This is a genomic window from Yersinia kristensenii (assembly GCF_900460525.1).
GTDB classification, from domain to species: domain Bacteria; phylum Pseudomonadota; class Gammaproteobacteria; order Enterobacterales; family Enterobacteriaceae; genus Yersinia; species Yersinia kristensenii.
In genome coordinates this window covers 2016711-2074381 of sequence record NZ_UHIY01000001.1, presented here as the reverse complement: position 1 = coordinate 2074381, position 57671 = coordinate 2016711, and the positions used below count along the sequence as shown (strand labels likewise).

Below are 57671 nucleotides of genomic sequence, written 5' to 3'. Positions count from 1 at the left end.
CGTGCTATTCTCGCCCCTGTTTATTGGCACCATAAACGGCATGATTCACTACGCCAGCCGCTAATGCAGCAGCGCCAACGATTCTGAAGTATTCGTCATTTTACCCATCACAAAAGCCAGATTAGCGGCAGCGACCAAAGAAGCGGCATGCGCATCCGTGCTCATTTGCTGCGCATTCAACAATCCATTGGCGGCCTCATTGGCCACGGTTATTGTGCCGACACCATTACGATAAGATTCCAGTGCGGCGTCATAGGTAATAAATGAGGTTTTCACCAGATTGAGTGCTGCCTGATTGGATTCAAGCGCAGAACGCAAGGTATCAGCCGCCACCACGATTTCACGCACGGCTAAGTCCTGCGTTTTCTTAAACCCTTCGGCAGCCACTGCCGCACGGGATTCAGCCTCTTTCACCCGTGCCGCGCGTATCCCGCCATCATAAAGAGGGACACTGACCCCGACCAAAATACTGGAAGATGAGGTTTGTTGGCTGATACCGGGCAAGCCCTGAATATCAAAACGCCCATCACCGCCCGCTACAGCTCCAGCCAGATAGACTTTGGGCAAGAAATCGGCCTCTGTTGCTTTGATACCCGCTTTGGCAGCTTCAACCGCCGCATAACTGGCTAACACATCTGGTCGCTGGGAAAGCGCCAGCCGAATCATTTTTTCGGTGGGTGCGCTGATCCCATTTGGCAAAGCCCGATCCTCGGCATACCCGACTTTCATATCCAATGACGGGGAAACCCCCATCGCACCCAGCAATACCTGATAAGCATCACGTTCACTGCCCTTTGCCATCACGCGACGTAACTCGGACTGCGCAACCTGCTGCTGCGCCAGCGCCACTTCAACGGTCGTCGCGATCCCATTTTTACGACGTTCCTCGGCAGCATCCTGAATTTTTAGGCTATTTTTCAGCGTTTGCTCTGCTATCTGGCGCTGAGTTTGTGCGGCGCCATATTGGAAGTAACTGCGAGTGACATCATAAATGAGCTTCTGGTGCATACCATTAAAGGTCACATTAGCCGCATAGGAAGTCTGTTTAGCTGCATCAAGCAGCGCGCTGCGCTGACCGAAATCAAAGATAAGCCACTGTAATGCCAAAGCAGGAACCACCGCACTACCGGAGGTTTTCAGATCCTTATCGCCGCCAATCGCGTAAGGTAACGGCGTGGTCGTACTTTGGTAGCCGCCAATCACACTCGCTGAAATGATAGGTAAAAATATCGCCTCCCCCATTCCTACCGCCAGTGCTGCTTGCCGCGCTTGTTGCCAGGCAATACGAGTATCTGGATTCTGACTTTGGGCGATATCAATCAATTCTGGTAACGAATAAGCACGGTCACTTTTTATGGTCGGCGGCGGAGCCAATTCCGCTACCAGCGGATTCGGTGGAACAGAAAAGTTACCGCTCCCCACCGAAGCATTGGCCTCAGGCGCCCAAGGTTCGGTATAAGATGCAGGTGCAAGATCCAAGCGATCTGTAGCACAACCGGCGATCAACATGCTCAGACTCAATACCGAGCCAGTCAAACTTATTTTCACTATCCGGGCCGTCAATACAACGTGCGTCATCATGTCATCCAATTCCCAGAAGTTCCTCAAGCCGCTTTATACGTTGTTGAATAGTCAGATCAATTGGCAATAATTCTTGCCGCAAGGATGTGCCATTCTGTTTTTGCTTGTTAGATAATGTCGTAGCATCGCCACCTGCCGAAAGCCGACGCAATTGTTCTACATCGGACGCCGATTTTTCAGTGGGGAGAAATAACACCGGGCATAATTTACCCATTTCGGCCAGTATTGCTTGTAAGCGCGCGCATTCTTCTCGCGAGGGGCGTAATTGCGCGGGCTCGAAGGGGATCAGCGCCAGTTCTTCTTGCGCACTGCTAATCTCCGCCTCAACAATGGTAGCCTCTCTTAGCGCCGCTGGCCGTGCTTCGGGCGATAATGCGGCTAAATTTGTTAGCGCCTTCAAGCTGTTACTGATATGTATACGCACCGCATCTGTAATCGCCACCGGCCATAATCGGGTGAAAATCATATACACCACCAGATTGCCCAGCAAAATACCCAGCACCCTATCCAGCGCTACGCCCAGATCAGTGCTCGGCCCAAAACCTTGCAATACCGTCAGCAAGAAGGCCAGCCCGACCTGCACTCCAGCATACGCGATGCGCTCACTACCACATGACACCCAAGCGGCCAGTAGAATGCAGCCAAACACCAGCGCCATCAATTGCCCAATATCATTCAGATGGGGAATGATGAAGATAATCGACAGCACCCCCATCAATGCCCCAATCAAGCAACCAATGATCCGTAATACGAGTTTATGCACCGTCTCGCCGGTGGTGCCCAGCGCCGCAACATAGCAGGTGATCATGGCGGTATGAATATCCTGCCAGTCCAATGCGGTGTAGATCAGATAGCAAATCAGCGCCGCGGCCGTAGTTTTCAGGGCAAACTGCTGATGAACAGGGTTGGTTAGGGCGTCTGCGGCAAAGAATGATGATTTAGGCGCATCCAAATCTTGCCCACTATCCCCTGTCGCTAGCGCTATCAGCGCGTTGCTGATTTCTTTTATTTCGCTACTGGCACTCTCGCTAGAAAAGTTAATAATATCAACCACATTTCCCGTAGAAATGGCCTGTGCTGTAGCACTACAATAGTTCGCCAGTTCGAGGCGAACATGTTCCGGTGAGGCTGCTGGTAAAGCCGAGGTTGCCAACAGCAACCGGTAACTGCTTTTTACCGCGCTCTCTAGCCAGGCCGCTTCAGCCGAGGGTCGCAGATGAAAAATACGCACAAAAAGCGCCCGTTGTTGATGTTCATTTTGTCCTTCTTGCAGCAGATCCCCTACACGGGCGAGGTTGGCGGCACTAGGTTCGCGCAATGCCTCCGCCACGGTAGATAGCCGCTCGGATAAACTGGCGCGCAATAATGTCTGAGGTGCCCGGCCAAGAAAAAGGTTGAAGCCAATAATCAACAACATCGGGGCAACAGCCATTAACCAGGCATACAACAGCCCCCGCGTTGCCACTTCCCCCATCGGAATATCACTCAGCAACGTCATCACAAAAGCAATCACCAGCGCAATAATACTCCCAACAGGGCCGAGTTTGCTGGCAGAGCCGAGATAGAGAAACAAAAATGAGCTAACAATCAAAGCCGCCATACGCAATGGCGCGGCTTCCAACGTGAAGTGGATAAGCAGGAATACCAAGCCAACGACCAGCGACACCAATATGGTGATAGCAATAGCCATCACCATGCTTTCTACACCATCCGGTTTCATCACGAAAATAATGAGATAGCAGCTGATCGCAGATTCTGGAATGCCGTACACCATGGCGACCAGAGCCATCAATGCGCAGAGCGCCGCTACCCGCCAGGCCATCGCCACTCGCCCAGGGAAATAGGCTAAATCAGCTTTTGCCTGGCGGATGATGCCGCCAAGGGTGCCGTCAGCAACCGTCGTCATTACGCACAATAACCACAGCAGTCGCCCCAACTCGCATCAGGTCCTCCGGCGGTTTTTCCAGACTGATTCTCACCGGGAAACGCTGAACAACACGTACCCAATTTAGTGACTTCGGCACATAAGGCAGACCACGCGGAATATTCAACATATCTTCAGAACTCACGCCCCAACCAATCCCCTCGACCCGCCCCTGAATTGCGCGCTGTCTGTCCGCCATGACATACACGGTAGCGCAATCGCCCACCTTGATATGCTTCAGTTCTGTCTCGCGGAAAAATGCCGAGGCATGCCAATGTTCGGTATTAATAAGCGTAAAAATAGCCTGATCCGGAACGACAAACTCCCCGGCGGCAACTGTCAGCCCGACGACTCGACCATCGTGGGGCGCACGCACTTGTGTATTCGCCAGTTCGCGTTCAGCAATCGCCAGTGCGGCTCGGCGTGCCACCACCAGCGCTTCAGAAGCAGCGGTGCTGCTGACCAAAGCCTCCGCGGCAAATGACTGTTTTAAAGCTTGTTTTAGGCTGACCTCGGCATCGTGTTTTGCCGTCGCCGCATCATCGACCTGCTGCGCGGTCACATAGCCTTTTGGGAGTAAAGGTTGCAGACGGGCTAATGTCTGAGTGGCTAACCTGAGGTTGGCCTGCGCTCGGACAATCTGTTCATTGGTGATCGCCGCATTGGATTGCTCCGCCACCACTGTCCGTTGCTGGGTATCGCGGGCGGCCTCCGCCATTTTTAGCTCGGCCTGCGCCTGTTCGACTTGTAGCCGATAAAGATCCGGTTCGATGGTGAACAACAGGTCACCCCGCTGAACCTTGCTGTTTTCCGTGACATTAATTGAGATAATACGCCCCGGAACCGCACTGACAACATGCACCACACTGGCCCCTAACTCGGCATCCTCAGACAACGGATTCAGTGTGGTCTGCCGCACCGAAAGCCAACCTAGTATTGCGGCCGCGATGATGATAACGCCAGCAACAATTAGCGCCAGTTGCCGTTTGCGCCCACTCCCCTGTAGTTTATTCATATTTATCATTCATCGCGTAAACAGTAATAGAGAACAGATAAATGCCACCGCAAGCGCCAGACAGACATACACCAACAGCCGCCATGGCAGCACATCATCAATACCAACTCGAATAAATACAACACGCGCAATCACTGCTGTGATTATTCCGATAAAAGCGCAAGCCATCCAAGAGGGAAAATAGGAACCGACCAACGAAAACGAGGGAGCCTCGGCACCTGAGCAACCACTCAGGGCGATAGCCGATAACAGAACCCATGGCCCAAGCCATAGATTCTGTTTTATGGCGCTTAAAAACAGAGAAAAAAGCCCCTGCTGCTTCCTGAGGGAAGTCATATTATTCATTGAACAACCTCAATTAACTCGCAACATCCCACCAGAAATTTAAGTTTATGATTATAAACAGCGGCTACGGATGGCTTCCTAAAGTATTTTTGAAAATTTGCCCATCTTTCATGATTAAACGGAATGCTTTCTCTGGCTGGGCAACAAGTTGGATATCATCCAGAGGATTACCATCGACCAGAATCAGGTCAGCCAGCGCACCATTTTCCACCACTCCCAACTTACCGGGGTAAGGATTTCTGGGGCCAGAGAAGGCACAAAGCTCAGCATTAACACGGGTTGCCATCTTGAGAATTTCAAGCGGAGAATACCAGCGGATCAACTTGGCTAATTGCGCACCTTGCCGGGTTGCCAGCCGGGCATCAAACAGAGTATCTGTGCCCCATGCGGTCTTAATGTTGTATTTTTTCGCCAACATATAAGCTGTATCCGTGCCAGCCACCATTTCGAGTTGCTTGGCTCGTGACGCCGGGCTTGCCATTGGTACTGCATCCTCGTCATCAAGGAAAGGTTGCAGGCTCCACCAGATACCTTTGTCTGCCATTAACTGAACAGTTTGCTCATCCACCAACTGGCCATGTTCAATGCACTTAACCCCACCGTTAATCGCCATAGTAACAGCCCGGGCAGTGTAGGCGTGGACAGTGACATAAGTGCCCCAGTTTTCAGCTGCTGTGACCGCCGCCTGAATTTCTGGAATTGAACCTTCCGTCACGCTGATAGAATCATACATGGAGGCTACACCGCCACCCGCCATATATTTGAGTTGCGATGCTCCTCGCATTAATTGTTCTCTGGCCCGCAATAATACTTGATCAGCGCCATCGGCAATCGCCGTCATGCCCACCCGCTCGGCATAACTTAGTGGATCAGAAGGGGTGTGCGGCAATTCACCAAGTAAACGAAAATCGCCATGCCCACCGGTCTGAGTAATGAATGCGCCCGAAGGGAAGATTCGCGGGCCAGTGGCAACATGCTCATCAATCGCGCGTTTCAGTCCAAAAACCGGCCCGCCCATATCACGCACGGTGGTAAAACCGCGCATCAATGTCGCGTCAGCTTCAGCAATGGCCAGCGCCTGAATATAGTTAAAATCCGCCGTCATGGCTGTCATCATCGACGGGCGGGCCATAATGGCATGCCAGTGGGCATCAATCAGCCCCGGCATCAATACGCCGCCGCCGCCATCAATGAGCTCCACATCCGCTGAGAGCGGTGTATCCGCAGGCTCAACCGATTTAATTTTGTTGCCTTCGACTAATACTCGTAGCCCATCGCGCAAGTGGTCTGAAACACCATCAAAGACGCGGACATTAATAAAAGCCACCACGCGCACCGTATTGGCAGCAACATCTCTTTTTTGTGGTTTTGCTCCCGATACCGCCGCCGCAACAATCGCCGGAGTGATAGGTGTTGATTGAGCCGCTTTCTGGGAAAACACCGTATTAATGCGCACGAATGCCGGACTATTACAGAGGCAACCTTCGCCATGCGTGTGAGGGAGCTGAATTAATGGCATATGAGACATAAAGTTCTCCTTAATGAACAGTCCCCCAATAAAAAATTCGAGGGCACGCTCTCGATCATAGAACAAATTTTCTCGCAACAGCTTATTTTTATGACAAAAATTAACTATAAATAGTGATAGAACTCTTATCCTGACCAGATAGCGCCGATAACTGCCTTTTTATTATTTGCCGGAATGAGCCTATAGGATCCTCTTTATTTCCCATATTAGGCAAAAATGCAGATGGTATATACCCTAAATAATTAGAGTTGCAGGAAAGCGGTAAATAGAGGCGAGCCTCGTGGACGGGCCGAGTAACGAATCTAGCTAATGCAGCACATACGGCTTGAAGTATGGCGGGGATATTTGCTCAGCTCCCTACCTTGGGCCATATCAAACTCTGGTAACCTAAAATCATTTATGACAATATACATAACATATATGTTTCGTATAGGTGTTGTATGGGAATTGTTAAAATCTCCGATTTGATGCATGAGAATCTTCGCATTGCCAGTAATGCCATGAGCCGGTCAATAAACGCACAGGCCGAGCATTGGCTCAAAATGGGTATGCTTGCCGAGCTTTATCCTCAGTTGAGCCATCACGAGCTTGCTCGCGCGCTGGTTCAGGTGGAATTACAGGGTGGAGCGGACATTGCCAGAATCATCCAGAGTGAATCCCATATGCTTAATAAAGAAGAGAATGCGCAATGACAGCAGTAAAAATCCACTCACCAGCAGAAATTGAAATGGCGCGTGCCGCTGGCCAAACCGCCGCAAAAGTGCTGGAAATGATCACACCCTATGTCCTTGCCGGGGTCACAACGGATGAGATTGACCGGTTGTGCCACGATTACATCGTTAACGAACTGAAAGTTATCCCTGCCAATATTGGCTATCACGGCTATACGCACACAGTTTGTACCTCGGTGAATCATGTGGTCTGCCACGGAATTCCTTCCGATAAAAAACTCAAAAATGGCGATATCGTGAATATTGATGTCGCCATTATTAAAGATGGTTGGTATGGCGACACCAGTAGAATGTACTTTGTCGGTGAGCCTTCTGTAAGAGCTAAACGACTGGTAGATATTACTTATTTGTCGATGGTGGCAGGAATTAAGGTGGTACGTCCAGGAGCAACACTCGGCGATATCGGGGCAGCGATTCAACAGGTGGCGGAGGGTGCTGGTTTTTCCGTCGTAAGGGAATATTGTGGTCACGGTGTGGGTCAGGAATATCATACTGCGCCACAAATTCTGCACTACGGGACACCAGGTGTGGGCATGCCGCTTAAAGCAGGGATGATTTTTACCATCGAGCCAATGATTAATACTGGTAAAGCGGCCACTAGCGTACTTGCTGATGGTTGGACGGTGGTCACCAAAGACCGCTCCCTTTCAGCCCAATGGGAACACACCATTGCGGTAACAGAAACCGGCTACGACCTGCTGACGCCATGGCCAGAGGGCACCGGAGAATACGCCGCAATTTAATAATCATCTTATTCGTAGCGGACAACCTATTCGTGGCAGACAACTGAGCCACGAATAAGGGAAAAGTCGCCGCTCAGTGCCTTAGCGGTAATAAACCGCGATATGCTGATCTTGCACTTTTTCGATCTTGATTTTTATATCAAAAATTTCTTCGAGGATATCCGGCTGCATTATTTCTTCAGGTGCTCCACGATAGATAACCTCGCCATCTTTCATGGCAATAATATGGTCGGAATACGCAGAAGCGAAGTTAATATCATGAATAACCAATATGATGGTTTTATTTAATTCATCTGCTGCGCGCCGCAATTGCTTCATCATCGCGACACAATGCTTCATATCCAGATTATTTAATGGCTCATCCAGCAAGATATATTTCGTATCCTGACACAACACCATGGCAACATAAGCGCGTTGCCGTTGCCCGCCTGACAATTCATCAAGATAGCGGTCTTTCAGCGGAACCAAATTGAGAAACTCCATCGCCGCATCAATATGTTGGCGATCATTTTCATTAAGCCGCCCTTTCGAATAAGGGTAACGGCCAAATCCAACCAAATCCGCAACTGTCAGTCGGCTGGTAAAATGATTTTCCTGCCGTAATACAGAGAGAATAGTCGCCAGCTTATCGCCAGAGGTTTTGGCAACATCCAGCCCATTAAACTGAACATGCCCGAGATCAGGTGTCAGTAAACGGCTCATAATCGACAATAACGTCGACTTACCCGCGCCATTTGGCCCAATGATTGATGTTATACCACCAGAAGGAATGCTCTCATTTATATTATTGAGTACCGTTGTATTCTGGTATTTTTTATTAATATCAGTTAGTTCAATCACACCGGAGCCTTTTTTATTAAAAGATAAATAAACAGCGCGCCACCTACAAATTCAATGACCACGGAAAGCGTTCCCGACATGTTCAATAAACGTTCGAGGATTAATTGCCCACCGACCAGCGTAATAACCCCTAGCAGAAAGACCCCCGGCAGCAAATATTGATGCCGGAATGAACCCACCAGTGGATAAGCCAGATTAGCGATAAGCAAACCTAAAAAGGTTAATGGCCCAACCAGCGCCGTCGATATAGCCACCAGCAATGAGACCAGCAGCAAAATAACAGTGATTCTTTTCTGGTAGGCTACGCCCAGATTAATCGCAGTATTTCTACCCAACGCAATAATATCGAGAGAATGGCGCATACGCCAAATGGCAATCGCCACGATAATAATTATCCCAGTAGAAAGGGCAATAATTTCCGGCGCAGCTCGCGTGAAGGTGGCGAAGACCCTACCCTGCAAAATCGCAAACTCTCCTGGTGAGAGCAGGCGCTGCATCAAGCTGGATAAACTGCGGAACAAGGTGCCACAAACCAACCCGACCAATAATACCTTGTGAAGGTTGATCCCAACGCCGGTCAGCAACCAGCGATACAGAAATACCGAGAACAGCAGTAACAAAGCCGACTCACAAAGGAATTTTCCTGTTATTCCTAATACCCTGAATCCATTAGCATCGACAAAAAAGATCAACATCGTTTGGATCAGAATAAACAAAGCCTCAAGCCCCATGACTGACGGCGTCAAAATACGATTATTAGTCACTGTTTGGAATAACACGGTAGCAATACCGGCGGCAAATGCGACCAATATCATGGTGGCTAAAATAAGACCGCGATGCACCAAGACATACTGGATATTGCCCCTAAGATTAATTGTCATGAAAATGATAATCGCGACAAGGGCGATAACACTCAATAACAATAATCGCTTTGAGGGTGAGCTCAATGTTTTGCTGCTCTCTTGGGAAAGAGAGCCTGATGAAGAATACTCATTAACCTGCATGACGTTTTGTCCTAACAATTAATAATAGGAAAACGAGTGCGCCAATTGCGCCCAGAATAACGCTGGCAGGTATTTCAAACGGATAACTAACTAACCGACCAATAATGTCACATAGAACCACCAAGCCACCGCCACACAACGCCACCCAAGGGATGGTTCGGCGCAAGTTATCGCCCATAGCCATACTGACAATATTGGGAACAATTAACCCGAGGAAAGGTAGCACGCCAATCACCACCACCACTACGCCACTGACAATGGCAATAATGGACATTCCCATCAGCATAACCCGTTGATAATTCAAGCCGACATTGACGGAGAAATCCCGCCCCATTCCGGCGACAGTAAAACGGTCGGCTATCAAGCAGGCAATCAACGTCAATGCGCCCACGATCCACAGCAGTTCATAACGGCCCTGTAGCACTCCTGAGAAATCACCTGATTCCCAACTGCCCAATGATTGCAGCAGATCAAACTCCATTGCCAGGAAGGTCGTCACTGCGCTAAATACCGCCCCCAGCATGATACCGGTCAACGGCACCATCAGCGCCGATTTCATTCTCATTCGTGCCAGCAACAGCATAAACAGTGCTGTCCCACCCATAGCAAATACAGTGGCAACCAACATCTTAACCATGACCGGAGCCGCGGGACTAAACACCATGACTAATAATAATCCGAGACTGGCCGACTGGGTGGTACCTGCAATCGAAGGTTCGACAAATCGGTTCTGAGTAAGCATCTGCATAATAAGGCCAGCAACACTCATAGCACTGCCCGCCAAAACTAATGCTAGCGTTCTCGGCACACGACTTATCAAAAAAATATCGCGCATGTCAGGGTCTGACCAGACTTCAGCCAATGTGACATTCCCAACACCAATAAACAGACTGCATGTCATTAGGCCCAGTAAAATAACCAGGCCAGCAATAAAGCTAAGATTTTTCATCAGTGAGAATTACTGCGCAGAGGCTTGTTTATCCAGCACTGAACTGATTTTATCCATCAGTTGCATATAACTCTGCACACCACCGGCAATATAGAGCGAAGCTGAATCAAGATAAATCACATGATTATTTTGCCATGCTTTGGTTTTATGAATCAGCGGGTTATCCAGAACCTGTTGTGCCGATTGGTTTTCAGTACGGCCAATCGCATTATCGCGGTCAAGGACAAACAGCCATTCAGGGTTGGCATCAAGAATAAATTCGGAGGTGACCACATTGCCATGATTACCGGCTTCAGTGAAGCTGGCCGCTGGTGTGAATCCTAACTCGTCAAAAATAAAACCAAAACGCGAGCCCGGTGTATAAGCAGACATTTTTCCACCACTGACCATCACCAACATGGCAGATCCGGCGTTAGCTGATTTCTGTTTAATAGCATTAATCTGAGAGGTAAATTTACCCAACAGAGTTTTCGCTTCTTCTTCTTTACCAAAGATAGAGGCTAATTGCTCCGTACGCTGAGTCAGACTTTGGGTAAAATTCTTAGGATCGATATCCAATGAGATGGTCGGGGCAAGAGCGCTAAGTTTGTCATAGGCATCTTGAGCACGGCCACCCGCAATAATTAGGTCAGGTTTAGCTTGGCTAAGAGCTTCATAATCCGGTTCAAATAATGTTCCCGCATTCAGATATTCTGCACCAGTGTATTTGGATAAAAAGGCCGGAAGATGGGTGCTGGTCTGGGGTACACCAGCCACTTTGATATTCAGGGCATCGGCAATATCCAATGTAGAGGGGTTCAATATGATGACTTTTTGCGGATTAAGCGGAACCTGAGTGGTGCCCTGTGCATGTTCGATACTGATTTTTGCTGTTTCTTCAGGGGCCGTAGAGGAATTATCACACCCGGTAAGCACCGCAGTAAGTGCCAGTAATGATGAAAATAAAGCTAAACGTAATCGCATTTTCTCTCCTGAAAAGTAGGAATGTGGATATCCTTGATTGGGAACGCCAATGATTTGCATTACTAATATCAGGATAATACCGATATATGACAGGGATTAACAGAAGAGAAAGCCCGCGAAGGCGGGCTGGGAAGGAAAATGAGACTTAACGACTAAAACCAATATTGTCATCAATGACGGCATTGGGGCCAATAGGCACTCTGCCTGGTTTACCCAGTTGCAATTTATTGAACACAATTTTGTCCCGCCATACTTTACGCAGAAAATCTTCAAACACCTGAATAGTCAGTTGCTCACCAGGGCAGCGGCGATAACTGAAGCCAAAAGGCGCAAATCCTGCATAGTCACATACGGGTTTTGCTTTGCCGTCGACCACACCAAATACCGTACCAAAACCGCTGTTCGTCACCGCGACATTGCGACCATCTTTTACCGCCAACGAGGTGATATCAAACGGGCAACGAGCAAGACCAATTTGCTGACATTTCTCTTCGGTTATTTCAGCGCTAGTGGGCACCTTAAGATAGCGATCGGGAGAGAACTCGTCAGGATCTTTCCAGTGAACGGGGCTAAAACTGGTGCTGGTGTGTGGTGTGCTGATATAGCTATGGCGTTCAAAAGGCAGACCAAATCGTTTGTGAGGCGACTCCCCATAAGCGGAGGTTCGCGCATCTTCAACCGCAGAAATACTGCCGCCATTCGGTGAGATAGTGCGGAATAACTCCATAACAAATAATTCTAACGGTGTGTAAGGCGCACCATTGGCATTATCGAAATCACCGCTCATGGTCTTTTTAAATGCTTCGCGTACTGTTGGGTCACCTTCATTTTCACTCAACCGCGACATAATACCGAATAGAGTATTGCCCCATTGGCTGAAAGCTACAAAGTTATGGAAGCATTCAAACACGATATCTTTCTTACTGAAATTTTCACCATTACCGGCATTTTTCAACCAATACCACACCATGGTTTTTTCTGGGTTAGCCGTCCGCCCGTTATTAATGTCGTCAACACGTTCATCAATCCATTGTTTGAGGAAATCGAGTTGTTTGCGTACTGTCATGTAGTTTTCATAAACAATCGGCTGTAATGGATCACGGTAGGCTAATACCGTATTGAACGACTCACCAATCTCTCGGACTTGTTTCGGAATGGCATCACCTTTAACCCCTAAATGTAGATCCCAATAAATATCAAAATAATAATCTAAATAGTGGCGCATAAAGGGTTTATTGGCGAACTGGGGCTCCATTAATTGATCAAAAAATGCCACCACTTTATCCCCATACATCGGGCGGTACAGATCCGTTGTCACAGCCGTGAAATAAATACGTTTGCGAAGATTATGTTCTCCGCGTTCCTCTAAACCTTGCAGAAAAACAGTCACTCCTTCAGAGGGCGTAGGTTTCCAGTCTTTATAAATTAAGCCCCAAAGATCATAAGGTAAGGCATTCTCTTTGGTAAAATTCAGATCGATCATCGGTAACATCGGCCTTTCACCCTCATAAAAACTAGTCAGGAAGAAAGGAACGACGGCATTTTCTACATAAGCTCTATCAAAATTAGCGGGAATAGTTTCACGAAAGCGTGCCAGCGCTGCTGCTATTTTATCGGGCAATGCATGCTCTCCTGTTGCTGCATTACCTGCTGCTGCCACGGCTCCAGCGGTGGATGTCCCTGCAGCTAAACCTAACGCCGCAGCTCCTTTCAAGAATGTACGTCTTTCCATATCTGCACTCCTCACATTGAAAATAACACAGGCCAGTTATTGGTTTTTTTAATAAAATATAAACGACGTTAATATATTTATATTCCACCACTGAATATAGCGACCTAAATCACATTTGCATTATTTCTGAGTCACAGTTTTGGCTGAGATCTTTCTTATTATTTATCATTCCAAACCAATAAAAATGCAAGATTAATCTTGTATTGAAACCAATAAAAAATGCTAACCACATAAGAATATTAATTAAAAACAATCTCATGTTAAATACTTAACCTTAAGTAAGAATCATAAATTTAAATTTCTTTTTTTTGAATTAAAAATCTGTATTTAATCAATTATTCAACACTTTTAGTTATCATTATTTAAATAATACTATATCCCACTAAAACTATGTGGTTAATCGGCGTTAAACTCGTTTTTTACCAAAACTGGCGTAGGGTCATCCTGATAGTTTGAGATTCAGGCTGCTGTGAGGGTTTAGCAACAACACGTTCGTAATTCATAATAATATCACCTCCGCTCCATGCCCTTATGCCTATTCCCGTGCCTAATCTCAAGGTATTGGCCGCATTATCCTGAGCAATATTATCAATATGGGTTTCACCACCAACATTGTAATAACTGTCAAGAGATAGCCATATTTCAGGTGTAATATTACGGCTGGCATGACCTTCAATAACAACTAATGGGTCTTGGCCTAGCTTAGAGGCACCCACGACTTGGTAGTTATCATTAGTGGTAAATACCGTCGTGGTGATATAGGTCTCAAGCCACGTCCAGCCTTGGTCTGGCGTGTAACTATAATTCATTGTTGGCGAGAAAACCCAGCGGTTTGAACTCGGGTTAAGAGCAGAGTGAGCATCATATTCACCCAATGGAGTTCCAAGATAAAAATGAAAACTGGAGAATGTCTCAGGAATAAAAGACCGAAATTGTTCGCGGCCCAATGCCGGGCCGCCAAATAAATTTATCTGCCACAACATGCCAATATCAGAGATTCCTCGAGTAGAAGCACGAAAGTCACCGGAATGGGTTTCAACATAACGGTAAGGGAGCACCAAAGAAAGGCCGCCCGTCCTCCCCCAGTAATCCATCGTCCGGGTAAGCATAAAAGATTGAGATAATACATTTGCCCTAACATCAGAGGTAATATCCATACCATCTTCGGGTGTCACCGATGATGAATAACCTGCATTGTAAAATCCAAGCCACGCATCAATAGGTGCATTCAGATAATCACGAGCAGACCCACAAAACGCGGTAATGGGGAAAAAAGCCGCGGTAAGATAAACTAATGGGTATAATTTGGGATCAATATACATGATTGCTATTCTCACTTAATCAAGGAGACACTCAGCTATTTATACTCTCGGTTAAATACTAATTTCCAGATAATTCTAATCACAACAATCACAATAAAAGTGTTTAAACGTTATTTTTAATATATCCAGACAATAAATCTATCCATTTAAAACGATAAAACGCGGGCCACCTCTTTGGTATTATTATATTTAACGAGAAAAAACTCGATTATCTAGATATAACGATCGGACTGAAGTTCGGCAATTTCTACGTCAATATCTATCCTGTTCAGTGTGATGAAACCCGGCCAGAACAAGAGAGACAAGGGTTATTGAATGTCCAACTTAAGATACTTACCGATGTGTTTGTTCATTATTCTACTGTGAAAAACAAACCAATTGTTGCTTTGTGTAGCGCCATTTGAGTAAAGATATATCTGTTTTTTATTCTTGCCTTGCAGCTAGCTTTGCTGCGCTCACCCGCAAAAAACGTGCAAATATCGAACAGATATATGACAATTTTGTGAACAATCACTGAAGTAAGAATAATTAATTTGACCTATCTACGCGGGTAGATACACTAAAAGGACGAGTTAAGATTAATGTTATCTAATGTTTTCTCGTCAAACTCAGATTCGCTTGTTTGACCCCGGCGACTGAGTAAAAGGCCAATAAACACGCATTGACGCGTGAACATGATGCTTCAACACCAGGGGAACCTTTTTAATGACTTCACTAAATAGCTCGGCGGCAGACAATGCTCCATCAGAGAGCATGGCTGCAGAAGAGCGCTTGGCTACGCCTGAGGGTCGCAAAGACTTTTGGCGCGCAAGCTTTTCTTGCTGGCTCGGTACCGCCATGGAGTATGCAGACTTTGCACTTTATGGTTTAGCGGCTGGCATAATATTTGGTGATGTCTTCTTCCCTGAAGCAACACCTGCAATCGCGTTATTATCCAGCTTTGCCACCTACTCTGTCGGTTTTATTGCCCGCCCTATTGGCGCGCTGCTGTTCGGTAGATTAGGGGATCGCAAGGGCCGGAAAGTGGTTATGATTACTACCATCACCTTGATGGGTGCCTCCACCACCCTGATTGGTCTAATCCCAAGCTATGCTTCTATCGGCTTGTGGGCTCCGGCCTGTCTGGCCTTCTTGCGCTTTATGCAAGGGTTGGGAGCCGGTGCCGAACTGTCTGGTGGTGCGGTGATGTTGGGGGAGTATGCCCCCGCCAAAAGACGCGGTTTGGTCTCGTCTATTATTGCATTAGGTTCTAACAGCGGTACGCTGCTGGCGGCACTCGTGTGGTTGCTGGTCTTGCAAATGGACAAGCAAACTCTGCTCGATTGGGGCTGGCGTATTCCATTCCTGTCCAGCATTTTAATCGCCGGTGCTGCGCTGTTTATTCGTCGCCACATGCGCGAAACCCCGGTGTTTGAACGCCAAAAACTGGTATTGGAACAACAGCGCCAACAAGCATTGGCGCAGGGGCGTGAACACACGGCTGAAGTGGATAACCGCACTTTCTGGCAGCGCAGTAAATCATTTTGGATCATGGTGGGCTTGCGTATTGGCGAGAATGGCCCGTCTTATCTGGCTCAGGGCTTCATGATCGGTTATGTGGCCAAAGTGCTGATGGTGGATAAATCAGTGCCAACTATGGCGGTGTTCATTGCGTCCTGTCTGGGCTTCCTGATTATTCCACTGGCGGGCTATCTGTCAGACCGCTTTGGCCGCCGTATTACCTACCGCTGGTTCTGTCTGTTATTGATTATCTATGCTTTCCCGGCATTTATGCTGCTGGAAACCCGCGAGCCTATTATCGTGATGGGGACTATCATTGTGGGTATGGGTTTAGCATCACTGGGTATCTTCGGGGTGCAAGCCGCGTGGGGAGTGGAGCTGTTTGGTGTGACTAACCGCTATACCAAGATGGCCGTCGCCAAAGAATTAGGCTCTATTCTGTCCGGCGGGACTGCGCCATTGATAGCAGCGGCCATGTTGACATTCACTGGCCACTGGTGGCCAATTGCGCTGTACTTCGCCGTAATGGCCGGGATAGGGTTCGTCACCACGTTCTTTGCCCCAGAAACGCGCGGGCGTGATCTCAACTTGCCAGAAGATGCGATTTAACCTGGCGAAATAGATTTCGGGGTTACTGACAGGACTTATTTATCACAAGGTGAGTGAGGGGATTACCGCACCCAGGGGCACTCTGGCGATTGGCATCGCTACGGCCCCAACGGCACGTTTCCCCTTCATTTGACTTTGCCAGCAGCCTGATTCCCGATATTGTATTAAGTAAATGAAAGGGTTGTATGGCATCTGTATTCAGATTAAGTAGGTAAATTTGGTTAACCCGCAGTCTCGTCGTATTACACGTTCTGATGTCGCACGCGAAGCAGGTACTTCTGTGGCGGTAGTCAGTTACGTCATCAATAATGGGCCGCGGCCAGTTGCCCCAGCCACCAAACAGCGTGTGCTTGATGCCATTCAAGAAACCGGTTACCGCCCCAATGAGATAGCCCGTTCATTAGCTCGCGGCACCACTCAAACCTATGGTCTGATTGTTCCTAATATTTCTAACCCTTTTATTTCTTCCATGGCCCATGCCCTGCAACGTGAAGCCTTTGCCAATGGGCAAGTGTTATTATTGGGAGATGCGGGCGATGACCGGCAGCGCGAACGCGAACTTATCAATAATCTGCTACATCGTCAGGTTGATGGTTTGTTGTATACCAGTGTTGACCGCCATCCCTATATCGAATTAATTCAAGCTACTGGCACCCCCTTTGTCATGCTCGACCGCGTCGATGCTGCACAACAAATCTGTGCCATTCGTGTGGATGAACGCGCTGCCGCGTTTCAAGCAACTCAGCATTTGATTGAACATGGTCATAGCGATATCGCCATTATTTGCGGTCCACTGGATATGCTCAATACTCAAGATAGGTTGAATGGCTGGCGCGATGCATTGCAACAAGCGGGGCTAAGGGTGCGCAATGAGTGGATTTTCCCGACCACATACACCCGCCCTGGGGGTTATCAGGCCGCACAGCAGATGTTGAAAGGGCCATTGCCGCAGGCGTTATTCACAACTAACGAATTACAGGCGTTTGGCTGTTTGCGGGCCATGTCCGAGCATAATCTGACCGCCCCGAAAGATCTGGCGCTTATCTGTTTTAACGGCACCATTGAGTCTGAATATAACGTGCCTTCCTTAACAACCGTGCGCCAGCCGTTGGATATCATGGCGAAAACCGCTATCGAGATGCTAAAAAACTGGAGCGGTGAGCCGACGATTCGCGAGTTTGATTTTTCGCTGCAAATCGGTGAATCCTGTGGTTGTTCCCGTCTCCAAAGAAATTGGCATTGCAGCTAACCCTCCAACAGCTTCAAGTACGAAGGGTATGAAGCTAAAGAAATTGCTTTCCCATTATAAAAAGATAAAAAATATGCGTTTAATTATTGATTGTGACCCAGGAAATGGCGTACCCGGCGCCAATGTCGATGATGGTTTAGCCTTAGCGCTGGCCATCGCCGCCCCAGAAATAGCGTTAGAATTAGTGACTATCGTGGCGGGAAATACCCCAAGCGAAGTCGGATTTTCTGTTGCCCATGATTTAATGACCCGTTTGGGATTGAATATCCCCATCATGCGGGGCGCGTCACAAGCGCTGGTAGAGCCTGCTGCACTGTGGCGCGACAAGCTGGATAATGGCGCGGCCAGAAATGGATTAACCGCACTTTGGCACCAAACGCCCCGGCCCCCCATGGTGGCCTCCAATGCGCCCTTAGCGGCCCATGCCATCGGCGAATTAATTTGCAATAACCCCGGTGAAATAACCTTGGTGGCTATCGGCCCACTGACAAATATCGCCCATGCCATGCAACTTTACCCACAAATGGCGTCATCGGTGGCAGAAATTGCTATCATGGGAGGTGTGTTTAATGTCGATGGCTACCTTAAAGACACCAATTTTGGTATCGATCCCGAAGCCGCGCATGTGGTACTGACCAGCGGTGCTAACATTACACTGGCGCCTTTGGATGTCACCACGCAGACCCAAATGCTGCATCAGGATTTAGATAGAATTGCACAAATTGACTCTGTACTCAGCCGTTATCTGGTGGAGACTTTGCGCCCGTGGATAAGCTACTCGATGCAAACACGGCAACTACCGGGTTGCTGGGTTCATGATGCCCTGGTCGTTGCTTGGTTGCTGGATAAAAGTATCGTGACCACCGCCAGTGATTATGTCGATGTCGCGCTGGAGGGGGTGCTGACCCGCGGGATGACTTTGCGTTTTAGCCCAGAGAATCTGCGTTTGAATGTCGGTATTCCGGCACCGCAGGGAACACCCGTAAAAATTCTGCAATCCGTTGATAATAAAAAGCTCTTGGATACCATTTACCAATCATTGAGCAATTTCACCTAATTTGATCGGAGCTATTCACCGCCACTGAGACTCACTATGCTGACACTGCTTCATCTGCTTTCTTCTGTCGCCCTGCTGGTGTGGGGCACACACATCGTCCGCACCGGTATTATGCGAGTTTATGGTGCCGATTTACGCCGGGTACTGAGCGCCAGCATCCAGAAAAAACCGACTGCGTTTATGGCCGGGATTGGCGTCACCGCGCTGGTGCAAAGCAGTAATGCAACCGCGTTGCTGGTTATTTCGTTTGTATCGCAAGGGCTGATTTCATTGTCACCCGCGCTGGTGATTATGTTAGGGGCAGATGTCGGGACAGCGCTGATGGCGCGGGTGCTCACCTTTGATCTCTCCTGGCTATCGCCCTTGTTGATTTTGGGCGGGGTGATCGTCTTCCTCGGCCAACGTAAAGCCCGCGTGGGCCAAATGGGGCGAGTCTGCATTGGCCTCGGGCTGATTATTCTGGCACTGCAACTGATTGTTACAGCTGCCGGGCCAATTACACAGGCGACCGCAGTTCAGGCCATTTTTTCCTCCCTGACCGGTGATACCATTCTGGCCCTGTTGATTGGTGCGCTGTTCGCCATGATCAGTTATTCCAGTTTGGCTGCCGTACTACTGACCGCGACACTCGCCGCTACCGGCTTAGTGCCACTGAACATCGCGCTCTGTATTGTGATTGGTTCAAATCTCGGCAGCGGATTGCTGGCCTTGATCAGCAGCCGTGGGCAGAATGCCGTCTCTCGCCAAGTGGTGCTGGGGAGCCTGCTATTTAAAGTTATCGGCTGTATCTTAATTGTTCCTTGGGTCAATATGTTAGGAAAATGGCTATTCGGGCACAGTTTACCCGCCGCCGAAGTGGTCATTTACTTCCACGTTTTCTATAACCTGCTGCGCTGTTTATTGATGCTGCCATTTGTGGGAGTGATGGCACGTATCTGTGCCCGGTTGATCAGTGATGCTCCCAATACCACCCAGCCCTTTGCACCGCGCTATCTGGATATCACCGCTATCGACACTCCGTCACTGGCCTTAGCCAACGCCGTGCGGGAAACCCTACGCATGGGTGACGTGCTGGAGCAAATGCTGTTTCGCTTTAAAGAAGTGTTGGAGGGGAATAAACAACAAAAGCATGAAGTCAGCTTGTTGGAAGATGAAGTCGACATGCTGTATAGCGCGATAAAACTGTATTTAGCCCAAATTCAGCAAGATGAATTAGGCGAGATTGATTCACGCCGCTGGGCGGAAATCATTGATACCGCAGTCAATCTCCAGCAGGCGGGTGATATTATTGGCCGCATGACTTCGGATGTCGCCGCCAAGTCGCTCAATGCGCGCAAACCATTTTCAGCCGAAGGGTTTGAGGAATTAAATACCCTCCATGCCCGGCTGGTCACCAATCTTGATTTGGGCATGTCGGTATTTTTATCTAGAGATATCAATAATGCTAAGCGTCTGCGCCGTGCCAAGCACCGTTTCCGCTTGCTGAACCGCCGTTACTCTCATGCTCACGTCGAGCGCCTGCATCAGCAAAACGTTCTGAGCATTGAAACCAGCAGTCTGCATATGGGGCTATTGGGGGATATGAAGCGTTTGAACTCGCTGTTCTGCTCAACCGCCTATCATGTGCTGGAAGTGCAGGAAGAAGCACTAGATTAAGCCATAAAATGGCGAAAGGGAGCGATCTATCGCCCCCTCCCGTTTAACCACAGCTTATTTTTTCGCCGCAGATAAGCAGATAGTCCGCGTCAACTCATATGATTTTACAAAGGAGCTGATTGGCAAGAATTCAAATGGCGAATGGAAGTTATGCGCACCAGTGAAATAGTTGGGTGTTAACAACCCTTTGCTGGATAACGCCGCGCCATCCGTCCCGCCTCGCATCGGAATGACATTAGGCTCAATCCCCAACTGCGCCATGGAAGAGAAAACAAGCTCAATTGCTGTTTTATCTTCACCAATGGAATTGCTGATATTGCTGTAAACATCGGTCACTGAATAGCTTAACTTGGCGCGTGGATAGCGGGCAGAGATCTTTGCCACTGCCGCGCCAATTGAAGCTTTACGGGCCGCAAAGGAAGCATTATCAAAATCACGAATGGCAATTTTCAGTTTGGCGCTGTTAGGGTTAGCCACCATATCCGTGAACCAAACATAACCTTCCCGCCCTTCGGTGTGTTCTGGCGTCTGTTGCGGGTCAAATTCACTGATAATGTCATAAGCGACACGAATCGGATTGATCAGCACATTCTTGGCTGACATGGGATGTGCCGTCACACCCACAATATCAATCTCCGCCGAGGCCGCATTGAAGTTCTCATACACCACTTCGCCCAGTTCACAGCAATCGATGGTATAAGCAAAATCAACATCAAAGCGCGCCAGATCCAGCGCTTTGGCACCGAGTAAGCCAATCTCTTCATCTGGCACAAATGCCACAATAATATCGCCGTGCTTATCATCCGCGCTCAAGTTTTCCAGCAGTGTCATCACCACCGTTACTGCCGCTTTATTATCCGCCCCCAACACACTGGTACCATCGCTGAAAATAATCTCTTCATCCTGATAACGTAGAATTTCCGGGTGTTCCGCCGTGCGCAGATAGATGCCCTGCTCCGGATTCAAGCACAGGTCGCTGCCGGTAAAGTGCAAGCGCTGAGGATGGATATCGGCTGACAAACCAACATCAACGGTATCAATGTGAGTGATAAAACCAATACGTGGCGCTGTAGGCTGGTTACCCGGTTTACGGGCAGTTACCGTCGCATGTTCATCAATGACGATATCTTCCAGCCCCAACTGCCGCAGTTCATCGGCCAACATTTGCGCCATCTTATGCTGCCCCGCCGTGCTCGGCAGTGTGCTAGCGGCGGCGTCACTCTGACTACTGACGGACAGATAGCGGAAAAAACGTTGAGTGAGTTGTTCTGAGAGTGCGATTGTCATTTATTATTCCTTATTCATTTTATTTTTTAGACGGTTAGTGAGTCGCCGGGTAGGTATAGCCGCTCTGGAACCCTAATGGAATCCCTAATCCCCAGAACAAATACAGCATCAGGGTGAGCACAATTGTCAGCCCAAGAGTATAAGGCAGCATCATGGCGCAGAGTGTTCCCACCCCAGTCTTAGAGCAATACTGGCGGCAATACATAATGATTAAAGGATAGAAGGCAAACATCGGTGTCGAGATATTGACAGTGGAACTGACGCGGAAACTGGCCTGCGTCAGTTCCGGCGAAATACCTACCGCCATCAACATCGGTACTAATACCGGTGCCAAAATCGACCATTTTGACGATGCTGAAGTAATAATAATATCCAACGCGCAAGACAGTAGAATCACCCCTAAAATAGTGAATCCAGCGGGCATCGCCAAGGTCCGCAACAAGTCAGCGCCCGAGATTGCGAGCAATGTGCCGATATTAGAATGACTGAATGAATATAGGAACTGGGCGCAGAAGAAACTGAAAACTAAAAACGAGACCAATGAGCGTGTGATGTTTTCCATGCTGCTGGTGACATCTTTAGTGCTTTTAAAGGTGCCCGCGCTGAAACCATAAATCAGGCCGGGAATGGCGAACATGAAGAACAGCAGCGGGACAATGGCTTGCATGATAGGCGCGTCAGGGCGGGTTAAACTCCCCTCTGGTGAGCGCAATAAAGAGTTCTCCGGGTACAATGCCGCCGCCAGACCAATCAGCATCAATAGCATAGTCAGCCCCGCTTTTTTAAATGCTTTGCTCTCGCGCGGAGTCACTTTTTGCAGTTCATCATGGTTATGTAGCACACTGAGATCGTCATTCAGGGGCATCGACTTGATCAACCGCGGCTCGACAATTTTCTCAGTAATAAACCAACACACCAGAATCACGGCAAATGTACTGCCAAAGCTGAGGAAATAGTTACATAGCACATTGACGTTATAACTCGGGTCAATAATATGTGCCGCGCCCTGAGTAAAACCCTGCATGATAGGGTCAATAATCGATGGGGTATAACTGGCCGAGAATCCACCCGCCAACCCGGCAAAAGCCGCGGCAATTCCAGCAAGCGGATGGCGGCCACTGGCATAAAACATCATGGCCGATACTGGCATTAAAATCACATAAGCCGAATCAGATGCAACATGGCTGACCACACCAATAAAAATGACCGCCGGTGTCAAAATGCGCTGGGGTGTCACATTAAGCATCTTTTTCAACATGACCTGAATAAAGCCACTGCCCTCGGCAATCCCAATGCCCAGTGTTGCGACAATAGTAATTGCCAATGGTGGGAAGTTAATAAAGTTTTTGACCATGGTGGTAATAAAGGTCACCAGCTCAACTGGTGCCAGCATATTGGTCACTTTGATCTGCTCACCAGTCAGCGGATGATAATAATCAAAATTGATAAATGACAATCCAAAAGAAAGCACCCAGCACACACCCAGTGCATAAATAAATAGCATGGTGATATCAGGCATCGCATTACCGATGCGCTCGATGGTATTAAGTATTCCGGTTTGCCGGTTTTCCTGCGGTTCTACTGATGACATATCCTGTCGTTTCCCTTTAAAGAGGCCATGGCCAAAACGGACAGGAAATACACGTGACTTCCTGTCGCGATAGAGTGATTGCGTGGTGTGGGAGAAGATAAAGCCAAATATTAACGGGGTGAAATACGAATAAACCCTGCAAAGGAAAAACAAAAACTAACGCCATGAAAAATATAATATTTTTATGTTTGGTTTTTTATAACAAAAATCATAACGCGTCAATTTAATTTCATTTTCCATTTAACTAAGCATTATATTAAATACCATAAAAATGATAATTAGCTAAATTTAGTATCGATAAACAACAGAAAGTAAGACTAATAACCCAATGACATGACAAATTAAAAAATATAAAACGAAAATAAATCACCACCAATTTTTTCATGATTAATATTTACCAGTACACGTTTAATCACAAAAAACGGCACATACCCATTGATATGTGCCGTTAGTTATTGATAACTATTAATTCCCGTTAGAAATTATATTTAACGCCTAACGTGATACTGGTATCACTGTAGCCATTATTACCCAGTTGCTGGCCAACATTCCCCCACAGGTTCAGCTTTTTATTTATCTGGCCTTCAACACCCAATTTCAATTCGGCAATATTAGCGGCCCCCGCTTGTTTCACCGTTATGCCATCTAATGTCGTGCCGAAATCTTTCGTATTGTGAACCCAACTAGCTTCAACGTAAGGTTTAAACGCTGGCTCTTTCGCCTTATTGGCAGACTGAATCGGGCTAATGAAAGCTTTCGCGCCCAAACGGGTTTGAATATTATTATTCCCCTCACCGGTGACCAAGGTGCCATTGGTTTCGGTATGAGAATCTGCTTTTACGCCCATCCACACGACCTGAGCTTTCGGCTGGATAAAGAAGTGACTATAAGCACTTTCCCCCACTTTAAAGATATAACCGCTCTCAACCGCAGCGGTAAAACCTTTCGAGTCATATTTCTCGGTGGTGAGATCCTGCCCATCAACCTGGTTGTTAAACCAACTATATTGCAGCCACGAATCAACGTAAGCACCGGTATTTTCCTGACTATTAGCAAACCATGTGCCATACATCCCGACACTGTAACCATCAACCGAGCCATTGGAGCGATAACCCGTCACCTGTGCCACACTAGAGCTGCTGCTATTGGCATAACCCGCCATCACACCGACACGCCACAAATCTTGCGCGTTACGACTCCATTGCGCTACATCCCCTCCGAGCTGCATGACATAGCGGTTATCTTGAGTTTTCAATTCACCACTGTCATCACGGGAACGATTATGAGTGCCTTCATTGCGTATCCACAGGCTGGTGGTTTTCTCTTCGCCAGTGAAGACATCGGTGTACAGTGTTTCCCCTGCACGGTCGGCCAAAGTGGTGACAAACATGGCGTTCGCCGCAGCTAAGTTTGCAGTGTAACTGGCCGGCTCTGGACGGCGCTCATCGACTTGAGTACGCAAATACCAGTCGCCATCGGTTGGCGAGCTAATGCTGCCCTGATACAAGAAATACTCATATGCGCCCGCAACCGCACGGCCATTAAGGGTAAATTGCCCTGCCGAATCACCGCCAACATTGATAATTTTGATACCGTCAGACGTCCGTCCACCATTACCGCCAATGTTATTCACTGTGACATAACTCTGCCCTGCGGTATTACCGGTAATCAATAGCCGGTCACTGTTTGACGAATCCCCCGCCAGAACGGTATTGAAGACCACTGTGCCATTATTACCGGTATAATTACCGTCAATGGTAAATGTTCCAAAATCACCGCCGGTTAAAGCATTCGGCATAATCAGGCTGCCGTTGTTTTCAACATTCCCGGTCACCTTACCGTAGCCACCTAATGAACCGGTGGTGGTAATCAGCACATTGCTGGTCAGATTGGCGATAGTCGAGGCCAGCGAGACTGACAATGAACGCGCTAACGGTGATTCTTCCACATAAAGCGCCGATATCACTGGTAAACTGCCCAATTGCAGTAATCCATTCTCAATGGTGGTCTGGCCAGCATTGACAGTGCTTCCTTCAATTTTAACCGTTCCGCTACCACGTTTAATCAGCGCGCCACTCCCGGTGATAGTGTTAGTCAACTCCCATACTGACGCCGTATCCAGAATCAACTCACCACTGTTGGCGATTCGGCTATTCCCAAGATTTTGGGCGCTATTCGCCGTCAAAATAGCCCCGGCATCCGTGCTGAATAAGCCCGAATAGCCGCTGTTATCTCCCGTCAATCGGATATTGGCATTGTTCGTCAGTTGGGCGTTACCACTGGCACCAGTCAGGTTGTTCAACAATACGCCGGTGGTATTATCCAGGTTAAGAACACCGTTATTATTAATCACCCCGCTTCCCAGACCTTGAGCCTGATACAGATGTGCTGTGGCACCGTTGGCAATGTCCGTGCTACCGGTAAAGCCGGTATTCCCTTGCGTAATACTGAGTGAACCGCCGCTCAGAGCCAGCTCCCCTGCACCGCTAAGCGCACCATCCACCTGGCCGCCGTTGGTTACTGCTAATTTGCCATTATTGAAATTCAGGGTGCTGCCCGTTTCCGTGGTTAATTGGCCCACCGTTTGCTGAGTCCCATTGAGATCCACGGTGGTGGTATTGCTCATCGCCAACTGCGAGGTTTGTCCCAGCGCAGAATTGGCATTCAGACGTAAAATCCCTGAACGCACCCACGTGGCCCCAGTGTAATTATTGGTCGCATTCGATAACGAGGCGATGCTGCCGTCATTTGCGGAAACAAACGCCAAATCACCACTGCCGCTAATCTGGGTAGACAAATCGTTAGATTGTTTACCATTGTTAGCCAGCGTTGCCGTCAAGATTAAAGCATCATTGCCGGTGCTCTGTAGCTCTAATCCTGTCAGCCCATAATTAACATACAGACCGTCATAAACATTCCCGGTCGTCAGGCCGTAATTAAATGAACCGATCGCCGCAGCATTGCCCCCTCCTGGGTTATAGACACCCTGATAGAAAACAGCACTTATTGGACCACCGTTCTGATCAGTCAGTGTCAATTCGCGCCCGGAACCGGTAGCAGCCCCGGTGCCCAACTTAACAATTATTTCGCCCTCATCCAGCTCCATCACCGGCAAACCATCAAGACTTGGTGCAAGAGTGACAGGTAAATTGACCCGAACATTTCCCCCACCGGTAGTATTGATACTATTCGCCGCGAAAGTCCCTTCAGAGGAAATCACCCCGGCGTTATCCACCATGTGATTGAACAGCATCGTCCCGCCGTTCAGCGCCAGTGCGCCGATATTCTGGACACCATCAGCCACCGAAGTCATATTGCCACTGGACAGTTTTAGCGTGGCATTCGTCAGGGCCGCTGAGTTCACGCCATTAAGATCAAAAGTGGAGTTCGTCAGATTTGCCGTACCGTTGAATGTCCCGCCCACCGAGGTGCCAAAGTTAAACGCCGTGCTAGCCGAGTTCTTCGCCACATTCAAGGTGCCGTTGCCCGTTAGCGCGTGATCAAACAGCGCAATATCATCCAGATTCAAAGTAGCATCCGCGATATCCACCGCCACTGTATTGGCGACCGCATTACTGTTGGTCAGTGTGGCATTCGAACCGCCCGTCACCTGCAATATCCCGCTGCCCGTCACCGCGTTACTGAAAGTGCTGTTAAAGCCACTCAGCGCCAGCGTGTCCTGCGTGCCCGCTAGTGTGACGTTGGAACTGGCCCCCAGATTGGCGGTAGTGCCCACCGTCAGTTTGCTGTTCCCCGCCAGAGCATACTGGCCGAGGAACCCGCTGTTATTGCCGGTTAGAGTGGTATTCGCGCCAGTGGTGACATCCACCGTCGAACCCGCAACACCGATGAGCGCATTGGCGACCGTGCCATTCACCCCTTTTAGCACCAGATGCGAGGTCGCGGTGTCCAGCCCGACAGTCGCCGCCGAGGCCCCAAGATTACTGGCCTGACCGACGGTCAGAGCACCAGAGGCACCGATATGATGCACACCGCTGAAAGTATTGGTGCCGCTCAGAGTCACTGCAGCATTGGTGTTGATATTGCCATTGCCGCTCAGCACATTCGCCAGTACCGCATTGGCCCCGTTCAGGTTCAGGTTACCGAGCACATTGACGGCGCTGGTGCCCAGTGTTCCTGCGCCGCTCAGAGTGGCGGAGGCGCTGTTGGCAATATTGGTTTGCCCCGCCAAACCGCTGTTGGCGGCACTGATAGCCAGATCGCCGCCATTAATATTGAGAATGCCGGAGCCAGTTAAACCGCCGGTCGTGGTGGAAACCCCGCCGGTACTCAGGTTCAATGTGCCGCCCGCAATATTCAGGATATTGTTGTTGGTCAACAAACCGCTGCTCAACGTCCCGCCGGTGCCCAATGTCACTGTCCCGGCGTTGGCCAGTGCGCCCACCGTCTGGCTGTGGCCGTTAATATTGGTGTTAGCCCCGCTGAGCACATTCAGCAATGAGGTACGCCCAAAAGCATTGTTAGCCCCCAGAATCAGCGTACCCGCATTGACCGTGGTCGCCCCGCTGTAAGTATTCGTGCTATTCGCCAATGTCAGCGCGCCATTACTGGCATCTACCTGCAAACCGCCGCTGCCCGACAAAGTCGCATTCAATACCCGATTAGCCGTCGCTCCACTTTCCGTTGCCAGCAATAAGGCATTATTGCCGCTGGTTAACAGTTCTAGCGCTTTGAGGGTGTAATTGACGTACAACCCCGTGCCGGTGCTACCGTCACTGCTGGTCAGGCCATAGTTATGAGTGGCATTAGCAACCGCCACCCCGCCCTGCTGGATGGTCGATAGTACCGCCTGACCACCGGATGTCACCGGCGTGCCGTTGATCATCAGATTAAGCACGTTGACATCGCCAGTCACTCTGGCGGCATCAATCAGCTTCAGCATGATATCGCCCCGATCTTGCGCGAGGATCGACAAGTTTGGTGCGACGACCGGGTTAGTATTATTCCAGTCGCTCGTGCCGGTGACACTGACCGTGCCACTGTTCAGTGCCAGATCCGCGACCGTGACCACCCCCTTGGCTTGGGATTGTGGGGCGGCACCGTCAAAAATCAAAGTACCGCCGTTCAGATTCAGCCCATGTAATGTACGGTCGGTGGAGCCGACGGTGGTGACGTTGTTAGCCGAGAGTTTTAGCGTGGCATTCGCCAGCGCTGCCGTGTTGTCTGCCGTTAAGGCGAAAGTGGAGTTCGTCAGATTAGCCGTACCAGTAAATGCCCCGCCCACCGAGGTGCCGAAGTCAAACGCCGTGCTGGCCAGGTTTTTCGTCACATTCAGTGTACCGTTGCCGGTCAGCGCGTGATCAAACAGCGCGATGTCAGTCAGATTCAACGTGGAATTAGCGATATTCACCGCCACCGCATTGGCGACCGCATTACTGCTGGTCAGTGTGGCATTCGAACTGTCCGTGACCTGCAATATTCCGCTGCCCGTCACTGTGTTGCCGAAGGTGCCGCTAAAACCACTCAGCGCCAGAGTGTCCAGTGCACCCGCCAAGTTAACGCTGGAATTCGCCCCCAGATTGGCGGTGCTGCCCACCGTCAGTTTGCTGTTCCCCGCCAGAGCATACTGGCCGAGGAACCCGCTGTTAGTGCCGGTCAGAGTAGCATTCGCGCCGGTGGTGACGTCCACCGTCGAACCCGCAACCCCGCTGAGAACATTGGCGACCGTGCCATTCACCCCTTTTAGCACCAGATGCGAGGTGGCTGTATCCAGCCCGATGGTGGCGCTCGAAGCCCCCAGATTACTGGCCTGCGTCACCGCCAGAGCACCGGTGGCACCGATATGATGCGCACCACTGAAAGTATTGGTGCCGGTCAGAGTCACTGCGGCGTTGGTGTTGATATTGCCATTGCCGCTCAGCACATTCGCCAGCGCCGCATTGGCCCCGTTCAGGTTCAAACTACCCAACACATTGACGGCACTGGTGCCCAGTGTACCCACACCGCTCAGGGTGGCGGTGGCACCGCTGGCAATATCCGTGCTAGCCATAAAGCCGGTATTCTGTTGCGTGATACTGAGTGAACCGCCGGTCAAAACCAGCTCCCCTGCACCACTGAGCTCACCATCTACCTGACCGCCATCCGTCACGGATAATTTGCCATCATTGAAATTCAGGATGCTGCCGGTTTCTGTGGTTAATTGGCCCACCGTCTGCTGAGTCCCATTGAGGTCCACCGTGGTGTCATTGCTCATATCCAGCAGCGAGGTTTGCCCCAGAGCAGAATCTGCATCGAGACGTAATCCTCCTGAGCGCACCCATGTGGCCCCAGTGTAATTATTGGTCTCGTTCGATAACGAAGCGATGCTGCCATCATTAGCGGAAACAAACGCCAGATCGCCACTGCCGCTAATCTGGACAGACAGATCGTTAGATTGCTTACCATTGTTAGCCAGCGTTGCCGTCAAGATCAAAGCATCATTGCCGGTGCTCAGTAGCTCTAATGCTGTCAGCCCATAATTGACATACAGACCGTCATAACCATTACCGGTCGTCAGGCCGTAATTAAATGAACCATTCGCCGCAGCGCTGACCACGCCAGGATTATTGATTTGCTGATAGAAAACAGAGCCTATTGGGTTACCGCTCCCATCAGATAGTGTCAGTTCGTGCCCGGAACCGGTAGCGGCCCCCGTGCCCAACGTAACAATTATTTCGCCTTCGTCCAGCTCCATCACCGGTATCCCGGCAAGACTTGGCGCGAGGTTAGCAGGCAAGTTAACCCGAACATTTCCCCCACCGGTGGTATTGATGCGATTCGCCGCGAATGTCCCCTCAGAGGTAATTATCCCCGCGTTATCAATGATATTATTGAATAATATCGTCCCGCGGTTCATCACCAATGCGCCGATATTCTGCACACCATCAGCCACCGAGGTCAGATTGCCACTGGACAGTTTCAGCGTAGCATTCGTCAGGGCCGAGGTGTTCACCCCATCCAGATCAAAAGTGGAGTTCGTCAGGTTTGCCGTGCCAGTGAATGCCCCACCCACCAAGCTACCAAAGTTAAATGCCGTGCTGGCCAGGTTTTTCGACACATTCAATGTACCGTTGCCGGTCAGCGCGTGATCAAACAGCGCGATATCAGTCAGATTCAACGTGGAATTGGCGATATTCACCGCCACCGTATTAGCAACTGCATTGCTGCTGGTCAGTGTGGCATTCGAAGCGCCCGTCACCTGCAATATTCCGCTGCCCGTCACCGTGTTGCCGAAGGTACCGCTAAAACCACTCAGCGCCAGAGTGTCCTGCGCGCCCGCCAAGCTAACGCTGGAACTCGCCCCCAGATTGGCGGTGCTGCCCACCGTCAGTTTGCTGTTCCCCGCCAGAGCATACTGGCCGAGGAAGTTGCTGTTATTGCCGGTCAGAGTGGTATTCGCACCAGTGGTGACGTCCACCGTCGAACCCGCAACCCCGCTGAGAACATGGGCGACCGTGCCATTCACCCCTTTTAGCACCAGATGCGAAGTGGCGGTGTCCAGCCCGACTCTGGCCGTCGTACTCCCCAGATTACTGGCCTGTGTCACCGTCAGCGCGCCGTTGGTACCGATATGATGCACACCGCTGAAAGTATTGGTGCCGGTCAGAGTCACTGCGGCATTGGTGTTGATATTGCCATTGCCGCTCAGCACATTCGCCAGCGCCGCATTGGCCCCGTTCAGGTTCAAACTACCCAACACATTGACGGCGCTGGTGCCCAGTGTTCCCGCGCCACTCAGGGTGGCGGAAGCACCGCTGGCAATATTGGTTTGCCCCGCCAAACCGCTGTTGGCGGCACTGATGGCTAGATCGCCGCCATTAATATTGAGAGTGCCGGAGCCAGTCAAGCCGCCGGTCGCGGTAGAAGCCCCGCCCGCACTCAGGTTTAATGTGCCGCCCGCGATATTCAGGATATTATTGTTGGTCAACAGGCCGCTACTTAGCGCCCCGCCGGTGCCCAATGTCACTGTCCCAGCATTGGTCAGCGCGCCCACCGTCTGACTGTGGCCGTTAATATTGGTGGTAGTGCCCGACGCAGTATTCAGCGCCGAGGTCTGGCCCAGCGCGTTATTACTGCCCAGATTCAAAATACCGCCATTGACTGAGGTACTGCCGGTGTAATTATTGGTCGTATTTGTCAGCGTCATTTCGCTGTTATTCGCGCCAATCGCCAGATTACCCACGCCAGTCAGTTGCGCCAGTAAGGTATGATCGGCATTGACCGCACCTTGCGACGTCAGAGTTAATGTCTGACCGGAGAGCAACGCTAACCGCGTCAATGCGGAGGTAACACTCAAGCCGCCGCCCACGCCAGATAAGCCGTAGTTATAAATCGCCTGCGCCACAGTATTAGCGCCCTGAATAACATCCACCGAGACATTCGCACTCAGGATATCACCCAAGATATTCCGTAAGGTGAGCCGCGCCAAATCGGCGGCCGACAGCACATTGCTGCTGTTAATTAACCGCGTTGCGGTGCCAGTATCCTGATCAAGTAAATTCCCACCGGTCGTGAGAGTGGGATCCACTCTGATGTTACTGTTAGCCGTCACCGCCAGTGTGCCAGTGCTGATTAAGCTGCCGCTGGCAAATGCGGCAGTGCCGCCGTTGAGAGCAAAGTTACCCACCGCCTGATTACCATTACCGACTGCCACCGCTGTGCCCGCAGAGGCAATAAATGAAGCATTACTCAATGCAGCGGTATTATTCCCACTCAGAGTAAAAATACTGTTTTTCATATCTACCGTACCGGCAAATGCGGTGCCGGTATTCACACCAAAATTGAACGTGTTATTGGTAGTATCGATATTCAAGGTGCCGTTGCCGGTCAGCGCGTGATCAAATAGCGCAGGGCCAGTCAGATTCAACGTGGAATTGGCGATATTTACCGCCACCGTATTAGCAACTGCATTGCTGCTGGTCAGTGTGGCATTCGAAGCGCCCGTCACCTGCAATATTCCGCTGCCCGTCACCGTGTTGCCGAAGGTACCGCTAAAACCACTCAGCGCCAAAGTGTCCTGCGCGCCCGCCAAGCTAACGCTGGAACTCGCCCCCAGATTGGCGGTGCTGCCCACCGTCAGTTTGCTGTTCCCCGCCAGAGCATACTGGCCGAGGAAGTTGCTGTTATTGCCGGTCAGAGTGGTATTCGCACCAGTGGTGACGTCCACCGTCGAACCCGCAACCCCGCTGAGAACATGGGCGACCGTGCCATTCACCCCTTTTAGCACCAGATGCGAAGTGGCGGTGTCCAGCCCGACTCTGGCCGTCGTACTCCCCAGATTACTGGCCTGTGTCACCGTCAGCGCGCCGTTGGTACCGATATGATGCACACCGCTGAAAGTATTGGTGCCGGTCAGAGTCACTGCGGCATTGGTGTTGATATTGCCATTGCCGCTCAGCACATTCGCCAGCGCCGCATTGGCCCCGTTCAGGTTCAAACTACCCAACACATTGACGGCGCTGGTGCCCAGTGTTCCCGCGCCAGTCAGGGTGGCAGAAGCACCGCTGGCAATATTAGTTTGCCCCGCCAAACCGCTGTTGGCGGCACTGATGGCTAAGGTACCGCCATTAATATTGAGAGTGCCGGAGCCAGTCAAACCGCCGGTCGCGGTAGAAACTCCGCCCGCACTCAGGTTTAATGTGCCGCCGGCGATATTCAGGATATTATTGTTGGTCAACAGGCCGCTGCTTAGCGCCCCGCCGGTGCCCAATGTCACTGTCCCAGAATTGGTCAGCGCACCCACCGTCTGACTGCGGCCATTGATATTGGTGGTGGTGCCGACAGCAGTGTTCAGCGCCGAGGTCTGGCCCAGCGCATTATTACTGCCCAGATTCAAAATACCGCCATTGACTGAGGTACTGCCGGTGTAATTATTGGTCGTATTTGTCAGCGTCATTTCACTGTTATTCGCGCCAATCGCCAGATTACCCACGCCAGTCAGTTGCGCCAGTAAGGTGCGATCGGCATTGATCGTACCTTGCGACGTCAGAGTTAATGTCTGACCGGAGAGTAACGCTAACCGCGTCAATGCGGAGGTGACACTCAAGCCGCCGCCCACGCCAGATAAGCCGTAGTTATAAATCGCCTGCGCCACAGTATTAGCGCCCTGAATGACATCCGCCGAGACATTTGCACTCAGGATATCACCCAAGATATTCCGTAAGGTGAGCCGCGCCAAATCGGCGGCCGACAGCATATTGCTGCTGTTAATTAACCGCGCTGAAGTGCCAGTATCCTGATCAAGTAAATTCCCACCGGTCGTGAGAGTGGGATCCACTCTGATGTTACTGTTAGCCGTCACCGCCAGTGTGCCTGCGCTGATTAAGCTGCCGCTGGCAAATGCGGCGGTGCCGCCGTTGAGAGCAAAATGACCCACCGCCTGATTGCCATTACCGACTGCCACCGCCGTGCCCGCAGAGGCGATAAATGAAGCATTTCTCAATGCAGCGGTATTATTCCCACTCAGGGTAAAAATACTGTTTTTCATATCTACCGTACCGGCAAATGCGGTGCCGGTATTCACACCAAAATTGAACGTGTTATTGGCCGTGTCTATATTCAATAACCCGGTACCCATCAGAGAATTGTTAATTGTCGCCACGCCATTCAAATTCAGAGTGCCACCCAGTGACAGGTTGCTCACTCCCAACTGATTACTGTTGCTCGCTGTCAGAGTACCGCTCGAATTAATTTGCCAATCACCAGCAAAAGCACTTGCCTGGCTCAATGAGACATTAGCCCCGTCATCAACAGTAGCCAGGCCATCCCCCGCCGCGGCATGGCCTATTGAGGCATTCAGAACGCCATTAAATGTGCTGTTAAAGATGAGATCACTGCTACTATCAATATTGATAGTCCCGCTACTCACATTATCTTTGGAGGACAACGCAATCTGACTGCTAGCCAGATTAATATTGGCAAATCCCTGCAATGTCGTTGTTGTCCCCAACGCGTAATAAGAGCCATTGAAATTGAGAGTATTACTGCCTGAGCCAGCATTGAGAGCACCTAAATAGGTATTCCCCGCCGTCATATTATTTATGGTGAAAGTATCATTACCCGCTCCCGAGACAATAGATGACACTCGCGCGCCATTTTCGATGGTCACGTTATTATTGCCATCACCCAGATTAATTAATCCATTGCTTTGCGAGATACTACCAAGCACCAAGGTATCGTTACCGGCACCGGTCGTTAAGGTACCGTTCAGGATCCCGTTGTTATTAATTGTGTTGGCGGCGGAACCGGCGAAAGTTACCGCGCCATTAATGGTTCCGTTGTTATTCAATGTTTTGGCGGCGGTGCCTGCAAAACTAATTGCCGTTGCACCCGCTGCATTGATCTTGGCATTCGTACCAATGGTCGTGGCCGCCACTGCGCCATCGGCGACGCGTAAACCGGTACCGCCGCTGTTAGTGACACTGACATTCAGATTAGCACCGGAGAGATCGACTCCGCCGCCACTGGCGTTGATCCCGGTTCCAGCACCCGAAACATTGATATCCAATGCCGCCGGGCTCCAGCCCGTTAACGCGGTGTTAACCGTTGCAATCCCAGTACCGGTGCCCGTGACATTAATCTGATTACGGCCATTAGCGCTAGTGGCGAAGGTCAAGCCAGCCAGGCTATTTAGCGCCGTGCCATTTGCGGTATTGAGTATGACGTGGCTCAATGTCACATTGGTCGCATCAGATTTTAGGAAAGCACTACCGGTCCCCCCCATATTAATAATCACATCGGTAAGCTGCTGATTATTAGTATTTCCCCTGAAATCGACCCCGTTTGCAGCACCGCTTATATTGACAGCCCCCCCAACCAAATTTAGCTGTGTATTATTCAGTGCGGTAATAGCTGATCCGGCGGTAGCATTGAGGGTACCGCCAGTATTATCGACCTTGACGGCTTGGGACGAAGTAGAGCTGACAGAGATACCAGCCAATGTGCTAGTAATTGTGCCTTTATTCGTGACACTAATCGTTGATGTACCGGTATTTGTTGCAGATATTCCGGTCGCAGCGGTAATATTTCCTAATGCTTTATTTTCCAGAATGATTTTTCCGGTACCAGCATGAGAGGCAGAAATACCCGCAGTTCCGGCATTAATAGTGCCGCCAGAGCTAATATAAATCCCACCGCCGTTTGCTACACCCGTTTTGCTGGCAAGAATACCCGCGCCACTAGTTGTCCCAAGGTTTGAACCAGCAGCTAAGTTATAGATAACATTGTTAGTTGAGACCGGGCCATTATAAATATATGAAGTGGCAACAGTACTGGGAGCATTACTGATAACATCACCCGGCTGATTATTGATGATAACAGTCGCACCAGCGCCAAAAGTGTTGTTAGCCGTGTTATAAGAACCTATCTGCACACCATAGTTAGCAACACCCAACGGGTTTTGGTTACCGATATTCAGCTGTAGTTTGGCGCCATCTTCAATCATATAGTTATACGATGCTACACCAGCACCGACAACACCTGGACCATTCGTCAGCCGCGTGCCAGTAAGACTGACATCAGAACCCTGAGCAAAAGTGAGTACGCTATTTGCTGCCGAACCATTACTCCAGAATACCGCCGGATAATCAGGGCTGGTTATTCCGGTTAAGTAAAACTTTCCGGTAAAGGCAATATTGTTACCGACTACCGATTGCCGATAAGTGCCAAAATTCAAGGTTATTGGCTGAGTAATATTACCAAATATCACCCTACCGAAATTATTAGATGTGAGCGCCGCACCATCCGCCCCCATAGCAACCAACTTACCATTAGGTACCGAGTTGATATCATCCAACGTCACGGATAATCGGGTAGTCGCATCTTGTACATACACCAGTCGGGAAACCGTGCCGCTGGTGAGCGCAAACGTTGATGTGATGTCTTTAAAGTTGGTGAGTTTGAATGTTGCATTCTCCGCAGCCCAGGCCGTATTGTTTGTGCTACCCGCAACCATGTTGAAAGCATAACCCGCAAATTTTAAGTCATAGCCACCACCATCAATTACCAGATTCTTTCGTGCATTGGCGGCTTGGTTTACTGTAATCCCTCCAGAATATGCCGTTGAAAGATCGATATTTGCTGTTAATAGAATAGTAGTCGCTGTACTTCCCGCCCCGGTATTACTCAACGCGGTAGCTAAACTTGCCGCAGTTCCCACTGCCACGCAACTTGCGCCCATTGCTGTACATTGTGCGGGAGTAATGGCCAATGCAGGTTGAATACCCAAAGCCCCCATCACGGCTGCAGCTAAAATAGCTATTTTAGGTGGAATATACTGATTGAATGCATCACCGACAGATTGAGAAGTAAAAGAGCGCTGAGTAGTAGTTGATTTTTGTTTTCCTTTAGCGAACTCACCTACAGCAACCCATACATTCAATGACCTATTCCAAATAACTTTAAAAATTGCATTCATATCTATCCTTAAAAGATTGAAATCTTATTGAAAAGGTATTGACGACAACGCCCCTTACCTATCAGGCGATAGATAATTAGGGTAAGTAACTCATTTAATAAGTAAGCGATTTTCGTTTTAAACTTAGGGTGTTTCTAGACTCGCGGTAGGCGAATTCACCCGGAAGGTTTTGTTTTATATCATGCTATCTACAAGCCACTATAAAATTCACATCTCATAGTTTTTTATTCGCATTTAATTATTTATACGGATATTTAAAAGTTAGAACAACATTTACCATATGTAAAAAAACATTACTGTAAGTGGGAAATTTAGAATAAAAAACTAGAAATAAATAACATTTAAGTTTTTAAGCTTACTTTAATCAAAATATTAAAAGCAAACACCAAAAGACCTATGATTTTCAGGTGTATATATTTTATTAATATTAATCAAAATAAGATTATTCATACAGGTAAAGGAAAATTCCCACAGAACTGATAGGAATATTATTGCTTAAATTATCGTAAATTGTTTCATTTTTTTTATGTAAATAATCAAAAAAAATTAATCATTTTTTTGATTTTACAATGAGTTATATGGATTAAATATTCATATTATTGGTAATAAAGAACAATATCATCAATTTTATTTATCAACTTATTAGGAGCGAATGTATCATTTGGCACTGCTACTGATCGCTATTTTAAGGAGAAATCATATTGAATAAGAATGCGTAATTTGTGATCTTACACGTAAAAATGCTGACAGAACCAACTAGGAATAACTTTAGCAATAATATCTTGCGTTCTACGAGGTAAAAAAGGAGGCTACAAATCGAGTTTATTGGCAGACTCCATGAGGGCAGTGCACTGGCACCCTACATAAATAAGCAAAGTGCACTAGCTTAGTACAATAGTGTATCAAATGAATATGCAGAGGCTGCTAAACTCCCCAATCTGCCAAAATCTGCTGCGTTGCTTTGACAGTAATGTGGTTACCCGGAATGGCCAGCTCAGACCAGACCTCATTATGTTGCCCGATAAGCTGCTGGGCAGTGGCATGCTGCCTATTCGCGGTGGTATGGGCATCAGATGCAATGGTCAGGGCATATCCCTTACTGGCAGCAATTTTGACTGTAGTATCAACGCAATAATCAGTGGCACACCCACAGATAGTCAGATGAGTCGCACCCAACTTAGCAATAATATTATCGAGTGAAGTACGATAAAACGAATCACAAGCAGTTTTGTTCACAGAGATCGCACTTTCTGGTTGATGAAGCTCCGGCAGTAATTGCCACAATTCACTCCCCTCTGTCATTTCATCTTCAATATGCTGTATAAAAATAACCTGGTCAGCATGGTCTATCAGTTGATTAATATGGACAATTCGACCAGCTCGATCAAAGCGGGGATGAGCAAAAACGCCATTTTGCATATCAATAACAATAACAACTTTTTCTCTGGTCACAGTGACCCCAAAATTGAAAGTAATGACAGGAGAGGAATAAAACAAGTTTCAACGAAAGAACAGGATAATCAAAGCAATTTCAGCATTAACTGATAAAAATAGTGCATTTACCAATAAAAAATCAGCCACTAAGCTGATTTTTTATTATTTTTGGTAACTTCAGATTGAAGCTAATAAAAGTTATTTCTTCAGATGCAGTGTCGTCATGCAAGTTTGGCTTTCAGCTTGGGTCGCAAAAGGTGATACCGCTTTAAGGCCTTGATAACTGACCTCAATCGTCCCTTGTGTATTACGTGGCAACCACACACCAATAAAACCATTCTGATAACTAGTCAGTTTATCCTGCAAGATAACTTTCCCAGTTTGATCGGTAATTTTCACATCGAATTCTGTATTCGCTAATTCGCCACGACAGCCAGACAAACTGTGGTTAAAACACGGATGGGTTTGGTTGATATAAGGCGCAAATGAGAGATAAAACTTATCACCCAGCGGGAAAGAAAACTGCTGCTGTCCATCCGATAATTTCAACTCAGTCCCCGTGACCGAAGCGGAATATGCCAAAGGGCGTTCTTGTTTGGATTGATCAATTGTCTCGATCATTTGCTCAGTAGTTTTTCCTGATATTCCATGCTGAGCCAAAAATTCTGTTTGAGTTGTCGCGGAGGCAAATTGGCTGAAAGTGATGGCGGCAAAAGCAACAATCGCCAAGCGCGTTGCTGAAGCAAATGTTTTATTCATTATGGTGGGTCCTTTTTCGATAAGCGAAATGTATTTTATAAGATGGGCCATAATCTAAACCCTCCCCTTGGGGGAGGGTCAAAGACAGATTTGAATAGAAAGGTAAACCATTGTATAGAAATGAGTTTTCTTGATCTGCATCAAATTAAAACTGTGATATTCACCACGAAAGGTTTTAATTAATATCAGGGTGTTGAGCAATCAAGTTCTTTCTCTTTTTCTCAAGCTCGGCAATTTGCTGATCAATATCTTCAATATTCTGTTCGATGTGATCATGGTGTTCCTGCAATAACTCTTTGGCTTCGGCTCTATCTGAAGCTGCTGGTGTTGCTCCTTTCAGCGGCATATTCGCCGTTTCCTTCATAAATACCCCAGTCACCAAGCCAATAACCGCCACCACCATCAAATAATAAGCTGGCATAAATAGATTTTGCGTGGTTTCAACCAGCCACGCAGCAACTGTTGGTGTCAAGCCGGCAACCAATACCGAGATATTAAAGGCGATAGCTAATGCGCTGTAGCGAATATGGGTTGGGAACATTGCCGGTAATATGGATGCCATCACACCGGTAAAACAGTTAAGTAAAATGGCCAGAATCAACAAACCACAAAATATCAAACCGATAATGCCGCTGTTAATCAGGATAAAACTAGGAATGGCAAGAACAAACAACCCAATGCTGCCACAAATAACAAAGGGTTTACGGCCAAACCGGTCGCTCATTAATCCCATAACTGGCTGAACAAATAACATGCCGAGCATAATAGCGATAATTATCAATACACCATGATCTTCAGAATAATGCAGGCTGTGAGACAGATAGCTCGGCATATAGGTCAATAGCATGTAATAAGTGACGTTAGTCGCAATCACCATGCCGACACATATAGTCAGATTCTTCCATTGCTTGGTTAATATTTCGCGGAAAGAGACCTTGGGTGGCTGAGCAATATTATGGCGCGAATCATTATCAATTTTATCGACGTGCTGCTGGAAAGTCGGCGTTTCTTCAAGCGCATGGCGCAAATAGATACCAATCAACCCCAATGGGGCCGCCACAAAGAATGGGATACGCCATCCCCATTCAAGAAAACTGGCTTCGCCCACAATACTGGAAATAAGTAGCACCACCCCAGCGCCGAGAACAAAACCGGCAATAGAACCAAAATCCAGCCAACTGCCGAGGAAACCCCGTTTTCTGTCCGGTGAGTACTCAGCAACAAAAATAGCCGCGCCGGTATATTCGCCGCCGACAGAAAAGCCCTGTGCCAATTTGGCTAATAACAGCAATATGGGTGCCCAAATACCAATCGAAGCATAGGATGGGATCAACCCAATACAGAATGTACTGACCGACATAATAATGATGGTGACGGACAAAACTTTTTGCCGCCCATACTTATCACCCAGAGCACCAAAGAATATCCCGCCCAGGGGCCGAACCAAGAAAGGAACGGAAAAGGTCGCCAGTGCGGCGATCATCTGAATGCCGGGGTCAGCGCCGGGGAAAAATACCTGACCCAAGGCGAATGCGACGAAACCATACACACCAAAATCGAACCACTCCATGGCGTTGCCCAACGCCGCTGCGGTGATAGCTTTCTTCAATTTGGTGTCATCAATGATAGTAATATCATTGATTTGCATAGGTTTAACACTTTTTCTTCGTAGTCCCATTTTTTCTTCCTTCTGTGCCCAATAGTCCACTGCATAAAGTATGAAAATGATGACGCGCAGTAATACCCATTAAAATTAAAATTTCGTGAGATGTTTATAAGAATAGTTGTAGAACGAGGAGATGCGTAGGATGCTTCGGCCTGCAATCATTAGATAGATTAACTTATTATCGCCCAAAATTCATGTTTGATAACGATAAAATATTTCAATGAGTGGATTTTAATGCCGTTATTTATTTAAATATCAGGTGGATATGCTGTAACCATTTTCAATTCTATAAATGGGGCTAATACTCCCGTCAAAGCTGGGTTACCGCTCTAATCTTTAAGCACGCGGATAGCAACAAAAGGCGGCTAACAAATACAGGATTTCTATGTATCTGCTAGCCGCCATTGATTAATGCTGCGGGTCTTTATCCGACGGTGGCTTGCGTGTTTTTGTCCATTCCCGTAACCGCTGAATATGCAGATACAATGCCGGAATGAAGAATATGCCGACGGCGGTTGCCATGAGCATGCCACCAAACACAGTAATACCAATGATCTGGCGGCTCATCGCCCCTGCGCCGCTAGCAAACACCAGTGGCATCACGCCAAGAATAAACGAGATTGCCGTCATCATCACCGCACGGAAACGCTGTTTAGCACCGTCTTGTGCCGCCTGAGCAATCGTAGCGCCCTCTTCCCGCCGGGCTTTGGAGAATTCGACAATCAATATCGCATTCTTGGCCGCCAACCCTATCAGTAATACCAACCCGATTTGCGCGTACACATCATTGGCAAAGCCCATCGCGGACAACCCCGCCACCGCGCCGCCCACTGCAAACACCACAGACAGAATGACCACCAGCGGAATACTCCAGCTTTCATACTGGGCGACCAGGAACAGGTAAGCGAACACTAACGCAGCCAGATAAATAAACACCACCTGCCCGCCGGTTTGCTGCTCCTGCCATGACATTCCGCTCCAGCTATAGCTGTAACCTTGCGGTAAATTCTGTGCCAGTAGAGCTTCCATCGCCGCCATTGCCTGGCCCGAGCTGGCTCCATCGGCCGCCGAACCACTGATGGCTACTGAAGGAAACTGATTGAAATTACTGATAAAAGGAGCGCCGACTGAAGGTGTCAAAGTCACCAGATTGGCCAAACTGACCAATGCGCCGTTATCACTGCGTACATTCAGACTATTTATCTGCGCGGTGCGCTGGCGAAAATCCATATCATTCTGTAATTGCACCCGGAACATGCGGTTATTTAAGGTGAAATCACCGGCATTCATCCCCCCAAGAGAGGTTTGCAAAGTCTGGAAAATGCGACTAACCGGCACCTGTAATAACGCGGCACGATCACGATCAATACTCAGATTGGTTTCCGGTACCGAAGCACTGAAAGTGGTAAACACTCGGCTCAGTTTCGGGTCCTGATTGGCGGCAAAAATAATCCCCTGACTGACTTGCGCCAGTTCTTGCGGCGTTTGCCCCAACAGCGCCTGAATACGCAAATCAAATCCCGAAGCGCTACCCAAACCGGCAATCGCCGGTGGATTCACCGCCATGATCATCGCCGATGGGATCGCCGCCAGGTTGGCCTGAATGTTTGCCAAAACCTGATCAATATGTGGGCGTTGCCCCCAAGGTTTAAGCATCACAATCGCAAAACCGGCATTGGGTGAGTTATTGCCACTGAGTAAACTGAAACCGGTAATTTTTATCACATCTTCGACAGCATCATTGGCGGCCACCTGCTGATACATCTGGTCCATGACTGTCTGAGTTCGGTTCAGAGAAGCCCCATCCGGCAATTGTAAGCTGACGAAGAAATAGCCCTGATCCTCCTCCGGCAAGAATGAGGTGGGCAGGCGGGTATAGCCCCACCAAGTTGCAAACCCCACCAACAGCAGCGCGACGATACTAAATACGGCGCGGCTACTGATTCGCCCCGTCAATGAAACATAACCATCACGGGCACTGTCCAGCCCACGGTTAATAGCACCAAATACCCCGGTGCTCGACAACGTGCGGCGCTTAAGTAATAGCGCGCACAGTGCCGGACTTAAAGTTAACGCATTGATACTGGACAAAATAACCGCCGCCGAGAGGGTGACGGCAAACTGCCGATACAGCTCACCCACGATGCCCGGTAAAATGGCAATAGGTACAAATACCGCCATCAGCACCAGCGTGGTAGCAATAATTGGCCCGGCAATCTGGCTCATCGCCTTCTTGGTTGCCTCCGCGGAGGTTAGATTCGGGTCAATCGATAATAAGCGCTCGACGTTTTCGACCACCACAATAGCATCATCGACCACAATGGTTAGCGCCAGAATAATGGCGAATAGACTGAGGGTATTCGCTGAGTAACCAAAGACATACAGCACCGCAAAGGTACCCAGCAGCGAAACCGGAATGGTGAGCGCGACAATAAAGGTCGCCCGCATACTTTGTAAAAACAGATACACCACCGCCAGCACTACAATGAGGGTCAAGGTCAGTGAGAGTGCAATTTCATGCAAGGTCGCCGTGACCGGCAAGGTGGAATCGTAGTTGATTTCATAGGTCAGATCCGGCGGGAAAGAGGCAGATAGGCGGGCCATTTCGTCGCGCACGCCATTTGCCACTTCTAATGCATTGGCACCGGGCACCGGATAAACCACTAAGAATGCTGATTCTGTCTGATTTTGCGCCGCGCTGACTTGATAATTCTGTGCTCCGAGCGCTACGCGGGCAACATCACCCAGCCGAATCATACCGCCCTGTGGATTACTGCGAATAATGACATTAGCAAACTCTTGTGGGTCAGTCAGCCGCCCCTGCCCACTGATGGTCAGGGTTTGTTGTTGATCGGGCAACGACGGCGACGAACCTATCTGCCCGGCAGCCGCCTGTACGTTCTGCTGTTGCAATGCCGCGATGATGTCTTGCACGCTAACATTCAGCGACTCCATGCGTTGTGGATTCAACCAAACACGCATACTGTAATCACGGGCACCAAACACCTGCACATCACCCACACCATTGATACGCGCGATAGCATCACGCAGCTGTATGCTTGTGTAGTTACTGACAAACAGGGCATCATGAGTCTGTTTTGGTGAGAAGACACTCACTCCCAGTAGCAAGTTAGAAGCGCGTTTACGCACTGAAATGCCGTTTTCATTCACTTCAGCTGGGAGCTGGGCGCTCACCTGAGAAATACGGTTTTGCACCTCAACCGCGGCCATATCCGGATCAGTGCCGCTAGCAAAAGTGATGCTCAGTTGGTAGCTGCCGTTATTGCCACTGGTGGATTCCATATACAGCATATTGCTGACACCATTGACCTGCGCTTCCAGCGGGGATGCAATAGCTTGCGCCACATCACGGGCACTCGCCCCCGGATACACCGCACTGACAGAAACAACCGGCGGCGTGATATCCGGATATTGTTCCACCGGAATCACATGCAATGACACCCAACCCACAATGGTGATCACCAACGCAATAACAATGGCGAACTTGGGACGACGGATAAAGAAATGCAGCATCTGTCCTTCTCCTTAGTTCGCAGTCAGCGGCGGTGCAACACTGGCGCTCACTGTCATGCCAGGCCGGACATGCTGTAGCCCCGACACAATGACCCGCTCGCCCACTTTCAGTCCCTCTTTCACTTCATATTGCTGTTCAAACTGCTCGCCTAGAGTGACGGGCCGCACTTCCACCTGATCTTTATCTGTTACCACCAACACAAAATGGCCCTGCTTATTCTGTTGCAATGCGGCAATCGGAATAGCCGCGACGGCTTTTGCTGTTTCTGCGGCCAAAGACACATTCACCACCCCGCCGGGCAGCAATAAATGTCGTGGGTTATCAAAACGAGTTCGAATAGTCACGGTGCCGGTCTGTTTATCAATTTGATTATCAATAGATTCAAAGACGCCGCTTTCCGGATATTGCTTGCCATTCGCCAGTTGAATGCGAGGAGTAAAATGCTTAAATGCCAGTGCGCTGTTTTCACTCGCGGATGCACCACTTGCTGCGGATAATTGATAGGTGGCGGTGATGTAATCTCTTTCATTAACAGCAATAGCGACCCGAATAGGATCGAGCTGCACAATACTGACCAACGTACCACTGGCCGGGTTAATCAAACTGCCGACGTTAAAGCGACTGTGACCAATTTGGCCGGTGATCGGGGCATAAATGCGAGTAAAACCGAGTTGTAGTTGCTGAATTTGGAGGTTTGCTTGCGCCTGAGCCACTGCCGCCCGGCTGATATCCCGCTGCGCCTGTGCTTCATCGACTTCCGCCTGACTTACCGAGCGGTTATTACCCAAACGCTGCAAACGGGTGAGAGTCACCTGCGCATGGTTGGCACTGGCGGTAGCGCTATCTAATTGCGCCTGTGCTTGAGTGACGGATGCTTGATGTAAGACCGGATCAATTTCATACAATAAATCCCCCTGCTTAACCATCTGCCCTTCGGTAAACAATCTGGCGGCAATAAACCCTTCTGTGCGGGTTGTTACATCCACGGCCTGAATGGCTTCCACCCGGCCGAGAAACTGCAACGCAGTATTTGGGGTAGCAGAGGCCACTACCGCGACAGTCACCGCCGGTAAAGGTGCTGCTGCCACGGCGCTATGTGTGCTGATACCCAGCATTAACACAAAAGCATATATGGGTAGAGAAGATAGCCGAGCACATAGGATTCGCTGCGCGTTAACCATTATCGCGTTGCGAACCAAATTCAGTGTAGACATGGTCATTTATTCCTTACTCTCGGCGGGCAATTAGTGTGGGTACGGGGTAAATAAACTTAGCGTGATTAATAATAATCTTAAGTCACTTTAACGTCTTGCGACAAAAATTCATATTGCAGACTAAAACCTGAATAACAATCATTCTGGCGCTGTACAAACAATCCTCCCAGCGCTCAGCGAAACACTTGAGACTCATTGTCCATGAAGGATAGATAGTCAGTTTGGTTTTATTTCTATTCTTTTTTAATGAAAAAACCGCAGAAAAACATCATATTATTCTAAGCTAAAATAATAACTCGGCGGAGTTATACTAGTTTATATTACCTTAGCGTCCTTACTTTCTGCTGATTAGACAAATGTTTTTCTCAGCGCGCCCAATCTATTTCTCAGTGAGGAAAGATGGCAAACAAGGGTTGCCCATGGATGGCCGGAGTAATCAGTGCAGCCAACACCGCTGCAATTTGAAAGATGATGATGGGTATAAGGGAATTCACTATGACAAACTCCACCCCACCTGAATCGGGGGCCAGAGGGGAAAATGTTTTCTTTGCCAAACGGGCTTTACGGACTATGGTTTTGCTCGTTGGAGCAATCATTATTATTGCCGCTGCGGGCATTATCTATCTTGCTACACAATTAAATGAACAAGCCGAATCCAATAGCCGTTTTCTGCTGGAAAAAGCATGGGAAACGCGCCAAAAATCTATCAAAACCAGAATAAAAGATAATGCTTATTGGGGCGATGCCTATGAACACTTACATGTCACCGTCGATCCTGACTGGGCCTTTGTTAGCCAAAATCTGGGGCCATCGCTTTACAAAAACTTTGGCTATGAAGGTGTTTTTGTCATTGATGGACAAGGGAAAACCCGTTATTCCGTCATCAATGGGCAGTTGGTGAATATCGATCTACAAGACTGGCTCGGCGAAAATATTACGCCGTTTATTGATTCGGTACGCCGTCAGGCCGAAAAACAAGATGCCGCCACGAAAATCATCAATATTGCTGGAGTACCTGCCATTGTTGCGGCGGCGGTATTAACCACCGGCAATGACCCACGGATTAAACCCGTGGCTGGCCCACCGTCTGTTCTGGTCTTCACCAATATACTGACCCAAACCGAACTGAATGTGTTGGGCGAAAATTATGGTATTCACCACCTCCGCACGGCCTTGGATAAAAAAGATGCTGCTTCCAGCCCCTCAATACAGTTATCGTCAAAAGAATTAGCGCCAAATGACAACAGTGTAGTGACGCTGTACTGGAACCAACATATGCCCGGCGCGCAACTGCTCAATATATTACTGCCCTTACTGGCGTTAATTGCCCTTATTCTCTGGCTGAGTGGCTGGTGGATTCTACGGCGCGCGCTGTCGGAAGCGCACATTGCCGATGAAAATAAAGTGGCATTAATTGCCAGCGAAGAGCGCTTTCGTCACATGGCGGAAGCCGCCACCGATTGGCTATGGGAAACAGATGCCAACCTGCGCATCACCTATCTCTCCCAGCGATTTACCACTATTACCGGGCTCAGTGTCGAGCGCTGGTTAGGCCGTAATCTCGACTCCTTGCTCAATTGTGACCATATTCCGCTACGATCCTGGCTGCAATACACGCATTTAACAGAATCCCGCAATGAGCTGCAATGCACGTATTTCTCAGCCAAAGGTGACAAACGTATTTGCCGTGTTTATGCCAAACCCATCATCAAAAATGATGAAAACATTGGTTTTCGTGGCACTGTTTCTGACATCACCCAAGAGATAGAAGCACAAGAGCGAATTCAGCATCTTTCTCTGCATGACTCGCTGACCGGTTTACCCAACCGTATGAGAATGAAAGAATTTCTGGAAAGTAAGCTGCGTAATTTAACCGCTGCACCGCATCCGTTGGTGATCCTCAATGTTGATTTGGATAAATTTAAACCCGTTAACGATACCTTTGGCCATATGGCGGGTGACCAGGTGCTCCATCAAGTATCTGAACGGCTGAGAAGTTGTTTGCGCGATCAGGATTTAGTGGCTCGTCAAGGGGGAGATGAATTCATCCTAATTATTACCGGGCTTTCTTCAATCAAAGAAATTGAAGACCTCTGCACGCGCGTTATTGACCGCATTGAAAGCCCATATATTATTAATGATCAGGATATTTTTATCAGCGCCAGCATCGGTATTGCGCTAGCGCCACAGGACTCCATGCAAGCCGAGGAGCTGTTGCGCTTCGCAGATATTGCGATGTATGAAGCCAAAAATAGTGGCCGCAACCGCTGGAGTTTTTATTCCAGTGAAATGAATGACCGCCTAATGCAACGCAGCGAGTTAGAGCGTTTCTTGCGCCAAGCTATTAAACACAATGAATTCAACCTTTACTATCAGCCGCGCTATCGTATTGCAGGAACCAAACTTACAGGTGCCGAAGCGCTGGTGCGCTGGAACCACCCGGTGTTGGGGCTGCTGATGCCAGATCAATTTATTGCTTTGGCAGAAGAGACCGGCCTTATTACCGCCATCAGCGATTGGACGATGCTTCAAGCCTGTCAGGATGCAGCTACATGGCCCGCCTCACTGATTGTTTCAGTCAATATATCTGCCATTGAATTCCGCAGCCAACATCTTATTGAGCGAGTGCGACAAGTTTTGCGGCAGACCGGGTTACCGAGCCACCGGCTGGAGTTAGAAATCACTGAGCGGATAATGATTGAAGATGCAGATGGCGCCTTTAAAACCATGACCGCATTGAAAGCCTTGGGCGTGCGTTTATCAATGGATGATTTTGGGACTGGATATTCCTCACTGAATTATCTGCGCCGCTTCCCATTCGATGGTTTGAAAATTGATAAGAGCTTTATTGATGAGCTGACGCAGTCCCGTGAAGGGCAATCAATTGTCGAGGGAATTATTAACCTCGGCCACGCGCTCTCTATGACCGTGACCGCCGAAGGCGTTGAAACCACAGAACAACTTGAGCATCTACAAGCGTTAATGTGCGATGAAGCCCAAGGTTATCTTCTGGGTAAGCCAATGAAATTAAATGAATTATTAAATATTACTCATCAAACAGATAATGATAAATAAAACATCAAGAAAAATGGCTCAGCCTCTGGATAAATGACTTACAAAGGCTGAGCCGCAGCAGTTTTACTGAGTGGGTTGGCTTTTTAATTTGAAGTTAACAATATCGTAAACCAAACCATCTATTGTACTTTTGACTTGTTCTGCAGAAATCGGTACGCCGCTGTTACTGACATCCTTACCATAAGCTTTGCGTACGACGACAATAACGGGTTTGCCGGTATTAGAATCAATAACCTGTAATTCCAAATAAAGCGCAGTATGTTGGGTGCGGTTACCGGTCGCCGCCATAGTTCCGGCAATAACAGCGGCTATTGGAATCATCTCATAGACTTGAATATCTTTATCTTCCGCAGAAACTGCGGTAATTGCACCTCGTACAATCAAAATATTGTGTTTTTTCGGTGAATTGACTAGCGGTAATTGTTGGCTAACGGCCTGTTTAAGCCTTTTATTCGCGTAAGCTAATATTTCATCTAATGTTTTCTGACTTACTCGTTGAGTTGGGCTTGATCTTGGATAATAGACCAACGGCGTATAATAAATGCCAGTGTATTTATCAACATTGAAATCGGGTGAAACCCAACGCAATACTTTCTGGCCACTTGCGGATTCAGATTCTTGTAACTTACTGTAATCACCAAGAAAACCAGAGTACTGCGCACTGGTTGTGACCTTTGAGGCGCATCCTGCCATTAATATCCCGACGGCAAACAGCGCCGCTATCTTATAACTGTTCAGAATGGCCATTATATTTTCCTATATGTTCATTAGGGAACTAAAAAAACAGAGATGTGGAAATAGACCGGGAAGACAAAAGAGTCAGAATGTCCTCTATTTAAATGTTAAACCATGGCAAAATATTTGCTGAATATAAATTCAAAAATTAAAAGCCCCCGCAGAGGCTGATCATTAAATTTAATCTGAGAATAAAATCTTGGCAGGATAGAGAGAAGATCGGGCAAGAGTTAAGACACCAGAGTCTCCAATTGATAAAGGCCATCAAGAAATGCGGGAATAAAACTCCCCGGCCCAGCGACGCGTTGAGATACCTGCCCGCCGACTTGCGACATAATTCGGCAAGCGGTAGCAACATGGTGCAAACGATCCCCGTCTAGCGCACAAAATGCCGCCACCACCGCAGACAGCGCACAACCAGTGCCCACCACCCGGGTCATCAGCTTATCACCGCCAGCCACGGCAAAATCGCGTTGACCATCAGTGACATAATCTACCTCACCGGTTACGGCAACCACCGTCTGGGCCTGTCGGGCCAATTGGCGAGCAGCAGGTAAAGCTGCCAGCGACGTATCCACACTATCCACTCCGCGCCCCATGGTCGCCATACCACTCAATGCCATGATCTCCGAGGCGTTTCCACGTATAGCCGCAGGTTTTAGTGTGAGTAAATGGCGGGCGAAATCAGTACGATATGCCAGCCCGCCCACCGCAACGGGGTCCAGCACCCAGGGTGTTCCCGCTTGATTAGCCGCGATTACCGCGCTCAACATGGACTCTGCTCGCGCCCGATGCAGCGTTCCAATATTAATAAGCAAACTGTTCGCCATAGCACTGAATTGCGCGGTTTCTTCCGGCTCTACCACCATGGCGGGGAAAGCCCCCAGAGCGAGCAACACATTAGCGGTAAATGACTGCACCACTTCATTGGTCAGACAATGCACCAATGGCGGCGTGGCACGGAATTGATGCCAACTGGCGGTAGCCCGTGCATCTGGGAAAAGAGTGGGTGAAATAGAGGTGTCAGTGTGGATGGTATTCATAGTGTCCCCTCACCGGCGAACAGGAAGGGGAGGCCTTGTTTAAGGCACCGCAACTTCCCTCCGCTGGCATAATCCAGATCAGGTCATACGGGTCTTATCTCAGCCACACCAGATTAAACGGTGGGCACCCCGAGTCAACGAACTTCATTATTAACACGTTAACCCATATTCATCACTCAGAATGATACAATTTTGCTGAATATAGTTTTAATTGCTCGCATTATCATGTTGATAGAATAAAACCTCATATTCTCAATGGGATAACTCAAAAACCATTAGCGAATTTTTAGTATTTTTATCCTCAAACTTGGCCTATCTTAGGGAGCATTATTCTGCCTTTTAATGGTGATTCTGATGCCAAATTCTGCTTTATCCCCGCTAATGCCCGCATTTGAGCACCATCAGACTCATCTTTCTCTTACCTCGCCACAAATACAGCTATCTTGTGGCAAATGGCTGCCGCCCAATGCTGAGTGGATGCCAGAACCCTTGTGGCAAGGTATTAAGCTGATTCTGGTGCTGCGCGGCTCATTGCAATGCCGCCTGGAAAATCAGGAAAACATCACCATCAGCAGCCCAACACTCTGTGTGATTGCCAATCATGAAGAAAATATCAGCCACCAGCGTTTTACCCCCGACACTTCAATGCATTATGCCAGTGTGCGTTTAGATGCCGAGATGCTCGACTCCCTCGAAATATCTGACCTGCCGCTATTGCAGCGGGCAACTCAGCACGGGCCACAGTTATTGTGCCAGCCCGCCAGTAAACCGATGCAGGCGCTGGTGCAACAAATGATAACCAACCCACTGCAAGGGAAATTCCGCGATTTGTATCTGGCAGGTAAAGCATTGGAACTCAGCGCTTTTGCACTGGAGCAGCTACAGGGACAGCACACGCCCACTAACCCACCGCGCCTTAATCAGGCGGATATTGAGCGCATCCATCAGGCCCGCGAATTACTGGCCGCCGACCTGGCTAATGCCCCAACACTCTATCAATTGGCCCGTCAAGTGGGGTTAAACGTGCGCAAGTTGAATCATGGTTTTAAAATGTTACTGGGCTGCACCGTCGCCGCCTGCTTACAAGAGCTGCGCTTGCAACAAGGCTACCGTCTGCTGGTCAGCGGCGACTGCCCAATAGCTAATGTGGCCTGGTCGGTAGGCTATACCCCAGCTCACTTCTCAACCGCATTTCGTAAACGTTTTGGTTTGTCGCCTCACACACTGCGCCAATAATTCAGTCTCTTTTCATTAAGTTATATTTTATCTAAAACAATAGTCGCAGAAATTAAAGTGACTGCGCTGTGGCTTGAATACAAATGAGATACATTCCCATTTTTGGGAAATGACCTCTAGGAAAGCCACATTATGACGTCCCATTTACGCCATTTACTACCACCAGCGGCATTCATTGCTTTATGCTTCCCGGCCCTGAGCCAGGCTGACAGCGATAAAAAAGCGGCAGCAGATACGCTTATCGTGACCGCCAAACAGGCTGAATCCCCCACTGGGCCGGTCAACGGTTATATTGCGACCCGCAGCAGCACCGCCACCAAAACCGATACCCCGCTGATTGAAACGCCGCAAGCTATCTCAGTGGTCAGCCGGGCTGAGATAACGGCCCATAATGCCCAATCCGTGGCCGAAGCCTTGCGCTATACCTCGGGAATATTGCAAACCAATGGGGCTGCATCGCAGCGTTTTGATAGCCTGAATATCCGTGGTTTTGATATTTCTAGCACCGGTATGTTGCGCGACGGTTTGCGCAGCACCACCGCCCAAGCCTGGCCGAAAGCCGAGCCTTATGGCTTAGAGCGGATTGAAGTGTTGCGCGGCCCGTCATCGGTGCTGTATGGGCAAAATTAAACCGCTTTCATCGCGGCGATTTAGAAAAGCGGGTGCTGCGCGAGAGTGAGCGACTAGAGCCGGTTATCGCCCATTATTTGGTGGATATCATCGCCGGTTTGTTATTGCCACTGGTGCTGTTGAGTGTGCTGTTTTGGGTAGATTGGCGGCTGGCGCTGGTGGCATTAATCCCGCTGCCGCTGGCGATATTGCTGCAAAAACGCATTATGGCGGGCTATAGCGACCGGCAACGGGATTTTAATCAGAGTGTTACCCGCACCGATAACGCCATGCTGGAGTTCCTCAATGCACTGCCGGTGATGAAAGCATTTCGGCGCGATGCCGAGAGCTTCCAGCAATTGGAGCGCGCACTGGAAAATCAATTATCATTGGTGGCAAAAGTCACTGGGCGGATGATTATCGGCTGGACAGCATTTGTCACCGTCAGCCAATCTTCGCTGATATTGGTGCTGCCCGCTGCGGCTTTCTTGTGGCTCCACCAGCAGTTGGCTTTGCCGGAATTTGCTCTGGCACTGATGCTCAGTTGCGGCTTGCTACGCCCGTGGCTGCGGCTATCTCAGCTGCATCATGCGCTAGCGGAGGCCTTTATTGCCTTGGAACAGCTGATCCCGCTGTTCGGCTCCCCCGCCCATCATGCTCCCTCTCTCACCATTGACGCAGCGCCGGTTTTACAGGCCGATGACGTGAGTTTGTATCATGCCAACCGCCCAGTGTTATCCCCGCTCTCCGCCACCTTTGAAGCGGGAAAAAGTTATGCTTTGGTCGGGCCATCAGGGGCCGGTAAATCAAGTTTACTGAATGTCCTGAGCGGCAGTATTCAGGCGGATACAGGCCGGGTGCGACTGGGCGGGCAGTGTTTGATGGATTTCAGTGAAAACCAGCGGGCAACCCTACTCATAATGGTGACGCAAAATAACCTGTTATTGCGCATGAGTTTGCGGCAAAACCTGTTGTTGGCCGCGCGGCCGGTTACCGATTCGTTATTCGAGCAAGTGCTGGCACTGACCGGGCTGAAGCCGATTATCGCGCAGTTACCCCACGGGCTGGACACCTTAATTGGTGATGCAGCGCGCCAATTCAGCGGCGGTGAACGCCAGCGGATTGCCATCGCCCGTGGATTATTTGCCCAGACCCCGATTCTACTGCTGGATGAAGCCAGTTCACACCTCGATTCCCCGTCCGAACAGCGCTTGATGCAAGGGATCCGCCAACTTTTTCCCCAGCAAACGCTAATTTTTGTCACTCACCGTCTGGGGCAAGCACAGCTTGCTGACCACATTATGGTGCTGGAACAGGGGCAAATCTGCGCTCAAGGTCATCACTTCGCATTGATGGACAGTTGCCCTCTGTATCAAACCTTAAATCGGCACTATCAGTCAGAAGAGCAACAGTCAGAGGAACAGCCATGACGGAACTGTGGAAACTGTTACATCGCACCCACGAATCCCCGCGCCCATTAATATTAGCGCTGGTACTGCGGGTGGTTGAGCAACTCTTGAATATTCTGCCGTGGGTGGCAGTGTTTGCTACCTTGTGGCTAATGCAGCAGTCACAACTGACGCCAACTTATATCGCCGCGCTGCTGGTGGGGTTGCTGGTGATATTGTTGCTGCGCTTTACTATCGCGCAGTTCGGCCAGCGGCGTAATTACCTCGCCAGTTACCGCCTGACCACCGCCCTAACCCGTACGTTGACTCGCCATTTACGTCAACAGCCGTTGGGGGAACTCAGCCGCCATCGGCTGGGGGAACTGACCACATTGATGACGCGCGACCTGCATCAGTTTGAATTTGTGCTCTCCCACGTGGTTTCCGAGGTGGTGGCGATTATCACCATCCCGTGTTTGGCGCTGTTAAGCCTCTATTTTATCGATTGGCGGCTGGCATTGTGTCTGACCTTGCCACTGCCCGTTATCTGGCTGCTACAACAGCATTTTCACCGCTGGCTAATGCAGCGCGCCCAGCACGACACTGCAATTCGCACCGAAAGCAGCGCCCAAGTGCTGGAGTATTTAGCCGCCTTACCGACCCTAAAACTGTTTAATCGCTGTGATGTTTTGCGCCTGCCGCTGAAGCAGCAATTGCGCCAACAGCGCGACAGCGGGCTGGGGGTAGAAGCGGCGGCTGGGGTGATTGTGCAACTCAGCTGCTTTTTACTGGAATGTGGCATGATGTTGTTGCTGTTATTTAGTGCGCTCTGGTTGCAGCCGCAAGCATTGGCGAGCACTCAATGGCTGTTCTTTATCATTGCTACCGCCGCGATTATTCAGCCGCTACTGGGGTTGAGCACTTTTGCTATGTTATTGAAAATCATGAGTGCCTCCGCCGCTAAACTCAATCAGCTACTGGACAAACCGCTGCAACCGGCACAGGGCAGTGCACCGCAGAACATGGACATCGTATTTGATAATGTGACCTTCAGTTATGGGGCAGAGCCGCTGCTGCAAAACATCAGCTTCAGCGTACCGGCAGGCCAGACGACCGCGATTGTCGGCGCATCCGGTGTAGGGAAAAGTACCTTACTGGCACTGGCGGCCAACTTCTATCCCCCGCAACAAGGCGAAGTGCGGTTGGGCGGGTTAACTTTGGATGAAATAGGCACGGATAATCTGTATGACCGGCTGGCTTTTGTCATGCAGGATGTGCAATTGTTCGATGGCACGCTCGGCGATAATCTGCGGCTAGCGGCACCGCAGGCCAGTGAGCACCAGTTGGACGCTATTTGCCAACAGGCCGGATTACAGGACTTGCTGGCGCGATTACCGGAAGGGTTAAACACTCGGGTTGGGGAAAATGCCGGTTGGCTGTCTGGCGGTGAACGTCAGCGCTTGAGTCTGGCGCGGGCGCTATTGAAAAATGCTCCGCTGCTATTGCTGGATGAAGCCACCGCCGCCATTGATCGCGTCAATGAGCGGCAGCTCCTACAGACACTTCGCCAGCACTATCGCCATAAAACAGTGTTAGCAGTGGCCCACCGGCTGGATACTCTGATGGACGCCGATAACATTGTGGTGATTGAGCAGGGCCGCGTCAGTCAGCAAGGCAACCATACGCAATTACTCGCGACTTGCCCGCATTATCAACAACTTTGGCACAGCGCAGTGCGCCAATAGTTAGCCACGCGCAGCCGCAATCACCGCCTGCCCTAGCGCCAGGCCGCCATCACCGGCGGGCAGGCGCTGGGGCATCAATAATTTGAAGTCATGCAATTGCTCGCGGAGTAATTGGCGCAGCAGTCGGTTATGCAGCACTCCGCCAGAAAAGGCAATAGTATCAACGGCAAAACGCTGTGCCGCTTGTCGAGCCAAGGTGGCAAAGCCCTGCGCCAGCGCAAAGTGGAAAGCATAAGCGCGCTCAGCGGGTGCGGCATCAAAAGCCAGCCATTGCCGCCAGAAGGTGCCCAAATCCAATTGATTGTCGCGCAGTGGCATAGTGACGGGCGGGACTGTTCGGGAACTTTGCCATGCCAGCGCTTCCAGTAAACACGCGGCTTCCCCCTCCCAACTGATGGTCGGTGAAACAATATTCAGCGCCGCCGCCACCGCATCAAATAGCCGCCCTGCTGATGAAGCCAGTGGCGCATTAATGTCACGCGCAATCGCCCGCGCCAGCACTTCCCCTTGTGGCGATGGGATAGCCGCAGCTTCAGGTAGGTTTTGCCAATCCGGCACAAAGCGCTGAAATTGCGCCAGTAAATTGCGCCACGGCTGACGAGAAGCCAGATCCCCGCCGGGTAAGGCCACCGCAGGCAAACCGCCCACATATTCACAATTCACATAATCAACCAGCAGACATTCTCCGCCCCATAAGTGACCATCAGCGCCATACCCCAGCCCATCCAGCGCCAAACCTATAACCGCCCCCCCCCTGACGCGGCCAGCCGTGCTCTGCCAGACAAGCCGCCAGATGCGCATGATGATGTAGCACGGCGATACAGGGAATATTCTGTTGCGCGGCCCACTCTTTGCCAAATTGGTGGCTGACATAACCGGGGTGCGCATCTACGACTATCGCCTGCGGGGTAAAATGATAAATATCGCAAAACAGCGCTAATAATTGCTGCTGTTGCTGCGCAATATCGCGGTCCTCCAGATCACCCAAATGCTGACTCAGCACCGCATTGCGGTCTCGCAGCAAGCAGAAGGTGTTTTTCATATCGGCCCCCAGCGCCAGAATGGCCGGTTGCTGGCTAAACCCCGGCGGCAACTCGAAAGCATCCGGCACATAGCCCCGAGCCCGGCGCAGCATTTCGGCCCCATCTGGGGTAAGGCGCACTAGCGAGTCGTCGGCGCGCTGCACAATTTCTCTGTCGTGCAATAGCCAGTGATCGGCAATCTCACTCAGGGCACTTAGGGCCTGTTGATTACTTAAAGCGGGCGGTTTGCCGCTGCCGTTGCCGGAAGTCATCACTAACGGGCGCGCTACCTGTTGCAGCAGCAAATGTTGCAGCGGGTTAGCGGGTAGCATAATGCCGATTTCGGGTAACTCTGGCGCGACTGCCGCACAAAGTGGGCCTTCCGGCCGCTTTGCCACCAACACAATCGGGGCGGCCGAACTGCGTAATAAGCGGAATAAAGCATCATTATCAGCGGCTTGCACACAGCTGTTCAGCCAGCCAGCATCCGGTAACATCACCGCCAACGGTTTGGTGGGGCGGTGTTTGCGTTCACGCAAACGGGCTACTGCGGCGGCATTGGTAGCATCGACGGCCAGATGGAACCCGCCCAGCCCTTTGACGGCAACAATTTCGCCCGCCAACAGCGCAGCGGCGGCTTGCTCAAGCGCGGAGAAACCGTGCGCCACGGCCTGCCCATTTGCGGCAGCCAACCACAGTTGCGGGCCACAATCTGCGCAAGCATTGGGCTGAGCATGAAAACGGCGGTCTGCGGGATGGTCATATTCGGCCTGACACGCCGCGCACAGCGGGAACTTGCCCATGGCGGTATCGGGCCGGTCATACGGCATGCGGTGGATAATGGTAAAACGCGGGCCACAATGGGTGCAGTTGATAAAAGGGTAGCGATAGCGGCGATTGGCCGGGTCATTCATTTCATTCAGGCAAGCATCACAGGTCGCGGCATCCGGTACAATTTGAGTGTCCATCTGCCCCGCCCCGCTGTGATGAATCACAAACTCCAGCGGCGGCTGTTGCCAGTGATAGGGCGCGGTATCAATGCTGTCAATGCGCGCCAATGGCGGGCAATCTTGCGGCAAGGCTTGTAAAAAATCTACCGCTGCGGGGGCTTGCCACAAGTGAACCGTCACGCCCGCGCTGTCATTACTGACATCACCGTGTAGCCCAAAA

General features: G+C 49.5%; 32 protein-coding genes, 1 pseudogene and 1 riboswitch (1 of these 34 only partly in view). Of the genes and pseudogenes, 11 read left to right on the top strand and 22 right to left on the bottom strand.

All coding sequences use genetic code 11. From position 1 onward, the window contains the following. Positions 1 to 60: 60 nt before the first annotated feature. The 5 genes from DX162_RS09485 to DX162_RS09465 form a co-directional block, all read right to left on the bottom strand. Positions 61 to 1581, bottom strand: coding sequence for a TolC family protein (locus DX162_RS09485; protein ID WP_032820679.1), 1521 nt, complete (start codon positions 1579 to 1581; stop codon positions 61 to 63). A 1-nt stretch (position 1582) separates the two neighbouring features. Continuing rightward, entirely contained in the window at positions 1583 to 3487 is a 1905-nt protein-coding gene (locus DX162_RS09480; protein WP_032820681.1) for an FUSC family protein, read from the bottom strand. Continuing rightward, the gene (gene mdtN, locus DX162_RS09475) at positions 3471 to 4520 is read right to left on the bottom strand and encodes a multidrug transporter subunit MdtN (protein ID WP_004392197.1); all 1050 of its coding nucleotides are present in this window, start codon (positions 4518 to 4520) and stop codon (positions 3471 to 3473) included. Before mdtN ends, DX162_RS09480 begins: the two co-directional genes overlap by 17 nt. 9 nt (positions 4521 to 4529) lie before the next feature. Beyond that, positions 4530 to 4865: a YtcA family lipoprotein gene (locus tag DX162_RS09470; protein WP_172460430.1), complete on the bottom strand. Its 336-nt coding sequence runs from the start codon at positions 4863 to 4865 to the stop codon at positions 4530 to 4532. 64 nt (positions 4866 to 4929) lie between these two features. Then, complete coding sequence (locus tag DX162_RS09465) at positions 4930 to 6393, bottom strand: metal-dependent hydrolase family protein (RefSeq protein ID WP_032820682.1); 1464 nt, start codon at positions 6391 to 6393, stop codon at positions 4930 to 4932. Positions 6394 to 6833: 440 nt separating this feature from the next. Between DX162_RS09465 and DX162_RS09460 the strand changes: the two genes are divergently transcribed. Together DX162_RS09460 and map are read left to right on the top strand one after the other, a co-directional pair. Then, complete coding sequence (locus DX162_RS09460) at positions 6834 to 7085, top strand: ParD-like family protein (protein ID WP_004392200.1); 252 nt, start codon at positions 6834 to 6836, stop codon at positions 7083 to 7085. Then, the gene (map, locus tag DX162_RS09455; protein WP_032820683.1) at positions 7082 to 7867 is read left to right on the top strand and encodes a type I methionyl aminopeptidase; all 786 of its coding nucleotides are present in this window, start codon (positions 7082 to 7084) and stop codon (positions 7865 to 7867) included. The genes DX162_RS09460 and map overlap by 4 nt, the downstream gene beginning before the upstream one ends. Before the next feature lie 81 nt (positions 7868 to 7948). On the opposite strand, the gene DX162_RS09450 is transcribed toward map, so the two are convergent. The 6 genes from DX162_RS09450 to DX162_RS09425 form a co-directional block, all read right to left on the bottom strand. Then, positions 7949 to 8707: an iron ABC transporter ATP-binding protein gene (locus DX162_RS09450; protein ID WP_032820684.1), complete on the bottom strand. Its 759-nt coding sequence runs from the start codon at positions 8705 to 8707 to the stop codon at positions 7949 to 7951. After that, the gene (locus DX162_RS09445) at positions 8704 to 9711 is read right to left on the bottom strand and encodes an iron chelate uptake ABC transporter family permease subunit (RefSeq protein ID WP_032820685.1); all 1008 of its coding nucleotides are present in this window, start codon (positions 9709 to 9711) and stop codon (positions 8704 to 8706) included. Before DX162_RS09445 ends, DX162_RS09450 begins: the two co-directional genes overlap by 4 nt. Next, positions 9701 to 10660 (bottom strand): ABC transporter permease, encoded by a 960-nt coding sequence (locus tag DX162_RS09440; protein WP_004392204.1) that lies wholly within the window; start codon positions 10658 to 10660, stop codon positions 9701 to 9703. The genes DX162_RS09445 and DX162_RS09440 overlap by 11 nt, the downstream gene beginning before the upstream one ends. A gap of 9 nt (positions 10661 to 10669) precedes the next feature. Continuing rightward, positions 10670 to 11623 (bottom strand): siderophore ABC transporter substrate-binding protein, encoded by a 954-nt coding sequence (locus tag DX162_RS09435; RefSeq protein WP_032820686.1) that lies wholly within the window; start codon positions 11621 to 11623, stop codon positions 10670 to 10672. Between the two features lie 145 nt (positions 11624 to 11768). Beyond that, complete coding sequence (locus DX162_RS09430; protein WP_115155856.1) at positions 11769 to 13355, bottom strand: cytochrome P450 family protein; 1587 nt, start codon at positions 13353 to 13355, stop codon at positions 11769 to 11771. 419 nt (positions 13356 to 13774) lie between these two features. After that, positions 13775 to 14677 carry a transporter gene (locus DX162_RS09425; RefSeq protein WP_004392208.1) on the bottom strand — a complete coding sequence of 301 codons (903 nt, stop codon included), beginning with the start codon at positions 14675 to 14677 and terminating at the stop codon, positions 13775 to 13777. Between the two features lie 705 nt (positions 14678 to 15382). Between DX162_RS09425 and DX162_RS09415 the strand changes: the two genes are divergently transcribed. The 4 genes from DX162_RS09415 (at position 15383) to DX162_RS09400 (ending at position 20748) form a co-directional block, all read left to right on the top strand. Next, positions 15383 to 16786: an MFS transporter gene (locus DX162_RS09415; protein WP_032820688.1), complete on the top strand. Its 1404-nt coding sequence runs from the start codon at positions 15383 to 15385 to the stop codon at positions 16784 to 16786. Between the two features lie 241 nt (positions 16787 to 17027). Next, complete coding sequence (locus DX162_RS09410; protein WP_071777679.1) at positions 17028 to 18035, top strand: LacI family DNA-binding transcriptional regulator; 1008 nt, start codon at positions 17028 to 17030, stop codon at positions 18033 to 18035. A gap of 73 nt (positions 18036 to 18108) precedes the next feature. Next, positions 18109 to 19092 carry a nucleoside hydrolase gene (locus DX162_RS09405; RefSeq protein WP_032820690.1) on the top strand — a complete coding sequence of 328 codons (984 nt, stop codon included), beginning with the start codon at positions 18109 to 18111 and terminating at the stop codon, positions 19090 to 19092. Positions 19093 to 19128: 36 nt separating this feature from the next. Then, positions 19129 to 20748, top strand: a complete 1620-nt coding sequence (locus DX162_RS09400; RefSeq protein ID WP_004392213.1) for a Na/Pi cotransporter family protein — start codon at positions 19129 to 19131, stop codon at positions 20746 to 20748. Positions 20749 to 20802: 54 nt separating this feature from the next. Here the strand turns inward: DX162_RS09400 and pepT are convergent, their stop codons facing one another. From pepT to DX162_RS09360, 8 genes are all read right to left on the bottom strand, one after another. Next, positions 20803 to 22035: a peptidase T gene (gene pepT / locus DX162_RS09395; RefSeq protein WP_004392214.1), complete on the bottom strand. Its 1233-nt coding sequence runs from the start codon at positions 22033 to 22035 to the stop codon at positions 20803 to 20805. 34 nt (positions 22036 to 22069) lie between these two features. Next, positions 22070 to 23626, bottom strand: a complete 1557-nt coding sequence (locus tag DX162_RS09390) for an AbgT family transporter (protein WP_004392215.1) — start codon at positions 23624 to 23626, stop codon at positions 22070 to 22072. Between the two features lie 475 nt (positions 23627 to 24101). Next, positions 24102 to 37040: an autotransporter outer membrane beta-barrel domain-containing protein gene (locus DX162_RS09385; RefSeq protein ID WP_098081088.1), complete on the bottom strand. Its 12939-nt coding sequence runs from the start codon at positions 37038 to 37040 to the stop codon at positions 24102 to 24104. Between the two features lie 924 nt (positions 37041 to 37964). After that, the gene (locus DX162_RS09380) at positions 37965 to 38492 is read right to left on the bottom strand and encodes an isochorismatase family protein (protein WP_032819558.1); all 528 of its coding nucleotides are present in this window, start codon (positions 38490 to 38492) and stop codon (positions 37965 to 37967) included. 180 nt (positions 38493 to 38672) lie between these two features. Continuing rightward, on the bottom strand, positions 38673 to 39233 hold the full coding sequence (gene cueP, locus DX162_RS09375) for a copper-binding periplasmic metallochaperone CueP (protein ID WP_004389943.1): 561 nt from the start codon (positions 39231 to 39233) through the stop codon (positions 38673 to 38675). Positions 39234 to 39408: 175 nt separating this feature from the next. After that, positions 39409 to 40911 (bottom strand): glycine betaine/L-proline transporter ProP, encoded by a 1503-nt coding sequence (gene proP, locus DX162_RS09370; protein ID WP_032819559.1) that lies wholly within the window; start codon positions 40909 to 40911, stop codon positions 39409 to 39411. A 396-nt stretch (positions 40912 to 41307) separates the two neighbouring features. Beyond that, the gene (locus tag DX162_RS09365; protein WP_004389945.1) at positions 41308 to 44433 is read right to left on the bottom strand and encodes an efflux RND transporter permease subunit; all 3126 of its coding nucleotides are present in this window, start codon (positions 44431 to 44433) and stop codon (positions 41308 to 41310) included. Between the two features lie 12 nt (positions 44434 to 44445). Continuing rightward, positions 44446 to 45615 (bottom strand): efflux RND transporter periplasmic adaptor subunit, encoded by a 1170-nt coding sequence (locus DX162_RS09360; protein ID WP_227744217.1) that lies wholly within the window; start codon positions 45613 to 45615, stop codon positions 44446 to 44448. A 528-nt stretch (positions 45616 to 46143) separates the two neighbouring features. On the opposite strand from DX162_RS09360, the gene DX162_RS09355 reads away from it, so the two are divergent. Next, positions 46144 to 48723 (top strand): bifunctional diguanylate cyclase/phosphodiesterase, encoded by a 2580-nt coding sequence (locus DX162_RS09355; protein WP_032819561.1) that lies wholly within the window; start codon positions 46144 to 46146, stop codon positions 48721 to 48723. 63 nt (positions 48724 to 48786) lie between these two features. Here the strand turns inward: DX162_RS09355 and DX162_RS09350 are convergent, their stop codons facing one another. Continuing rightward, the gene (locus tag DX162_RS09350; protein WP_004389950.1) at positions 48787 to 49470 is read right to left on the bottom strand and encodes a DUF3313 domain-containing protein; all 684 of its coding nucleotides are present in this window, start codon (positions 49468 to 49470) and stop codon (positions 48787 to 48789) included. 218 nt (positions 49471 to 49688) lie between these two features. After that, complete coding sequence (gene thiM / locus DX162_RS09345) at positions 49689 to 50501, bottom strand: hydroxyethylthiazole kinase (RefSeq protein WP_004389952.1); 813 nt, start codon at positions 50499 to 50501, stop codon at positions 49689 to 49691. A gap of 38 nt (positions 50502 to 50539) precedes the next feature. Beyond that, a riboswitch (TPP riboswitch) is annotated at positions 50540 to 50643 on the bottom strand. A gap of 212 nt (positions 50644 to 50855) precedes the next feature. Between thiM and DX162_RS09340 the strand changes: the two genes are divergently transcribed. From DX162_RS09340 to DX162_RS09325, 4 genes are all read left to right on the top strand, one after another. Beyond that, entirely contained in the window at positions 50856 to 51737 is an 882-nt protein-coding gene (locus DX162_RS09340) for a helix-turn-helix domain-containing protein (protein WP_157132442.1), read from the top strand. A gap of 132 nt (positions 51738 to 51869) precedes the next feature. Beyond that, complete coding sequence (locus tag DX162_RS09335; protein WP_004389956.1) at positions 51870 to 52367, top strand: TonB-dependent receptor plug domain-containing protein; 498 nt, start codon at positions 51870 to 51872, stop codon at positions 52365 to 52367. Beyond that, complete coding sequence (locus DX162_RS09330; protein WP_227744216.1) at positions 52343 to 53776, top strand: ATP-binding cassette domain-containing protein; 1434 nt, start codon at positions 52343 to 52345, stop codon at positions 53774 to 53776. Before DX162_RS09335 ends, DX162_RS09330 begins: the two co-directional genes overlap by 25 nt. Continuing rightward, on the top strand, positions 53773 to 55479 hold the full coding sequence (locus tag DX162_RS09325) for an ABC transporter ATP-binding protein (RefSeq protein WP_032819562.1): 1707 nt from the start codon (positions 53773 to 53775) through the stop codon (positions 55477 to 55479). Before DX162_RS09330 ends, DX162_RS09325 begins: the two co-directional genes overlap by 4 nt. Here DX162_RS09325 and hypF read toward each other — a convergent pair. Then, positions 55480 to 57671, bottom strand: a pseudogene (hypF, locus tag DX162_RS09320) (carbamoyltransferase HypF); it runs 86 nt beyond the window's last position.

Bases quoted from the DNA above. Each gene is read 5' to 3' on its own strand.
- DX162_RS09355 (WP_032819561.1), top strand. From the start codon at position 46,144: ATGACAAACTCCACCCCACCTGAATCGGGGGCCAGAGGGGAAAATGTT.
- DX162_RS09435 (WP_032820686.1), bottom strand. From the start codon at position 11,623: ATGCGATTACGTTTAGCTTTATTTTCATCATTACTGGCACTTACTGCG.
- DX162_RS09425 (WP_004392208.1), bottom strand. From the start codon at position 14,677: ATGTATATTGATCCCAAATTATACCCATTAGTTTATCTTACCGCGGCT.
- cueP (WP_004389943.1), bottom strand. From the start codon at position 39,233: ATGAATAAAACATTTGCTTCAGCAACGCGCTTGGCGATTGTTGCTTTT.
- DX162_RS09365 (WP_004389945.1), bottom strand. From the start codon at position 44,433: ATGCTGCATTTCTTTATCCGTCGTCCCAAGTTCGCCATTGTTATTGCG.
- thiM (WP_004389952.1), bottom strand. From the start codon at position 50,501: ATGAATACCATCCACACTGACACCTCTATTTCACCCACTCTTTTCCCA.
- DX162_RS09445 (WP_032820685.1), bottom strand. From the start codon at position 9,711: ATGCAGGTTAATGAGTATTCTTCATCAGGCTCTCTTTCCCAAGAGAGC.
- DX162_RS09385 (WP_098081088.1), bottom strand. From the start codon at position 37,040: ATGAATGCAATTTTTAAAGTTATTTGGAATAGGTCATTGAATGTATGG.
- DX162_RS09440 (WP_004392204.1), bottom strand. From the start codon at position 10,660: ATGAAAAATCTTAGCTTTATTGCTGGCCTGGTTATTTTACTGGGCCTA.
- DX162_RS09335 (WP_004389956.1), top strand. From the start codon at position 51,870: ATGACGTCCCATTTACGCCATTTACTACCACCAGCGGCATTCATTGCT.
- proP (WP_032819559.1), bottom strand. From the start codon at position 40,911: ATGGGACTACGAAGAAAAAGTGTTAAACCTATGCAAATCAATGATATT.
- DX162_RS09485 (WP_032820679.1), bottom strand. From the start codon at position 1,581: ATGATGACGCACGTTGTATTGACGGCCCGGATAGTGAAAATAAGTTTG.
- DX162_RS09350 (WP_004389950.1), bottom strand. From the start codon at position 49,470: ATGGCCATTCTGAACAGTTATAAGATAGCGGCGCTGTTTGCCGTCGGG.
- DX162_RS09430 (WP_115155856.1), bottom strand. From the start codon at position 13,355: ATGGAAAGACGTACATTCTTGAAAGGAGCTGCGGCGTTAGGTTTAGCT.
- DX162_RS09400 (WP_004392213.1), top strand. From the start codon at position 19,129: ATGCTGACACTGCTTCATCTGCTTTCTTCTGTCGCCCTGCTGGTGTGG.
- pepT (WP_004392214.1), bottom strand. From the start codon at position 22,035: ATGACAATCGCACTCTCAGAACAACTCACTCAACGTTTTTTCCGCTAT.
- DX162_RS09470 (WP_172460430.1), bottom strand. From the start codon at position 4,865: ATGAATAATATGACTTCCCTCAGGAAGCAGCAGGGGCTTTTTTCTCTG.
- DX162_RS09415 (WP_032820688.1), top strand. From the start codon at position 15,383: ATGACTTCACTAAATAGCTCGGCGGCAGACAATGCTCCATCAGAGAGC.
- DX162_RS09325 (WP_032819562.1), top strand. From the start codon at position 53,773: ATGACGGAACTGTGGAAACTGTTACATCGCACCCACGAATCCCCGCGC.
- DX162_RS09340 (WP_157132442.1), top strand. From the start codon at position 50,856: ATGCCAAATTCTGCTTTATCCCCGCTAATGCCCGCATTTGAGCACCAT.
- DX162_RS09480 (WP_032820681.1), bottom strand. From the start codon at position 3,487: ATGACGACGGTTGCTGACGGCACCCTTGGCGGCATCATCCGCCAGGCA.
- mdtN (WP_004392197.1), bottom strand. From the start codon at position 4,520: ATGAATAAACTACAGGGGAGTGGGCGCAAACGGCAACTGGCGCTAATT.
- DX162_RS09405 (WP_032820690.1), top strand. From the start codon at position 18,109: ATGCGTTTAATTATTGATTGTGACCCAGGAAATGGCGTACCCGGCGCC.
- DX162_RS09460 (WP_004392200.1), top strand. From the start codon at position 6,834: ATGGGAATTGTTAAAATCTCCGATTTGATGCATGAGAATCTTCGCATT.
- DX162_RS09360 (WP_227744217.1), bottom strand. From the start codon at position 45,615: ATGGTTAACGCGCAGCGAATCCTATGTGCTCGGCTATCTTCTCTACCC.
- map (WP_032820683.1), top strand. From the start codon at position 7,082: ATGACAGCAGTAAAAATCCACTCACCAGCAGAAATTGAAATGGCGCGT.
- DX162_RS09465 (WP_032820682.1), bottom strand. From the start codon at position 6,393: ATGTCTCATATGCCATTAATTCAGCTCCCTCACACGCATGGCGAAGGT.
- DX162_RS09390 (WP_004392215.1), bottom strand. From the start codon at position 23,626: ATGTCATCAGTAGAACCGCAGGAAAACCGGCAAACCGGAATACTTAAT.